The following is a 57,671-nucleotide window of genomic DNA, read 5'->3' as shown; positions in this document are numbered from 1 at the left end:
ATGTTGCCTTTGTGTTGGATTCCAGCGGTAGTATCAGCAACAGCGAGTTCACTACCATGATGAACGCTGTGAAGGCTGCAGGGCAGGCACTGTTCAACGGTACCGATGGCGATGTGAAAATCACCATAGTGGCGTTTTCTTCGGACTCACTGGCATATGCTCCGGTGACATCACTCGCTGCGTTCAATGCTTTAGTAGATGGAATCATCGCCAATAGACCGTTTAACGGCGATACCGACTTTACCGATGCTATCCAGCAAACCATGGTGTCTTATGCCCCAATAGAGGGTTGGAGCAACCAGGTTTTCTTTATCAGTGATGGCAACCCTAATGAGCAAACAGGTACAGGCGGTAACTCGCTGAGCAACGCGACGGCAACGGCTTGGAACACCTTTGTCGATAGTAATGCCATCAACGTCACCGCTATTGGTGTAGGAGATGGTATTAACACCACCCGTTTACAGGATGTCGATGTTGATGGCAGTGGAACCCCGATTCTGGTAACTGACTTTAGTGGCCTGATTAATACATTGCTTGGTCAGATCTCGGGCAACTTTGTCAGCGGTAACGTTCTGCTTGGCAACAACAACGCAGTAGGTGGTGGTGATGATGATTCATACGGAGCTGATGGCCCGGGGCGGATCATGTCCATCAAGATCGATGGCACGACTTATTTCTGGGATGGAGTCTTGGATGGAGATCAGCAGCTAACTAACATTACGACGGCACTGGGTGGCAAGCTGAGTTTTAATTTCGCCACGGGCATCTGGGGTTACACCTCGCCACAAAGCGTTGCTGCGGATACCAGCGAAAGCTTCGAGTATGTGATCGTTGACAAGGATGGAGATCAAGCGAGCGCTACTCTGACGATCAACATCGAAGATGCTGCCCCGGTTATCGGTAAGGTGGACGAGGACGAGCTGACTGGCGGTATCACCGATGGAGATGCCCAGACGACGACCGTATCAGGAAGCTTGGTTGAACTATTGGTTGGTACGAATAGCGGCCTGTTCAGTCTGGATTCCACACCAAATGTCATGCCATCCCTGACCTCGGACGGAGTGACGGTGACTTACGGCTTCTCTGGGAATACCCTGACAGCGATGGCTGGTGCGGCAACAGTCTTCACCTTGGTGGTGCAGAGCAATGGCTCTTACACCTTCACCCTGCTTGGGCCGCTAGATCATCCGAATGCTAATGGTGATGACAACGAGCTTCTGACGCTGAATCTGACTGGGGCCATTCGCGCTTCAGATGGGGTCAACCCGCTGCCGCTGGCTGGTGATCTGCTAATTCAGGTAGAAGATGATGTACCGACTATCCAGGCCAGCACCAACTTGGTGTACTCCAACAGCAGCAACCCGGGCGGTGGCACAGGTGTTTTCGATTACAGCACTGGTGCGGATAGCCGCGGCACAGGGCCGTTCTCGTCATCTGACTCGGATTTCAATACCATCGGCCTGACGGGAACCGTTGGTGGCAGGGCCATCACTTCGCAATTGGTCACCTGGGTGTCGGAGAGCGCTAGTTCGGCCACCTTTGATATTGAGTTCAATTACGCGCCGAATCCGGCCAGTCCAGGAATCACGCAGGAGGCAACCGGTACCCTGACCTTCGACAAGATCAATGGTACTTACACTTTATCGCTGGATGAACCGATCGAAGGCTTCAGTGTTCTCAAAACCAGTGCCTCGTTAAGTATCACGGGCTATGCATCTGGTGGCAGTGTGCCGGATAGCTCGCAGCCGGATGTGTCCGTGGCCAGGCTGGACAATGATTTTTATGTCCAGTTCAGGGGGGCGGCAGAGCCCGGTGGGGGTACGGGAGCCAACAATCTGCAAACCGGTGGTGCTAATACCAATGTATTTGCTAATGGCGAGTTGTTTACTCAGGCATCTTCTTGGGTCAGCGTCTCGAACTCGGCGAACGGTGTGGGCGGCGATACAATTGGTAAGGGTGAGGTGCTGGATTTAACATTCCACACTACCAATCCGACCGGTACAGTCGTTGCCAACCCCGATGGCAGAGCGGAAGGTATATTCCTGAAGTTCGACGGTATCAATAGTGAAGATTTGGTGGTGGTGCTGAAACTGATCGGCACCGGTGGCATAACCACCACACGGGCTCTGGTGATCAGCAACAGTGATATCGCTAAATCAAGCAGTAGTGCAGCAACGTTGGCCGCTCTGTTGGCTTACGGCATTACTCTGGATAACAACGATGGAGCTATTGTTATCGAGCACAATGACTACAACGGAGTAGGTGAGAACTGGCAAATCTACGGTGCGCAGATCCTGACCAGTGTCGAGGGTATTACCACCACCACTGCGCTGAATTTCAATGCGGCCCTCGGTGATTCGGGTGGTTCATATACGACCACAGACTTCAGTAACCAGACCGACAGCGATGTTGTTAAGGTCTCTGATATCGGTTTGATCACTTCGGAAAATACCACACTGGATGCCGAGTTGGACTTCCAGGTCGGGGTTAAGGATGCTGATAACGATGCAACTTCCACCACCAATCTGCATGTAACCATTGAAGCTGGCTCCACCTTAACCGGGTCGGCGTTGGCGGATGTGATTCAGGGTGGTGAAGGGAACGACACGCTCTTTGGTTTGGCTGGTGACGATACGCTGATTGGTGGACTGGGCAATGACATTCTGATCGGTGGTTTGGGTGGCGATACCATGACGGGTGGTGCCGGTAGCGATACCTTCAAGTGGCTTGCTGGCGATGCGGATGGCAGTACCGACAAGATTACCGACTTTACGTTGGGTAATCCGACCAGCGGTGGCGATGTACTGGATCTGTCGGATCTGCTGGTTGGTGTTCCCTCGGCAGCTAACAACAACGATCTGGCGACGGCGCTGGACAACTACTTGAAGTTTGATACTGCAACCAACAAGCTGACCATTGATACAAATGGGCTTACCAGTGGTGGTTCACAACTGACGGTACAGTTCCAGGGCAGCCTGGATCTGGAGCACAACGGTGGGCTGACGACCAACCACGACATCATCAAGCAACTGCTGGATGACGGCAACCTCAAGGTTGATCCGTAACCAGCCAAGGGGGCCGGGTAATACCTGGCCCCTGTTTTTTGACTGAGGGGGCGGCTAAGATAGCGGCAGTACAGGAGAGGGTCACCATGCAGTCATTTAACTGGGTTGATATCGATGGCATTCGCTATAGCTGGGACGGGCAGGGCAGCATTACCTGTACCGGCCAGTTTGGCTATCATGCCACGATGGCGGGTGATCGGATTGATGCGCTGGATCTGGAGAGCGATGATGGCGAGGTTGCTGGTTCACTGAATGTGGACTTTGCGGCGGCCACGATCTCATTCACGCCAGCCGTCGATGCAGCGCCACCCCATATGATGGTGCTGGTCGGTCATGAACAGGGGCAGCAGGAGTATACGTTGCAGAGTTTGAGCGATGTCTGCCTGCAGGATCTGCTCGGCCACTCTGACAACATCGACTGTGCCCCTCTGGTGACCACCACGATGACGGAGCCGGTAGCTCCGCTGGCCGGACATGTTCTGTCGTGGGACTCCTTCCATTTTGATGATGATGTGCTGCTGGGTTCCCGCAGCGCCACGCCACTGGCTGCTGCTCATCAGGGGCTGCCGGGTGGCGAGATCAGCATCAATATCGATATGACCAATCAGGTACTGGATCAGATCCCGCCGTTGCACGATATATGAATCCCATTCGACGACGGGCATAATGACCTCACTCCAATAGATTGAGGTCTTTTTTTATGTGGCGTCCCCTGCTTACCCTGTCAGCCCTGGTTATCAGTGCACCCCTGTTTGCCCTTGAAGTGCCGCAAGCTCCCCATCTGGTGGTGAGCGGTTATGCCGAGCAAAAAGCCGAGCCTGACATGCTGACGCTGAATGTCTCCGTAACGGCGCTGGAAAAACAAGGCATCAAGGCCAAGCAGCAGGTGGATGGCAAGGTTGCCGCCTTCTTTGGCCAGCTGGAAGGGCTGGGCATCAAGCGCAGCGATGTTGAGGCAGGCAATCTGGTGATCTCTCCGGAATACCAGTATCCGCAGAACAAGAAGCCGGAACTGGTGGGCTACCGTGCCCAGCGCCAGCTTGCGGTCAAACTCTATCAACTCGACAAGCTGAGCGAGCTGATGGACACCGCACTCAAGGCCGGGCTGGAATCCGTGTCCCAGATTGAGTACGGGCTCAAAGCGCCGCAAACCATCAAGGAGCAGGCGCGCCTCGGAGCGGTTGAAGATGCCAAAACCAAGGCTGAGTCTCTGGCCAAGGCGTTTGGCATGAAACTCGGCAAGGTTTACAGCGTCGAGTACCGCAACAATAGCCCCATGCCGATCTACAGCCGGGCCCTCAAGGCTGCCGCCATGGCACCTGCCGCCGACATGATGGAAAACAGCTACCAACAGCAGCAGATCACCATCACGGACAACGTGGAAGCCGTCTTCCTGCTGGAATAATCCCGCAGTTTTCTACCTGCCTATCTGCATCAAGCCCGAGCACTCTGTCTCGGGCTTGTTGTTTTTAGACGAGCAGGATGCTTGCTAGTTAAAGAGGGCTGGCGATTGCTGCTGGCTGAGCTCGTGCTCACAGGGTCATGGTGGACTGGAGAAGGGAGGCGGGCGATGCCAGCCTGCAGGGGTCATATCCGGGTAGAAAAAAGCCGGTCAGTGACCGGCTTTTGAGGGGCGATGAGGCTGATGCCATCAGCCCAGGTTGGCCGCGACGCGAGCCTGGCGCTTCTGCTTGAACTGATAGCCGATGGCCAGCACGATGATCCAGACAGGGATGAGCAGTACTGAGATCTGGATGCCCGGGGTCAGGTACATGATGACCAGGATGCCGGCCATGAAGGCGAGGCAGAGATAATTGCCGAACGGGTACCAAAACGCCTTGAACTTGGGAACCACGCCTTCGGCTTGCTTGCTCTTGCGAAACTTCAGGTGCGCGAGGCTTATCATGGCCCAGTTGATGACCAGGGCGGAGACCACCAGCGCCATCAACAGCTCGAACGCCTTGCCCGGCATCAGGTAGTTGATGAGTACGCACAGCAGGGTTGCCGCGGCGGAGACGGAGATGGCCACCACCGGCACACCGCTCTTGTTGGTCTTGAGCAGGCTGCGCGGGCCGTTGCCCTGCTTGGCCAGACCAAACAGCATGCGGCTGTTGCAGTAGACACAGCTGTTGTAAACCGACAGGGCCGCGGTCAGTACCACCATGTTGAGCACGGTGGCCACCAGATTGCTGTCCAGTGCATGGAAGATCATGACGAAGGGACTGCCGCCTTCCACCACCTTGCCCCAGGGGTAGAGGGACATCAGCACGGCCAGGGCGCCGATGTAGAAGATGAGGATCCGGTAGATCACCTGATTGGTGGCCTTGGGGATGCTCTTCTCGGGATTGTCGGCTTCGGCAGCCGTGATGCCGACCAGCTCGAGCCCGCCGAACGAGAACATGATCACCGCCATCGCCATCACCAGACCGCTGATGCCGTTGGTGAAGAAGCCGCCCTGGGCCCACAGGTTGCTGACGCTGGCGTCCGGGCCGCCATTGCCGCTGGCCAGCAGGTAGCCGCCAAAGCCGATCATGCCGATGATGGCCACCACCTTGATGATGGCGAACCAGAACTCCATCTCGCCAAACGCCTTGACGTTGGAGAGGTTGATGGCGTTGATCAGCACGAAGAAGAAGGCCGCCGACATCCAGGTCGGGATCTCGGGCCACCAGTACTGGACATAAATGCCCACTGCGGTCAGCTCGGCCATGCTCACCAGCACGTAGAGCACCCAGTAGTTCCAGCCGGAGGCAAAGCCGGCGAAGTCACCCCAGTATTTGTAGGCGAAGTGGCTGAAGGAGCCGGCTACCGGCTCTTCCACCACCATCTCGCCCAGCTGGCGCATGATCAGGAAGGCGATAAAACCACCGATGGCATAGCCAAGCAGCACGGAGGGGCCCGCCATCTTGATGGTCTGGGCAATGCCGAGAAACAGGCCGGTGCCGATGGCGCCGCCCAGCGCGATGAGCTGGATATGGCGGTTTTTCAAACCGCGTTTCAGCTCCTCGCCGTTTTGTTGAAGATCCATTCTTCCTTCCTTACGTCTTCTGAAGTCATTCGTCTGTCATCTCGTCCGTCGGGTCACTCCATGTGACCGTGCACGGCAAAGCGTGCCTGAAACGTGACGAAATCCGTATTTATTTCGTTACAGTGAGTCGCTTTCTGTTTTTTATGGCGACTACCAACGGAAGCAGAATAGTGATAATCCATCGCGGATGCACCTGTTTTCCTCATCATTCGCTGGTTTTTTCGGCGAAAGGCAGGTTTTTAGGGAGCGGCGAAGCTGGTAGGGAAGTGATTGGTTGCATTGTGAGCAGTTGGGCGCGGTTTGGTTGACTCTGTCGGAAATTCCTGTTTTATGAAGCCTCTTTTGCAGCAAGGATGCACTTCATGCAACGTATTATTGGCAGTTTGCTGGCCGTCGCGCTGTGGCTCACCGTGTGGCTTTCGCCCCTGCTGCTGACCATGGCGGTGGGGGGTCTGCTGGTGTGGGCCGTGCAGGGTGATGACTATCTGGTGATGCACTTGCGGACGGTCTTGTTGATCGCCGGTGCCATCGGCCTGCTGCCGGCCCTCTGGCTGACCGAGCGGGTACGCCGGCGTCACGGTGTGCTCAACTTCTATGCCATGCTGATGAACAACAGAGAGCTGAACCGCCCGGGCTCCCAGCCCCGCTGAGGTCCAGCCGACAAGCGCCGGATACGGTTGTATCCGGCGCTTTTTTATTGGCGTTTGCCGTGTCGTCAGCTTGCCGGCGGGCAGGCTTCTCAATAAAGCTGACGGCGCAGGCCGGTGGCCTCGAGGATCTTGGCGCTGATCTCCTCCACCGAGTGGGAGCTGGTGTCGAGGAAGCGGATCGCCTCCTGGCGAAACAGCCGCTCGACGCAGGCCAGCTCCTGTTCGCACTGCTCCAGCGAGGAGTAGCGGCTGTTGGCGCGGCGCTGGTTGCGGATCTCGTGCAGCCGCTGGGGGGCGATGGTAAGACCGAACAACTTGTGGCGATTGGCCTTGAGGGCGGCCGGCAGATCCAGGACTCCCATGTCCTGCTCGATGAAGGGGTAGTTGGCAGCGCGAATGCCGAACTGCAGCGCCAGATAGAGGCTGGTCGGCGTCTTGCCGCAGCGGGAGACCCCGATCAGGATGATGTCGGCCTCCTCATACTCCTTGGTGGTGATGCCATCGTCGTTGGCCAGCGCGAAGTTGACTGCCTCGATGCGATCGTCATAGAGCTTGCGGTTCTCCATGCCGTGGGTGCGGTGCAGCCTGGGCTCGGCCTTTACCCCAAGCTCGTGTTCCAGCGGGCTGACGAAGGTGTTGAGAAAGTCGTGGCTGCTGGCCTGGGCCTTGAGCACCTCCTCGCGCACCTGATGATCGACGATGGTGTGGAACAAAATAGGGCGGACCCCGGTCTGGCGGAACTGCTCGTCGATGCGCATCCGTACCTGGCGCGCCTTCTCCAGGGTTTCGACAAAGGGGATGGTGATTTGCTCGAAGGCCAGCGGAAACTGGCTCAACACGGCGTGGCCGAACACTTCGGCGGTGATGGCGGTGCCGTCTGAAACATAAAATACGGTGTGCACTGGGGGCTCCTGTGAGGGGGTCGGCGAGCTGGCAAGCAAGAAGTATCTCTCGAAACCATATCGTTTTTGTCAACCGGTCTGCCGTGCCCAAGTTGTGAAGTGGCTTGCAAACCTGAGTCGTTACCTTTTTGTGTTGGCATTGTAGAATGTCTGTGTCATTCGACCATCCCCAAATCTTGCTCGGGGATTTTTTTGACAATAAGTAGAAAACGTTTTCATGGTCGTTGGCAACAGTAGAAACAGACAATAACGCACATAAACTGGCGCACAAGGTGCCATGGCGGCACAGTGCCCACCAACCTGGAGACATGCAAGTGCAACAGTACGTACTCTGGTACGAGCAACTCGGAATGCAGGATGTAGAACGAGTTGGCGGCAAAAATGCATCCCTTGGCGAGATGATCAGCAACCTCTCTGGTGCCGGCGTATCCGTGCCGGGCGGGTTTGCCACCACCGCCTTTGCGTTTAACGAGTTTCTGGAGTCAAGCGGCCTCAACGGCAAGATCCATGATCTGCTCGACAGCCTGGATGTGGACGACATCGCCGCCCTCAACCGGGCCGGCCAGCAGATCCGTGACTGGGTGATCGAAGCCCCGTTCCAGAGCGCACTGGAACAGGCGATCCGGGTTGCCTACGACAAGCTCAGCGGTGGGCTTGACGCGTCCTTTGCGGTGCGCTCCTCCGCCACTGCCGAGGACATGCCGGATGCCTCCTTTGCCGGCCAGCAGGAGACCTTCCTCAACGTGCGTGGCATCGACGCCGTCATGATTGCCGTCAAGCATGTGTTTGCTTCACTGTTCAACGATCGCGCCATCTCCTATCGGGTGCATCAGGGCTATGACCACAAGGGTGTCGCCCTGTCGGCCGGGATCCAGCGCATGGTGCGCTCGGATCTCGCCGCCTCCGGCGTCATGTTCACCCTGGATACCGAGTCGGGTTTCAACGACGTGGTGTTCATCACCGGCGCCCAGGGCCTTGGCGAGATGGTGGTGCAGGGTGCGGTCAACCCCGACGAGTTCTACGTGCACAAGCCGACCCTCAAGACAGGACGCCCGGCGGTGGTGCGCAAGACCCTCGGCTCCAAGCTCATCAAGATGACCTATTCCGGCGATGCCAGCCACGGCCGCCAGGTGCAGATTGTCGACACCCATGAGGCCGAGCGCAGCCGCTTCTGCATCACGGATGCCGAGGTGATGGAGCTGGCCAAGCAGGCCCTCATCATCGAGCAGCACTACGGCCGTCCGATGGACATCGAGTGGGCCAAGGACGGGCAGGATGGCAAGCTCTACATCGTGCAGGCGCGTCCGGAAACCGTGCGCAGCCGCCAGGAGGCCAACACCCTCGAGCGCTTCGCCCTCAAGCAAGCAGGCAAGGTGCTGATCGAGGGGCGCGCCATCGGCCACAAGATCGGGGCGGGCCCGGCGCGGGTAATCTCCTCCATCAGCCAGATGGACGAAGTGCAGCCCGGCGACGTGCTGGTCACCGACATGACCGATCCGGACTGGGAGCCCATCATGAAGCGGGCCTCCGCCATCGTCACCAACCGGGGCGGGCGCACCTGTCACGCCGCCATCATCGCCCGCGAACTGGGCATTCCGGCGGTGGTGGGTTGTGGTGATGCCACCAAGCGCATCGAACCGGGCCAGTTCATCACCGTCTCCTGTGCGGAAGGGGATACCGGCTTCATCTACGACGGCGAGCTCGACTTCGACGTGGCGGTGACCGAGGTGGGCAACATGCCGCGCCTGCCCATCAAGATCATGATGAACGTCGGCAACCCGGACAGGGCCTTCGACTTCGCCCAGCTGCCGAACGCCGGTGTCGGACTGGCCCGCCTCGAGTTCATCATCAACCGGATGATTGGGGTGCACCCCAAGGCGCTGCTGGAGTTCGACAGCCAGAGCCCCGAGCTCAAGGCCACCATCGGCAAGATGATTGCCGGCTACGACAGCCCGCGCGAGTTCTACGTTGCCAAGCTGACCGAGGGCATCGCCACCCTGGCTGCCGCCTTCTGGCCGGAGCGGGTGATCGTGCGGATGTCGGACTTCAAGTCCAACGAGTACGCCAACCTGGTGGGCGGCCGTGGCTACGAGCCTCACGAAGAGAACCCGATGATCGGTTTCCGCGGTGCGTCGCGCTACATCGCCGACAGCTTCCGCCCCTGTTTTGCCCTTGAGTGCGAGGCGATCAAGCGGGTGCGCGATGTGATGGGGCTGACCAACGTCGAGGTGATGATCCCCTTCGTGCGCACCGTAGGCGAGGCGGAGCAGGTGATCGACATCCTGGCAGAGAACGGTCTGCGCCGTGGCGAGCGGGGGCTCAAGGTGATCATGATGTGCGAGATCCCGAGCAACGCCCTCCTGGCAGACAAGTTCCTCGAGCACGTGGACGGCTTCTCCATCGGCTCCAACGACATGACCCAGCTCACGCTTGGACTTGATAGGGACTCGGGGCTTATCGCCCACCTGTTCGACGAGCGCAACGAGGCGGTCAAGGCGCTGCTGGCGATAGCCATTGCCGCCGCCCGCAAGGCGGGCAAGTACGTGGGGATCTGCGGCCAGGGGCCATCCGATCACCCGGACTTCGCCGCCTGGCTGGTCGAGCAGGGCATCGACTCGGTGTCGCTCAACCCGGATACCGTGGTCGACACCTGGCTCTATCTGGCCGAGCAGCACAAGGCGAGCTGACGCCGGTTGCACAGCCCCCATCAAAATGGCGCCCACGGGCGCCATTTTTCATGGCCGAACCTGACGCAACTGGTCCGATATGGCGGCCAGATGTGCCCAAAATGGCGCGCTGGCGCGTGCTTTTACACTCCGTTACATCTGCTCGCTTTGCAACCGCCCCATAATGGTCCCGCCAGCCCGCTGCACGGGGTGGCAGGCCCGCCGTCAGTGGCTGGCCGGGGGATCACGAGCAGTTTCCTGTCAGCACGGAGGCCAGGACGGCAGATGTCACAGAGCGTATCAAATCAGGTGATCAGACGAATGCTGGGAGCCTGCCAGCAGCAGGGGGGCGATCCCGATGCCATTCTGATGGCGGGGGGCCTCACGTCGTTCGACATCGAGCGGGAGCAGGGCCGGCTGCCGGCCCACAGCCACTACCGGATGCTGCAACTGATGCAGCCCTATCTGGCCAGTTTTCACGAAACCATTCTCTCCTACGACATCGGCCAGCTCTACCAGCACTATCCACCCCTCATCAGCCTGTGCCTGAACCAGCCCTCGCCGCGGGCGGCGCTCGAGGTGCTGCTGGCCTATCGCCCCATCATCGGCAGTTGTGACGAGCTGCGGGTGCGACGGGGGGCGCAGGCCAGCCAATACCTGTATGTCAATCAGGGGCCTGCCAGCCTGGGGGCGAGTCAAGCCATCCCCAACTTCATCATGCTCTACCGGATTTTGCGGGTCTATCTGGCGGATCCCCGGGTCTCGGTGGGCTTCACGGGGCGGCCGCCACCGCACCATCAACTGCTGGACCACTTCTTCGCCACCCGTTGCCGCTGGGAGCAGGGGGAAAACACCCTGACCATCGACAACGCCCAACTCGACTGCCCCAGCCACAGCTACAACGAGCCGCTGGGTCATCTGCAACTGGCCCAGCTGGCACAGATCTGTGCCGACATCGCCGAGCGTGCCCCCTTTGCCTATCTGGTGGAGGAGCGGATCCGCCACAAGATCCGGGGAGGGGAGCTGGAGAGCGATGAGAGCCTGCTCAAGGAGGTGTGCGCGGCCATGAATGTCAGCCGCTGGACCCTCAATCGCAAATTGCAGGGAGAGGGGAGCAGCTTCTCCACCCTGCTCAGGGAGGCGAGGGTGAGCGAAGCCTGCCGCTTGCTGGGTGAGGGGGATCAACCGCTGCAGAACATCAGCGATCGGGTCGGTTTCTCGTCCCAGAGTGCCTTCAACCGCTTCTTCAAGGCCAACACCCGCATGACGCCGCTGGCCTATCGCAACGCCCGCCAATAAGAACGGGACCGGCGCAAGGCCGGTCCCGTGGTCGGGTCATTGCTGGGCAAGGCCGGGCTCCCAGCCCGGCCTTGCCTGCCTCTGTTAGCGAGTAACGGTGGTGACGCTGGCGGGATCCACCCCGGCCGGCAGTGCCAGTGCCCCCGGCGTGGTGTTGCTCACCACTATCTCCTTGCTCACCGTGAAGCTGACCGGCGTGCTGGCGGAGACATCCGACGAGGGGCTGATGTAGGCGCTGTAGCGACCCGGCTCCACGATCCACTGGTTGCTGGTCTCATCGAAGCTGGCGAGGATGCTGGCCGGAATGGTGAAACTCAGCTGTTCGCTGGCCCCCGGTGCCAGTTGCGCCGTCTTGGCAAAGGCCTTGAGCTCGATAAGCGGTTTCTTCAGCTTGACCTCGGGGGCGGTCACATAGACCTGGGCCGCCTCCTTGCCTGCCACGGCGCCGGTGTTGGTGATGGTGGCGGTCAGCACCAGGTTGCCGGCACTGCCGCCCTCCAGGGGATTGCTGGTGATGGCGGGGCTGGTGTAGCTGAAGCTGGTGTAGGAGAGGCCGAAGCCGAACGGGTAGGAGACCGCCTGCTCGAAGGTGCTGTAGTAGCGATAGCCCACGTAGATCCCCTCGTTGTAGTAGAGATCGTCCGGTTCGCCGTCCCCGTCGGTGTCCTCACCCGGGAAGGTGCTGGCGGAGGGAACGCTGGCGTAGCTGTGCGGGAAGCTCTGGGCCAGCTTGCCGCTCGGGTTGACCGTGCCGGAGAGCACGTCCGCCACCGCGTGGCCGGTCTCCTGGCCAGCCATGTAGGCCAGCAGGATGCCATCCACCGTGTCGCTCCACTGGGCGGTGTCGATGACGCCGTTGACGTTGAGCACCACCACCACCTTCTTGCCCTTGGCGTGGAAGGCGCTGCTCACCGCATCGATGAGGGCGAGCTCGTCATCACCGAGCAGATAGTCCCCCTTGCCGCTGCTGCGATCCGCCCCTTCCCCGGCCTGGCGGCCGATGCTGATGACGGCGGCTTGCTGGGTGGCGGCCGCATTGGCGATCAGGGCCGCCAGATCGCCGCTGATTGGCGCCTCGGCGCAGGTGTAGTAGCCCTTGGCGCCAAATTGCCCCTCGTGATAGACCTTGTTGTTCTCGTAAAAATCGCGGTAGTAGCTTTGCAACGCCTCGTTGACCGGGAAGCGTGCCGCCAGTCCCTGCGCGATGGTGGTGGTGCTGGCGGCGTTCACATCCCCGCTGCCGGTGCCGCCCTTGTAGGTGTTGATCTGGTTGATGCCAAAACTGGCCAGGGTGCTGCTTGCCGCCAGCGGCAGGGCCGCGGCGTCGTTGCGCAGCAGCACCATGCTCTCGGCTCCGGCCTGACGGGCCAGTTTGGCGTGGGCGGTCAGGTCCGGGCTGTTGCTGATGGCCAGCTGGCTGTAGGAGGGGCTCTTCATCACCTGGGTCAGGATGTGGATGGCAGCCTCGTTCACCTTGGCCTCGTCGAGATCGCCGTGCTCGATGGATTGCTGCAGCTGCTCCTTGACGTTGCCCGGCTCGATCAAATCCTGCCCCGCCAGCACCTGCTTGTAGGCGTTGTTGGCCACGTCGCCAGCAAACCAGTCGGACATCACCAGGCCGTCGAACTTCCACTCGCCACGCAGCAGGTCGGTCACCGCATCCCTGCGTTCGTTGACATAGGTGCCGTTGACCTTGTTGTAGGAGGTCATCACCGCCCAGGGCTGGGCCTCGTCCACCGCTATCTGGAAGCCGCGCAGATAGATCTCGCGGAAGGTTCTCGGTTCGCCGATGTCGTTGATCTGGTTGCGGTTGGTCTCGGAGTTGTTGCCGAAGTAGTGCTTGATGGTGGTGCCTACCCCGTTGCTCTCCACCCCGTTGACCATGGCGGCGCCGATTTTGCCAGTCAGCAGGGGATCTTCCGAGTAGTACTCGAAGTTGCGGCCATTGAGCGGGTTGCGCTGGATGTTCATGCCCGGGGCCAGCAGGATGTCGACCCCGTACTGGCGCACCTCGTCCCCCATGGCTTCGCCGACGGCCTTGACCAGCTTGACGTCCCAGCTGGAGGCGAGCAGCGAGCCGATGGGCCAGGCGGTGGCGTAGTAGCTGGCGCTGTCACCGTCGCGGTTGGCGTTGATCCGCACCCCGGCCGGCCCGTCCGCCAGTTTGAGGGCCGGAATGTCGATGCCGTCCGCGCTGCGCAGCACGCCGTTGATGTAACCCGCCACGCCAGGCACATCCTGCTTGACGTTGATGGCGCCGTTGGCACTGCCGTAACCGGGGCCGGAGAGCAGGTCCAGCTTCTCGCCGAGGGTCAGCTTGGCCACCATGGCCTCGGCCTGGCCGCGGTAATAGGCATCGTCCTTGACCAGGGGATCCGAGTCATTCTGGTTGCAACCGACCAGCAGGCCGGCCAGCGCCAGGCTGACACCCAGTGAAATCGCTTTCAATTTTGTGGTGATAGGCATGAAGACGTCCTCGTAACTGTCTGAATAAAAATAAAAAGGAGATATCGACACCGGGCGCAAGGCATCCGCCCGGGCTGGACCGCTCTGCTGGCGGCTGCCATTGGATATCGCAAGGAAGGCCAAACGGGCCCGTGGGCAGACGTTTGGCTGCAGGCAGGTTAACAAGTCGGGCGAGGGCCGCCTTGCCCCGGGGGAGCGAGAAATGTGCCGGCGGGAGCAAGGGGGCCGAGTTGTGAGCAAGGTCGCATCGAAAGGCGGTGCCAAACCAAGGGCTGAAAGTGACAAGAGGGGAGAAGGGCGGGGGAGATTGGAGAAACGGGTGGCCTGATGGCCAATGAGGATGGCTGCGAGCAACGCGCGAGGGGGCCGGCGGCCCCCTCGAAGATCAGCTGATATGCCCGGGCAATGGCCCGGGACTGCTCACTTGGGCTGTTTGAGGGCCCCGGCGAGTTCAATCTGCACGTTGACACCCTCCTGCTTGAGCGCCGTGGCGACGGCGTTCAGATCGGTGCCCGGCTTGGCTTCCAGCAGGGCGATGCCGCCGCTGCTCTGCTTGAAGCGCAGGCCGTGACGGCTGGCCAGCGCGCTGGCCTGGCTGTCATCGGCTTCCACCAGCAGGGTGCCGCTGGCGGTGAGCTGTGGGCTGGCCACCCCTTGCAGCAACACGTCGCCGCTGCGCAGGGTTTGCCGGGGCGCCTTGCCGTCTGCGCTGCGGGCGACCCGCTGCTTGCTGCCGTTGTCCGGGGTGAGGTAGGTCTGACCGTTCACCTCGATGGTGCGGTACTGCTTGCCGTCGATCACCACCGATTCATCGGCGGCGTGTACGCCGGCCGAAGTCAGGAGGCCGGCCAGGGCCAGGCCGAGTAAGCTGTGTTTCATCTTGTGACTCCTTGTGATCATGAGCGGGCGGCGTCGTGGCCGATCACCCGCAGGGACCAGTTGAGCAGTTGACCCGGCTGGCTGTTGTTGCGCTCGGTCAGGGTGCTGCGGCGGTTGGTGTTGAGGTCAACCAGCGTCAGCTGGCGGCTGCTGTTGGAGACGTCGGTCACCTCCAGTCGCCACTCGCCCTGGGCCGCTTCGCCATAGAACTTGTGGGAGAGCATGCGCATGTCGCGCAGCCCCTTGGTGCGCACGTAACCCAGCTGCTGCCGGTCGAGGGATTGCCCCACCAGGCTGTTGTTGGGGTTGAGCAGCACGCTGCGAGTGCCGGACGGGGAGACCAGCTCGATCAGCAGGTCGGGCAGGCGCTGATGATCCAAGCTCACCGTGACCTGGACCGCTTCCACGGTCAAGGCTTGCGCCACCTGGGTGCTGGAGCGGGTGGCACTGCTGCCCACATCCGCGATGCTCCCTTCACTGCGCGGCACCGTGACCTTCTGAGCCGGCAACTGCACCAGCGGTGGCAGCGGGGTGTGGTTGGCGGCGGCGGTCAGGGCCTTGTTCACGTCGATGAGACCAAAGCCATAGGTGGGGCTGTACCAGAGGCCGGCGGCGTTGCGCTCCCACCCTTCCAGGCCGGTGACCTGGCGGGGTTGACCGTTGGCGGCGGTATAGCTGACCTGGACCGGCTGCTGGCCGGCATCGATGCGGGTGGCGTTGCGGGCCAGCAGATCGCGCAGATCCCGCACCGACAGATCCGGGTAGGCGGACATCAGCAGCGCCATGGCGCCCGAGGTGTTGGGGGTGGCCGACGAGGTGCCGTTCATCACGCCGTTGTAGTCGCAGGTGGCATCCAGCTGCGGGTTGTTGTGCAGCCGGTTGGTGCTGGGATCGTCGGTGCGGTTGTAGCCCATGTCACAGCCGGGCAGATCCGTGGTCACCATGGCCGGCGCATCGGTACCGTACTCCCCGCCGGGGGCGCTCAGGAAGACGTTGCTGCCGACGCTGGAGTAGGAGGAACGTACTCCGTCGGCGTTGATGGCGCTCACCACCAGGTTCCAGAAGTTGCTGTTGGAGGGGTCTATGTTGCTGTTCTCGAACGGCAGCTTGGGCAGGACGCCGGTGCGGCTGAACATGTAGTCACCCGCGGCGATGCGGTTGAAGCCGTTGCCTGCCGCCTTGATGTAGGCCGCGCCCTGCGCCTGCTGGGTCTGCTGCTCGAACAGGCGATCGAGCTGAACCTGATCCAGCCCGCTGGCGCTTTGCGGATCCACCAGGCTCATGCCGTAGCTCTGGTTGAAGACCCGGTTGTCGGCGGTGGCGGTGCTGCCGCCCAGCGCATAGATCCAGTCTTTCTGCAGCTGCTTGCTGCGCTCATCCAGCAGGTTGAACCCCTGCAGCTGGACGCGGGGAGCCACCCCCAGGGTGCCGATGCCATTGTCGACCGCCCCGATCAGGCCGGAGACCGAGGTGCCGTGGGCACTGTCCGGATCGGTCGGGGTGGGGTCGCTGCTGCCGGTGACAACGTTCTTCGAGCCGGGGCGTACATTGTCGGCCAAGTCCGGATGGGCGATGGCCAGGCCGTCATCCACCACGGCCACGTTGATGCCCTGACCCTGCACGCCGGTACGGTGTGCCCACCAGAGGTTGAGGTCGTTGCCTGCCACGCCACCACGGGAGCTGAAGGCATTCTGGCCGCTGTTGAGCAGGTGCCACTGCTGATCCTGCAGCGGGTTGATGCCGGGCAGGCAGCGCGCTGCGCTGCTGCGGCCGGTATCGAGGCCGGCTTCCTTGCCGGTCAATGGGGTGCAACTCTCACTCGCCTGAACTGAAGCGATGGGCAGGGCCGAGAGCAGGGCCGAGATTGCCAACGCTAACGATGTTTTTCTCATTAATAAACTCCATCTTATATCGCACCGTCCTGGGTGCGACTGGCATCTATACACGGGAAAAACAGAGTCAAAAAGCACTCGTTTTGATTCTGAGATAAGGCTCAAAAAAATCCCACAACAAATATTTTACAGACCATGTGGGGGTTCCTGTGAATCCTTTTATGTGGTGTATTGAGAACTTTTCTCAGCTGGCTGGTGTTGATATTTATCTTTGTAGATCAACCTATTAGTAACTGTTCGTTAACGTTTGGTGAGGAGGCCGGTGCGGAAGGGGACGAGCGGAGTGGCGCGAAATGGGAGGATCACCGTGCTGGCGGGCGCCGCCGAGATCGAAAGCAGAGTGAGGGTGAATACAGGCAAGCCACACGGCGCCAATGGCGCCGTGTGGGATGAAGTCGCTGGTCGGCAGGGGGAGGCTATTTGATCAGCGCCAGCAATATGGTGCGAAACGTCGGATGACCGGATGGAGAGGCCATCCGGCAGGAGGGTTATTTGATCAACGCCAGAATGGATCGAAACGCCGGATGGTGGCAATCGCCCAGCAGCTCGTAGAGGCACATCTCCACCGAAGTGAGTTCGGCCCCGTGGGCCGCCAGCTTGTGGATGGCGAGCTCCCGGTTGGTGGCGCTGCGCGACGACACCGCATCCACCACCAGCGATATCTGGCTGCCCGCGTCCAGCAGTCCCTGTACCGTCTGGTAGACGCAAATATGGGCCTCGATGCCGCACACCAGCCAGTGGCTGACGCCCTGGCGGGCGAGGGCGTCGGCCAGCGCCGGTTCCCCCAGGGCGCCGAAGCTGTGCTTGGGCAGCACAAGATCGCCTGCCTGCATCAGCTGCAGCTCGGGCACGGTAGCCCCGAGCTTGTCCGGGTTCTGCTCCAGCCAGACAACCGGCAGGCCCAGCAGTCTGGCCCCCGCCACCAGTCTGGCGGTGTTGGCGATCAGGGCGTCGCTCCCCTCGACCAGACGGGCCAGTTTGCCCTGAATATCGACGACCAGCAGGCCGGTGTTCGTGGTGGTCAGCATGATGGGCTCCTTGCTAGGGAATGAAATGGGTAGCCGATGGTGCTCAGCCGCATTGAGTCCTTATATCAAAGGCCGTGATTTTTTATAAATAAGCTTGCCCGGTTTTGTTGCTTGGCGAAGCGAAACGGCTCTGTTATGGTGTGCTAAATTAGCCGTTTGGATGGCTAGATGGTTGCGGTGGTTCAAGCACGACTCTGCCATCGCGCCAGCCGTTGAGATGTTTACAGGGAGTTTTTATGCAGCGTCGTTCCTTCTTTACCCTTTCCGCCCTGGCCCTGCTGGCCGGTACTCTGCCATTGGCCGCGCTGGCCGCCGATCCGGCCAAACAGGAGATCGTCATCGGCACCACGGTAGGGGATTTTGCCGACATGGTGACCGATTCCATCAAGCCGCAGCTCGAAGCCAAGGGCTATCAGGTCAAACTGGTGGAGTTCACCGACTACGTGACCCCCAATATCGCGCTGGCCGACGGCTCGCTGGATGTGAACTGCTTCCAGCACAAGCCCTACCTGGAGAGCTTTGCCAAGGATCGGGGGCTTTCGCTTGCCCCCATCACCCAGGTACCGACCGGCCCCATGGGCCTCTATGCCGGCAAACTGGGAGAGCTGAAGGCGGTGAAGGAGGGGAGCACGGTGGCCATTCCGAACGACCCCACCAATCAGGCGCGGGCGCTGCTGATGCTGCAGGATCTGGGCTGGCTGACCCTGAAGGAGGGGATCAACCCGCTCAAGGCGAGCGAGTTCGACGTGGTGAAAAACCCGCACAACCTCAAGCTGGTGCTGCTGGAGGCGGCCCAGTTGCCCCGCTCGCGCGAAGACGTGGACTTCTCGGTCATCAATGGCAACTTTGCCGCCTCAAGCGGCATTCCTTTCAGCTCAGGTCTGTTCCTTGAGCGCAGCTACGACTTCATCAACTGGGTGGTGGTAAAAAGTGCCGATGCGGACAAGCCCTTTGCCAAAGATGTGGCTGCGGCTTACAACTCGGCCGCCTTCAAGGCTTATGCCGCCAAGCGCTTCGTCGGTTACAAGTACCCCGAAGGGTGGCAGGGAGCGAGCGCCAGCAACTGAGTGGCCAGCGTCACAGGCTTTGAACAAAAACGGGCACCCGCGGGTGCCCGTTTTTTTGTGTCGTGCAGATGTCAGTAATGGCGCAGCCACCAGCGGGCGGCGAACAACGCGGTGAGGCTGCCGAGCAGGGCGCTCGCCAGCACATCCAGCGGCCAGTGCATGCCGATCAGCATGCGCGACAGGCCGATACCGATGGCCCACAGCGGCAGCAGCCAGGCGCCGGCAGGGGCGCGCGCCAGCCAGATCAGGCCGAAGAACTGGGCCAGGCTCATGGCGGCGATGCTGTGGCCGGAGGGGAAGGCGTAGTTCACCTCCGCCTGCCAGTGGTTGGCGAGCCACTCGGGCAGTGCCAGCAGCTGGCTGGCGGCATGGACCTGCTCGCTGCGCACCTCCACCTTGCCGGCGTAGAACTGCTGGATGGCGGGGATCAGCTGCTGGCTCTCCAGCCAGAGCAGGTAGGGGCGGGGCTCCTCGGTCAGATGCTTGATCAGGCTCTTGATGAGCCAGTCGCCGGCCAGCACGGCAAACAGGGCGCCGCCGAGGGCCAGCAGTGCCGGCAGACTCAGCGTCAGCTTGTGTCGGGTCAGCAGCAGCAGGGTCAGGATGCTGACGCCGATGCCGGGCACATCCACCATGCGGGTGAGGGCGTAGGGCCACCAGAGCCAGTCCGAGTGAAGGGCCTGGCTCATGAACGGTTGCCAGGGCAGGCAGGCCAGCAGGAGCAGCGGCAGGATCAGGGCAGCACTGAAACACAGCACCTGGCGGCGCGGCAGGGAAGAGGCGTGAGTCGGCATAACGGGGCTCGGCAAGGTGCCCACTTATGGGCAGCAAAAAAAGAGGCGCCATTGTGCCAGCCCAGTCCGGTCGGTCAAGTCGTGCCCTGCTCGCTGTAACACGGGGTTACAAATGAGTGTGGTGATGGCCAACCCGCCGCGTGCAATCCAGCTGGTGGTGAGGGGGGGCATCCGAGGTTGCTTGTGCAGGCCGCACTACTCGGTTGAGCAGAGATGAGCCAGCAGCGCGCTGGTTCCCGCCAGAAAGTCGCGGCGGCGGCCGCTCATGGATGAATAAGCATCTGAAACTTCGGTCTGTTTGGGCTAGAATGGCGCGCTTGTGGCCGCTAGCGAAGTGAGAGAGCCCGATGAAGATCGTCGTTGATGAAAATATGCCCCACGCCCGTGAGCTGTTTGCCGAATTTGGCGAGGTCATCCCGCTGCCCGGCAGGCAGATGCAGGCGGCGGATCTGCAAGAGGCCGACGTGCTGCTGGTGCGCTCCGTCACCCGGGTAGACGCCGCGCTGCTGGCCAGCTGCCCTCGGCTGAGCTTCGTCGGCACCGCCACCATCGGTACCGATCACGTGGACAAGGGGCTGCTGGCCGAGCGGGGCATTCCCTTCTTCAGCGCCCCCGGCTGCAACAAATATTCGGTCGGCGACTATGTGCTCTCCGCTCTGCTGGTGCTGGCCGAGCGCCATGAGCTCAACTTGAACGAGATGAGCCTCGCGGTCATCGGTGCCGGCAATACCGGCGAGTGTGTGGCAGGCAAGGCCGAGGCCCTCGGCATGCGGGTACTGCGCTGCGATCCGCCCCGTGCTCGCGCCGCCGAGGCCAACGAGGCTGCGCAGTTTGTCGACTACCGGCAGGCCCTTGAGGCCGACATCGTCAGCTTCCACGTTCCCATCACCCGTCAGGGGCCGGACGCCACCTTCCATCTGCTGGATGCGGCGCAGATTGCCGCCCGCCCGGCCGGGCAGATCCTCATCAACGCTTCCCGTGGCGAGGTATGGGACAACCAGGCCTTGCTGGCGCGCCAGCAGAGCCAGGCGCCGCTGCGGCTGGTGATGGACGTGTGGGAAGGAGAGCCGGAGCCGCTGCAGGCCCTGGTACCCCACACTGAGCTCGCGACCCCGCACATCGCGGGTTACAGCCTGGAAGGCAAGGCCCGCGGCACCTGGATGCTCTATGAGGCACTCTGCCGGCAACTGGGGCGCACGCCGCGCCAGGATCTGCAGAGTTTGTTGCCGACCCCCGAGGTGCGGGAGGTGACACCGGGCCAGCCGGCGGATCAGGCCTTGATCAAGCAGCTGGTCCACCTTATTTATGACGTGCGCCGCGATGACGCCCGTTTTCGCAACCGACTCGGTGTGGCGGGCAGCTTCGATGAGCAGCGCAAACACTATCCTGAGCGGCGCGAGCTCTCTTCCCTGCAACTGAAAGGGCCGTTTGCGGGCGATGCCCTGGCCCGGCTCGGGTTTGTCTGCCAGCCAGACTGAACACTTTACATACTTGAAGGGGCGGGAGCCTTGCCCCGCCCATACCCGGTCTGGCCCGACGCCAGACCCGCTATCAGGCAGGTCCGCCTGCCAGCGGTGATGCCAGCGCGCGTCACCGGCACCATCATAGGAGAGAACAGCAGTGAGTCAGCAATTCAACGTAGCGGTATTGGGCGCCAGCGGCGCCGTGGGCGAGGCGATGATCGAGATCCTGGAAGAGCGTGCCTTCCCGATTGCCACCCTCTATCCGCTGGCCTCCAGCCGCAGCGCTGGCGACACGGTGCGTTTTGCCGGCAAGAATGTCGAAATTCTGGATGTGGAGGAGTTTGACTGGAGCCAGGTGCAGATCGCCCTCTTCTCCGCCGGGGCCGAGGTCTCTGCCAAGTGGGCGCCGATTGCCGCCGAGCACGGCTGCATCGTCATCGACAACACCTCCTGCTTCCGTTACGACGAAGACATTCCGCTGGTCATTCCGGAAGTGAACCCGGATGCGCTGGCCGATTTTCGCAACCGCAACATCATCGCCAACCCCAACTGCTCCACCATCCAGATGCTGGTGGCGCTCAAGCCGTTGCACGATGAAGTAGGTATCGCCCGCATCAACGTGGCGACCTATCAGTCCGTCTCCGGCTCCGGCAAGGAGGGGGTGAGCGAGCTGGCCGGCCAGACCGCCCACCTGCTCAACGGTCGTCCGGTGGAGCCGAGCCTCTACCCGCAGCAGATCGCCTTCAACCTGATCCCGCAGATCGACAGCTTCACCGACAACGGCTACACCCGCGAAGAGATGAAGATGGTGTGGGAGACCCAGAAGATCCTGGGGGATGCCAGCATCGCCGTGAACCCCACCTGCGTGCGGGTGCCGGTGTTCTACGGCCACGCCGAGGCGGTCCACGTCGAGCTGCATCAGCCGCTCGACGCCGAACAGGTGAAGGAGCTGCTGCGCAATGCACCGGGCGTCACCCTGTTTGACGACGAAAACGACTATCCGACCCCGGTGCGCGACGCCACCGGCAAGGACGAGGTGCTGGTGGGCCGGGTTCGCCAGGATATTTCTCACCCCTGCGGTATAAATATGTGGATCGTGGCCGATAACGTTCGTAAGGGCGCGGCGACCAACAGCGTGCAGATTGCCGAACTGCTGGTGCGCGATTACCTCTGATCGGCGAGTCCATTGGCCTGGCGGGGAGGGAAATCCGCCAGGCTGCCAGCCTGTGCACCCATGGGGTGGATGTGACCGGGGGCGCACTCTGCAGCCCCGAGAATTTTTCGCGATATCAACTGATTAAGTTTTTTCCTACACTCAGGGGCAAGTTGGGTGCTAAATGTGTCGGACTGCTGGCTTGCAACCTGAGCCTGATTTATATTGAACCGACTGTTTTGGGGTAACTATCCAGATTTTTCAATGTGATAGGGCCGTCATACGAAGGAACGAATATGGGACATTCCCGCATAACATTGGCAACGCTACTCGCATTGGGTCTGCTGGGCACGGCCCAGGCCGAAGACTCGGCGCGGGAGCCTTTTTTTGTTGAGCTCAAAGGCCCGGACGAGCCGGCTCCGCCCGCCGTCAATTCCCAGCCGCTGGCACAACCCGTCGCCGCTCCCCGCGCCACGTCCCAACCCAGCCGAGCCACGGCCCAGCCGATCGTGCGGCAGGTCGCGAGCAATGCCGGCAGTTATGGCCCCATTCGTCCCACCGACACCCTCTGGAGCCTGGCGAGCAAGTACCGTCCTTCCAGCAGTGTCAGCGTCTACCAGACCATGGTGGCGATCTACGAGAAGAACCCCCGCAGTTTCGCCGACGGCAACATCAACCACATTCTGGTGGGCTCGCGCATCCAGCTGCCCACCACCGCCGAGGCCAGCGTCATCACCGATGCCGAGGCCCGCGCCAAATTCCGCAGTGACAACGCCAGCTGGAAAGGGCTGAGCCCGAAATACCTGGCCAGCAAGCATACCCAGCCGGCCAAGCCGGTGGCTACCAAAGCGGCCCCGACCAAGGCGGCCGAGCCGGCCAAGCCCGAGGTAGCCAAAGCAGCGCCCATTCCTGCCCCGGCACCCAAGGTGGAGACACCCCAGCCGGCCACCGAGGTAAAGGCGGTTGCCAAGGCTCCCGAGCCGGTCGCCAGCCAGGCGGCTGCCACCAGCGCCGCCACGGCCAGCGCACCGGCGCCGTTGCCAGCCGATGTCAATCAACCGGTCGGCAAGCCCTCCACCGAGATGGCGCTGGCGCTGGAAGATGCCAACGCCCAGCTCGGCCAGGTCACCGAGATGAACCACAGGCTCAAGCTGCGGCTGCAATCCCTGACCGAAGAGGTGGAGACCCTCAAGGCCCAGCTGCAGGATCAGACCGCGCTGCAAAAAGAGATTGCCGAGCTCAAGGCCAAACCGGTTCCGCCGGTGGCACCGGCCCCCGAGCCCAAGCAGAACTGGCTGATGGACTTGCTCTCCTCGCCGCTCAACCTGGCCATGATCATCCTGTTGCCGGTGCTGCTGGTGCTGGCGTTGGTGACCCTGTGGCTGCGGGCGCGGGCCCGTCGTGAGCTGGAAGAGCAGGAGAAGAGCCTGTCCGAATCCACCGCCATGGTGATGGATCAGGAGAGCAGCGAATTTGACGAGCTGATGACGGTCGGCATCACCGACGACGAGCCGGTACGACCGCGCCCGGATCTCAACACGCCGGATGGCTACATGGCGGTGGAAGAGCCTGCTGCGCCGGCCGATCTGGTGTTCAGCGACGATGGCGAGATGGACCTGGCCAGCTTCGATGCCGAGCCGGCCCCGCCTGCCAAGGCCGCCATTCGGGATCCGGATCTGGTGCCCGAGCTGGATCTGGCCCATGACGAGTCCATCACCCTCGACTCCGAGCCGGATCTGGATCTTGCCAGCGAATTCAAGCCCAAGGCTGGCAACGAGATCATGAGCGAAGAGGAGCTGCAGGCAGCCCTGTTCGCTGAGTTGGATGCGGATCTGGAAGCTGATCTGGCGCTGGACGGCAGCGATGACGGTCAGCCCGATGCCGACCCCATGGTCAGCGACGAGGATCTCGCCTCCTTCGATTTGAGTGACTTCGAGACCGCCTTTGCCGAGCCGGGCGCCGACAAGGCCGCCAATGCCACGGCCGACGCCAGCGCCGATGAGCTGCTGGCGGAGCTGGGGCTGGAGCCCGAGCCGACCAAGGGGAAACAGGAGGCCGCAGCAGATCTGGAGTGGGATCCCAACGAGCTGGCCCTGGCCGATTTCGAGGATGCCTTCGCCGAGGTGGAGTCCCATCCGGGCGAGGTGAAGCCACGGGAACAGGCTCAGGAGAGCGGCTATGTGGAGATCGACAAACTGCTGGCCGAGGCAGATGCCACCACCACCGAACAGGAACCCTATCAGGGCTTCTCGCTGGACGTGGGGCTGGATGGCTTCCCCGAGGTGCTGCCGGAATCCACCGGGTTTGACGTGGATGCTGACGATGGCGGTGTGGGTGCCAAGCTGGATCTGGCTCGTGCCTACCTCGAGATCGACGACAAGGATAGCGCCCGCGAACTGCTGCAAGAAGCGGCGGAGCAGGGCACCGAGCATCAACGGGCCGAAGCCGAGAAGCTGCTCAAGCGCCTTGGCTAGAGAGCCAGCGCATAGTGGTGAAACAAGGGGCAGCCGATGGGCTGCCCCTTGTTTTTGGTCCCTGTGTTTTGGGCGTCTGGTCCGGCCTGGGCGCGGCTATTTGGGATTTTTGAGGCGAGACGCGTATAATCCGCCCCGTTTCGTTCACCGCCCCTTTTCATCAGAAGACAAGTTTATCCATGCGAATTGCCCTAGGTATTGAATACGACGGCAGCCGGTATTTCGGCTGGCAGCGTCAGCGCGAAGTGATCAGCGTACAGGAGGAGCTGGAAAAGGCCCTCAGCCGGATCGCCAATCACCCCGTCTCCATCCAGTGCGCAGGGCGCACCGATGCCGGTGTCCACGCTACCGGCCAGGTGATCCACTTCGATACCGATGCGAATCGCGCCGAAGGGGCCTGGACCCTGGGTCTCAACTCCAACCTGCCGCCGGACATCGCCGTGCGCTGGGTCAAGCAGGTGGGCGAGGGGTTTCATGCCCGCTTCAGCGCCACAGCCCGTCGCTACCGCTACGTCATCTACAACCACAACTACCGGCCGGCCATCCTCGGCAGTGGCGTCAGTCACTACCACGAAACCATCGATGCCGATCTGATGCACCAGGCGGGCCAGAGCCTGCTCGGGGAGCACGACTTCAGCACCTTCCGGGCCGTCGCCTGCCAGTCCAACACCCCCTGGCGCAATGTGACCCACCTCTGTGTCAGCCGCTCCGGCCCCTACATCGTGCTCGACATCAAGGCCAACGCCTTCCTGCACCACATGGTGCGCAACATCACCGGCTCCCTGCTGCTGGTGGGGCAGGGGCTCCAGCCGGTGGAGTGGATTGCCGAGGTGCTGGCAGCCCGGGATCGCAACCTGGCGGGCCCGACTGCCAAGGCGGGGGGACTCTATCTGGTGGACGTGGATTACCCGGCGGAGCTGGGGTTGCCGCGGATGCCGCTCGGCCCGTTGTGGCTGCCGGACTCGGCACCGGGTACGACCAGTTTTTAGTAACTGGCCCCGAAAATTTGTGGTTTAATGATCCGTCATTTATTGCCATCGAGCTATTAAGTCATTGAACAATCTAGGCTCGATGCGTTTTGTCAGGCACAAAAGCATTAAGGAATTCCATGAGCTGGCTTGAGAAGATCCTTCCCAAGAGCAAGATCACTACACCTCGTCGTCACAACATTCCGGAAGGGGTGTGGACCAAGTGCAGTGCTTGTGAACAGGTGCTCTACCGGGCAGAGTTGGAGCGCAATCTCGAAGTGTGCCCCAAGTGTGATCATCATATGCGCATCAGCGCCCGTGCCCGTCTCGAGAGCTTTCTCGACGAGCAGGGCCGCACCGAGATCGGTGCCGAGCTGGAGCCGCAGGATGTCTTGAAATTCAAGGATTCCAAGCGCTACAAGGATCGTTTGTCTGCCGCCCAGAAAGAGACGGGAGAAAAAGATGCGCTGGTGGTGATGAAAGGGACCCTCAAGGGGGTGCCGGTCGTCGCCTGTTCATTCGAGTTCTCCTTTATCGGTGGCTCCATGTCCTCCGTGGTGGGCGCCCGCTTCGTGCGCGCCGTCGAGGAGAGCATCAAGGAAGGTCGCGGTCTGGTCTGTTTCTCCACCTCGGGTGGTGCCCGCATGCAGGAGGCGCTGTTCTCCCTGATGCAGATGGCCAAGACCAGTGCGGCGCTGGACCGTCTGTCGAAGGCCGGTCTGCCCTATATCTCCGTACTGACCGACCCCACCATGGGTGGCGTCTCCGCCAGTCTGGCCATGCTGGGTGACATCAACGTGGGCGAGCCCAAGGCACTGATCGGCTTTGCCGGTCCGCGCGTCATCGAGCAGACCGTGCGCGAGAAGCTGCCGGAAGGCTTCCAGCGCTCCGAGTTCCTGCTGGAGAAGGGCGCCATCGACCTCATCATCGATCGCCGCGAGATGCGCAATCGTCTGGCCAGCCTGCTCGCCAAAATGCTGAATACTCACGTCATCGAAGAGTGAAGATGAGTTCCAACATGCAACAATCCCAAAGCCGGTCGCTGGTCGACTGGCTTTCTTATTTGGAGCAGATCCACCCGGTCAACATCGACATGGGGCTGGATCGGGTCGGCGCCGTGGCCCGCCGCATGGGTCTTACCCAACTGCCGTTCAAGGTGATCACGGTGGCGGGCACCAACGGCAAGGGCTCCAGCTGTGCCATGGCGGCCAGCATACTGATGGAAACCGGCTACCAGGTCGGCGTCTACTCCTCCCCCCATCTGCTGCGCTTCGCCGAGCGGGTGCGGATCAACGGGGCCGAACTGGCCGACAGCGATCACTGCACCGCCTTTGCCGAGGTGGAAGCGGCCCGCGGCGAGATTGCCCTTACCTTCTTCGAGTTCGCCACCCTGGCGGGCTTGTGGCTGTTCCGGCGCGCCGCGCCCGATGTGCTGCTGCTGGAAGTGGGGCTAGGCGGTCGGCTGGATGCCACCAATGTGGTGGAATCCGATGTCGCCATGATCACCTCCATTGCGCTCGATCACTGCGACTGGCTGGGGGATACCCGCGAGGCGGTGGCGGTGGAGAAGGCGGGGGTGTATCGCGCCGGCAAACCTGCCATCAGCGGTGAGCCCAATCCGCCCGTCACCATCGCCAGCGAGGCTGCCCGCCTCGGCGCCTGCCTGCGTCAGGTCGGCATTGATTTTCGTGGTGATGAGCACGCCAGCGGCTGGGATTATCACGGCCTCCATCAGTGGCGCGACCTGCCCAAACCGGCCCTGCCGCTGATGAACGCGGTCACCGTGCTGGCGGCGCTGGAGTCCCTTGGCCTGCCGCTGCCGGAAGAGGCTATACGACAAGGACTGGCCAATGCCCGGCTGGCCGGGCGGATGCAGCAACTGCAAAGCGCGCCGCTGGTCATCGTCGATGTGGCCCACAACCCCCATTCGGCAGCCTACCTGGCAGCCCAGCTGCGCAAGATGTCCTGCACCGGCGTGCGCCGCGCTGTGGTCGGCATGCTCAAGGACAAGGACATGGCGGGGTCGCTTGCCGAGCTCGATGGTCTCATCGGTGAATGGTATCTAGCCAGCTTGACCGGCCCGCGGGCGGCGAGCGCGGCCCAGCTGGCGGCCGCCCTTGGCAGCGAGCGGGGGCCGGCGACCACCTTTGACAGCGTGGGGCAGGCCTATGCTGCCGCGTTGGCCGCATCGAGTCCTGATGATATGGTCATTGTGTTTGGTTCGTTTTACACTGTTGCCGACATTCTGGCGGGTGTCGCCGTCTAGGCCACACCCCGGCTCCCCGGCCCTCTGGCGGGGAGCCGAATCGCATATTGAGTTACGTAAAGGTAGGATTCAACTTGGCCTCTAAGTTTCAAAACCGTCTGGTGGGCACCGTCATCCTGGTGGCCCTGGTTGTCATTTTTCTGCCGGATTTGATGGACGGCCACAAGCTGGAGCAGAAGGAAGAGGCGTTTGCCAAGATCCCGCTGCGCCCGGAGCTGGAGCCCGCCAAGCCCGCCTTGCAGGTATCGGCCGCCAGCACCTTGCCGGCGGAACACCTGGCCAGCCAGCAGCAGGCCTCTGCCGCCGAGCAGTGGCAGGTGGAAGAGGTATCTGAGCCGGTAACCCTGGGGGCCAAGCAGGGCCAGCCGCCGGTGCAGCAACCGGCCGCCAAGCCGGTGACCCAGCCCGTTACTCCGCCGGTGGTCAAGCCCCAGCCTAAGCCTGAAGTGATCGCCAAGAAGCCGGTGGAGCAGCCCAAGCCCAAGGTGGTGCCGCCCAAGCCGGTCGAGGTGCAAACACCGGTTGAGAACAAGCCGCAGGCGGGCCAGATCAAGTCGATGGACGATCTCATTGCCAGCAAGATGGGACAACCGACCACGACGACAGCCCCGGCGCCAGCGGCTACTGCGCCGGCCCAGGGCAGCTGGATCCTGCAGCTTGGCGCCTTCAAAAACGTCGACAGCGTCAATGCGCTGGTGAGCAAGCTGCGGGCTGCGGGCTACTCGGCTCACACCTCGCCGCGCACTCCGGTCCAGGGTCAACTCAACCGGGTCTTCATCGGGCCGGATGTCTCCAAGGCAAAGCTGCAGGGCATGCAAAGTCGCATCGGCCAGATGACCGGCTTGAGTGGTTCCGTGGTGGCTTACAACCCCTAACAGGGTCGACAAGGTAAAAAAATACCGCGCTGCATCTTGGATGGGCGCGGTATTTTTTTAGATACATTTCACCGGTTTGGGCAGGCCGCCAATCTTGGTGGCCTGCTTGGCGGGGCCTTCCGGGAACAGCTTGTAGAGGTAGCGGCTGTTGCCCTTCTCGGGGCCGTACTGCTTTTCCATCGCCTTGACCAGGGCGCGGATGGCGGGGGAGGTGTTGAACTCCAGATAGAAGGCGCGCACGAAGCGCACCACTTCCCAGTGCGGCTCCTCCAGCACGATACCTTCCTGCTCGGCCAGTACCAGTGCCAGCGCCTCGCTCCAGTCGCTGCTGTTGAGCAGATAACCCTTGGCATCGGTTTCGATGAGTTGGCCGTTGAATTCCAGCTGGTGATGCTCGGACATGGTGGGCTCCTTGTGGCCTGTCAGGATTGGGCGGGCATGGTAGCGCCTTGTTCCCGGGTGAGCAACCGGCTCTCGTTGGCCAGGGTGAGCAACTCATCCGCCAGCTGGCTGATGAGGTTGAGCTGCTGGGTCAGCATCAGCTGCTCCTCGCTGCTGTCGGGGGTGATGACCGGGCACTGCCCCTCGATCTGCTCCGGCATCTCTCCCGCCAGGTGGCCGGCAGCCCGCTCCAGAGTGTGGCTCAGATGACGGCTGATCTCGTCCAGCTCGCCGATGGCCTCCAGCTTGTCGCGATGGGCGCCCAGCGCCGAGATGTAGGAGAGCAGGGCGTGGTTGCGCCAGGTGAGGGTGAAGCAGAGGTCGAGAAAACGACGGCGTTTCTGTGGCTCCACCAGCATGCTCTGCCAGGCCATGGCCAGCTCGCTGTCCGCCAGATGGGCGCTCTTGCGCGCCACCCGGTAGTCGATGGACTCATCACGCTGCTGCTGCAGGCTGGCGAGCACCGCCGAGAGATAGCGGGCGTTGGCCGAGAGCGAATTGGCGATCAGGGTCGGCAGCCGCTTGTACTGCCAGTCCGGCCAAAGCCAGGCCACCAGGGCGTAGGAGAGCAGGCAGCCGAGGAAGGTATCGAGCATGCGTGGCCCCAGGATGGCGAAGCCGATGCCGTCCAGCAGGTTGAACGCCATCAACACGTAGAGGGTGATGAAGCAGACCGCGGCGCTGTAGTTGCTGCGTACCTGGGTGAAGAACAGGAAGGCGGCCAGCCCCATCACCACCAGCTGTACGTGCAATTCTGGGAACAACCAGAGCACCGGGATCCCCACCAGCAGGCCGGCGAAGGTGCCGAGCATGCGCTGCACCAGCCGGCGGCGGGTGGCGCTGTAGCTCGGCTGACAGACGAACAGCACGGTCAGCAGGATCCAGTAGCCCTTGTCCAGGTGGAACGCTTGCAGAATGCCATAGCCCACCACCAGCCCGAGCGACAGGCGCAGGGCATGGCGAAACACCATGGAGTTGGGGGTCAGGTGCTGTTTGAGCTGGGTCAGCAGCGGCAGGCGGGCAGGGCGGGCCAGGGGCGGCAGGCTCTGCGGGGCCTGCTCGGGATTTTGCAGCTCCTCGGCGCTTTGCAGCAGCTGGTTGATGCTGGCCAGATTGCGGCGCAGAAACTTCATCGGCGTCAGCAGGGTTTTCGGGTAGTGCTGCTTGAGGTGGGTGAACTCCAGCTGATCGCCGAGGGCCTCCAGCGTCCAGTGGATGCGCTTGTTGTGGGCATAGGGCTTGTGCACCAGGATGGCGTAGCCGAGCCGCTGGCACGCCTCGGAGAGCTGTAGGAATACCTCCTGAAAGCCGTCAAGCACGATGCCCTGCTTGAGCTCGGCTTCCAGCTTGCTGTAGGGGTAGTGGCTGGAAGTGGCCCGCTCGTGGATCTCCAGCGCCAGCAGGTAGAGGCGCAGCAGGCTGGCCAGCTCGGGGGAGGCCCGGTGACGGGTGCTGAGGCGGGCGTTGAGCGCCGACTTGGTGAGCGTCAGGGCGTTGACCAGGTTGATGTTGAGCTGGGCCAGGTTATGACGAATGGCCTGGGCGCCGTGCTCGTCGGCCGGAAAGAAACGGGATTTCTCCAGCAGATAGCGGGAGAGGGCAAAGTAGCTTTGGGCCAGCTGTTCGTGCAGGGTTTTGTAGGGCAGCAGCCAGAGCCAGACCAGCGATACCAGGCCATACCAGAGTGCCCCGGCGCCGAGGGCCAGCGGTTGATAGAAGAGATCCGGCGCCTTGGCGGCCCCCAGCATGGTGTAGATGGCGATGAGGAGGGAGCCGAAGCTGATGGTGGCGTAGCGCTGACCGAGCGCCCCCACCATCACGAAGATAAAGGTGGAACCCGCCAGCCCCAGGGCGAACAACCAGGGCGTGGGGAAGAGGTACTGCACGCACAGGGAGGCGAACAGGAAGCAGAGCAGGGTCATGGCGAGGTTCTTGACCCGGCCCCACAGACTGTCGTCGGTCTCGGCGATGGCGCCGGCCACTACCCCGAGGGAGAGCAGCACGGTGAGCTGGGTGTCGCCGGTCGCCAGGGTGAAGGCAAGCAGCCCCATGATGGCCAGCAGTACCTTGAGGGCGAAATAGATATGACTGTCAGTCAGCAAACGGCGCAACAGGCCAGAGAAATCCATGGGCATGGGAGAGCGCAACCCTTGAGCGAAACGAAAACCAGAGCATAACCGGTCAACAACGAAACGGCCCTGATTTGGATCAGGGCCACTTCGCTTCATATCCTTGATTTACAACTTATCCTGACAGAAACAGGTGCCAATAAAAACCCCGCCGAAGCGGGGTGTTTGATTAGTTGCGGTTGCCGCCGAGCAGACTCAGCAGGCTCAGGAAGATGTTGTAGATGGAGACATACAGGGTGACGGTAGCGGAGATGTAGTTGGTCTCGCCGCCGCGCACGATCTGCTGGGTGGTCAGCAGGATGGCGCCGGAGGAAAACAGCATGAACATGGCGGACAGGGCCAGGCTCAGGGCGCTCATCTGCAGGAAGATGTTGGCGATCATGGCCACCAACAGTACCCAGAAACCGACGAACAGCATGCCGCCGATGAAAGAGAGATCACGCTTGGTGGTCAGGGCATAGGCCGACAGACCGAAGAAGGTGAGCGCGGTGCCGCCGAGCGCGGTCATCACGATCTCGCCGCCGCCATTGTTCATGTACATGTTGATGATGGGGCCGAGGCTATAGCCCAGCAGACCGGTCAGGGCGAAGGTAAACACCAGCCCCATGCCGTTTTCGCGATTCTTCTCGGTCAGGAACATCAGACCGTAGACGCCGATGAGGAAGATGGCCCAGTGCAGGGGCGGCATGTTCATCACGGTGGCTACCCCGGCCACCACGGCAGAGAAGCCAAGAGTGAGGGAGAGCAGCATATAGGTGTTGCGCAGTACCTTGTTGGTATCGCGCGCGGCACTCTGGGTGCCGGTATAGATAGAACGGGTATCCATCTTGGGTGTCCTCTTGATTTCCGGGGTGAGGCGGCAATCCGCCTCGTTAACGCATTGTATGCACTGAATGTCGGGATGACGAGCGCTGATTTCAAGCCCCACCCCAGCCTGTTGCCCCCTACTATCCCAAATCAAATATGTATTGCATATGAACAAGGGGCTGACGTAGTATGCACGCCGTTCGGAGGGGTGGCAGAGCGGCTGAATGCACCGGTCTTGAAAACCGGCGATGGGCGACCATCCGTGGGTTCAAATCCCACCTCCTCCGCCATCTTTAGAAAAGCCCCCGGCAACCAACTTGGTTGCCGGGGGGGTTTTGCTATCCGGCCGCCGGTGTTTTCGGGTCATGGTGCCGTGGTGGATGGCGGCTGGTATTTGCTGAGTATCAGCAGGGTGAGCAGGCAGCAGGCGGCGCCGGCGTAGAAGGTGAAGGCGGGGCCCAGATGGTCCCACAGCAGGCCGGCCAGCAGGCTGGCCAGCAACATGGCGAGGCCGCATACGAGGTTGAAGAAGCCAAACGCGCTACCGCGCAGATCCGCCGGGGCCGTGGCGGCTACCATGGCGGCCAGCAGCCCCTGGGTCATTCCCATGTGAATACCCCACAGCATCACCCCTGCCAGCAGCACGCCCCAGTGGGTGCTGGTCGCCAGCACCAGATCGGCGGCAATCAGTACCAGCAATCCCCAGATCAGCAGGGTGCGGTGACTCATGCGATCCGAAAGGCGGCCGAACGGGTAGGCGCTGAGGGCATAGATCAGATTCATCGCCACCATGACCAGCGGCACCAGCGCCAGCGCCATGCCGCTTTGCTGGGCACGCAGCACCAGAAAGGCTTCGCTGAAGCGGGCCAGGGTGAACAGGGCGCCGATCAGCAGCACCCAGCGATAGGGTTTACCCAGCCGGCGCAGGCTGTCGCGTCGCAGGGGGTTGCGGCGCTCGCGCCGGTCGCTCTCTTTGGGTTCACGCAGGCCGATGGCGAGCAGGGTGACCGAGGCCAGCCCAGGAATGACCGCCAGCCAGAAGATGGCGCGAAAATCATCGTGCCAGAGCAGCATCAATCCGACGGCCAGCAGTGGCCCCAGCAGGGCGCCGACCGTGTCGAGGGACTGGCGCAGGCCAAAGGCGGCGCCGCGCAGCTCAAGGGGGGTGAGGTCGGCCACCAGCGCATCGCGGGGGGCGCCCCGAATGCCTTTGCCAATTCTGTCCAGCAGGCGGGCGGTCAGTATCAACCCGCTGCCAGTGGCGATGGCGAACAGCGGCTTGGTCAGGGCTCCCAGCCCGTAACCGAGCAAAGCCAACCCCTTTCGTCTCCCTAGATAGTCGCTCAAGGTGCCGGAGAAGACCTTGACCATCAGTGCCGTGGCCTCCGCCATCCCTTCGATGAGTCCGATGGTGAAGGCGCTGCTGCCGAGCACGGTCACCATGAACAGGGGCAGCAGGCTGTGGATCATCTCGGACGAGATGTCCATCAGCAGGCTGACGAAGCCCAGCACCCAGACCCCGCGCGGGATCTGGCGGGAGGGTGGGGCCGGGTCTTGTCTGTTGCCTGTCGTCATCGGGGGGAGCCTTGCCTCGCATCAATTCCCACAGAGCATAGTCAGCCCGGCGACCCAGAGGCGGCCGGGCTGGCTTGCTGCATGATTACTGTTCAATATCGAGCTCAGTCCGAACCGGTTGCCGGTTGCGCAGGGTCGAGATCAGCACCAGCGCGGCGATGGCGGCCAGCAGGGTTAAGGAGGCGGAGTAACGACTCAGCTCCAGCCCGCCCTTGCTGAGCGGCTTGTCCAGAAAATCCCCCACCACGGCTCCCAGCGGTCTGGTCAGAATGAAGGCGGCCCAGAACAGCAGGGTCCGCGACACCCGGGTCAGGTAGTAGGTTGCCACGATGGCGGCCAGCATGCCGCCGAACAGCACGGCACTGCCTGCATAACCAAAGCCGGCCTCGTCTGCAGTCCAGTCACCCAGTGCGGTACCCAGCGTCTGGGAGAACATGATGGTGACCCAGTAGAACAGCTCGGTGCGCGGCGTGGTAATGCTGCCGGTGGAGATGCTGCCCTGCAGCCGATACCAGAGCAGGAAGGAGCCCATCAGCAAAGCCAGCAGCAGGGTGGAACCACCGGCATAGCCCAGCCCGAGCGAGCGATCGGCAAAGTCTGCCAGGGTGGTGCCGACCGTGGTGGTGGCGATGATGGTGGTCCAGTAAAGGAGGGGGTTATAGGAGGTTGCCGCGATCTGCGCGCTGACCGACACGAAAAAGATCACGGCAAAGATGGCCGTGCTCACCAGATAACCGAGTTCCATCGACATGGAGACGGCGTCACCCCCCGTCTCCCCCAGGGTGGTCGCCAGAATCTTGATGACCCAGAACGCCAGGGTGATCTCTGGCACCTTGCTGATTGCTGCGCTGTTGCTGTTGTGCATGTTAACCCTCTCTCGCATCTGTCGTGTGACGAGGACTCGTCAGGGAACAGCCTCGCCGAGCAGTCTTAAGCAAAACTTAAGGACGAGCTGCCGTCTTGAAAAAGAGTGGTGCGAGCGCCAGGCGGGGAGGTGAGTCGTATATTAATGGCTGTTTTTTGAGCGGCTGCATAACACGGGCATCTTAATTTTTCCTTAAGTATCGTCGGCTAGGCTGTCAGTTTGCTGATGATTGTTGATATACATCACATTATTGATGATATTTGAAAATAGTATATTTGGTGTTTTCTGCAGGCTGTTACTATCCGGCGCCAAATATCGGCGTGTCGACTCCGGTTCGGCTATTTCGACGTGTAATAAAGAAGCGTAACAGGGAGATATGCATGCCTTCTTTTCTCAGAATAAGAATTGTTCCATTTATTTTGTTGTTGGCATTTATCTTTGCCTTCTTGCTCAACTGGCCAGTCCTGCTGCATTTTTATGAGATATTGACGCAGCTTGAGCATTTTAAAATCGGGTTTGCCATCTCCATTCCTATCGTATTGGTCGCGGCATTGAACTTTGTATTCATGCCATTCTCTGTGCGTTATTTCATCAAGCCTTTCTTTGCCTTTCTGTTTATCACCGGTGCCATTGCCAGCTACACCATGATGAAATACAAGGTGCTGTTTGATGGCGACATGATCCAGAACATCTTTGAGACCAACCAGAGCGAGGCTTACTCCTACCTGAGCGTGCCCATCGTGGTCTGGGTATTGCTGGCCGGAGTGCTGCCGGCGGTACTGCTGTTTTTCGTCAAGATAGAGTATCCGGCCAAATGGTATCAGGGCCTGTTGCAGCGCGGGCTTTCCATGCTGGCCTCGCTGGCGGTATTGGGGCTCATCGCCGCAGTCTACTATCAGGACTATGCCTCGGTCGGGCGCAACAACCAGACCCTGAACCGGGAGATCACGCCAGCCAATTACATGTACAGCACCACCAAATATCTCTACAAACGCTATCTGGCGGAGCCGGTACCGTTTCAGCGCATGGGAGACGACGCCAAGCGGGTGGCCGGCAAGGAGAAGCCGACCATGATGTTCCTGGTGGTGGGGGAGACGGCGCGCGGCAAGAACTTCTCCATGAACGGCTATCACAAGGAGACCAACCCCTTCACCAGCCAGCAGGCGGGGATCATCTCCTTCAACGACGTGCGCTCCTGCGGCACGGCGACGGCGGTCTCGGTGCCCTGCATGTTCTCCAACATGGGGCGCAACCAGTTCGACGGCAACCAGGCCCGCAACAGCGAAGGGCTGCTGGATGTGCTGCAAAAGAGCGGTATCTCCATCTTCTGGAAGGAGAATGACGGCGGCTGCAAGGGCGTGTGCGATAGGGTGCCGAACATGGTGGTCAAGCCCAAGGATCACCCCAAGTTCTGCGACAAGAACACCTGCTATGACGAGGTGGTGCTGGAGGGGCTGGACGACGAGCTGGCCGGCATGAAGGGGGACAAGCTGGTGGGCTTCCACCTCATCGGCAGCCATGGCCCGACCTATTACAAGCGTTATCCGGGGTCGCATCGCCATTTCCTGCCGGATTGTCAGCGCAGCGATATCGAGAACTGCACCGATCAGGAGCTGGAGAATACCTACGACAACACCATTCGCTACACCGATTTTGTGATTGCCAGCATGATCGAACGGCTGAAGAAATATGAAGACAAATACAACACGGCGCTGATCTATATTTCCGACCATGGCGAGTCACTGGGGGCATTGGGGCTCTATCTGCACGGTACCCCTTACAAGTTTGCGCCGGATGATCAGACCCGGGTGCCCATGCAGGTGTGGATGTCGCCCGGTTTCTCCAAAGAGAAGGGAATGAATCTCGATTGTCTGCAGCAGAAGGCAGCCAATACCCGTTATTCCCACGACAACCTGTTCTCGTCCATGCTGGGGATCTGGGATGTGAATACGGCGGTATATGACCAGCAGCTGGATATCTTCAGCCAGTGTCGCAGCGTGCAGTAACGCCATATTGAGATAAAGGGGAGCCTGGCTCCCCTTTTTATTTGGGCACAGCCTGATGATGGCCCGTGAGCGGCTTGCCAGCCTGACCAGATGGGTCGGGTAAACCCCGTTATCTGGTGTATGATGTCACTGCTCATTTATTGTGCTGTGCGCCAGCGGGATGTGGCGGGGCTGACCGCTAGGGTAAGCGGCGAATTAATCTGCCGGCAGCTGAGTAATTTTATTTCGGGGGTAAGGCTCGTCTTTTTCAAAAAAGTCGATATAAAGTGGGATGCCATGCTGGGCGGGGGCATTTTCCGGGCAGCCAGGGCCAAATTGGCCATGTCATCAGTGCCGACCGTTCGCCGCCCACGGCCCATAAAACATCTATTTGAAGGCCAAGGCGCGAAGGAGTGCAGTCTGCGTTTCTCGCTGCGGGTGGCCATGTTCAGCAACGTGACGCGCATGGCCATGGCCTCGCGTCGGTAGGGATCGGCAATGCGGCGTCATCTGTTTATCTGGTTAGGCCCGTTATGTAGCTTGTTGTTGTTGGGGGCGGCGCTGGCCGTGCTCTATCGTCTGACTCACCTCTGGCACTGGCACGACATTCGGCTGGCCATCTGGTCTTTGCCGCTGCCGCTGCTGGGTGGGGCCCTGTTGCTGACCCTGCTCAGCTATGCCTGCCTCTGCTGCTACGACATGCTGGCGGTGCACGCCCTCGGCAAGCGGCTGCCCTGGCAGCAGGTGGGGGTCACCTCGTTCATCGCCTACACCTTCTCCAACACCCTGGGTTTCGCCCTGCTGACCGGCTCGTCGGTGCGCTATCGCATCTACTCGTCGCTGGGGCTCGGCACCGGGGAGGTGGCTAGGATCATCGTCTTCTGCTCGGTGACCTTCTTCCTCGGCCTGCTGGCCTGGGGGGGCACGGCCCTGCTGGTGGGACAGGCTACCACCTTGCTGCCGGACTGGCCGCTGTGGGCCGATCAGCTGCTCAACGTGGCGGGTGGGCTGGCGCTCTTGGCGGTGCTTGGCTACCTGTTCTGGCCAAAGCCCGCACTGGTCTGGCGTGGCCACGAGCTGGTGTTGCCGGTATTCAGAACCCGGCTGCTGCAACTGCTGGTGGCGCTGCTGGACTGGATGGCCGCCGCCGCCGTGCTCTATGTGTTGCTGCCGGCGGACAGCGTCTCCTATCCGGTGCTGCTCAGTGCCTTCGTGCTGGCCAGCTTCCTCGGGGTGCTGGCCCATGTGCCCGGCGGGATCGGGGTGTTCGAGGCGAGCATGAGCCTGCTGCTGGCCAAATACCTGCCGGTGGACAAGCTCTTGGCCTCCCTGCTGCTCTATCGCTGCATCTACTATGTGCTGCCTTTCCTGTGCGCCCTGCTGCTGTTCACCAGCCAGGAGCTGTTGCAGCAGAAGGCGCGCTGGAGCCGGTTGCAGGGCATCATGACCGCGGTGCGCGAGTTCCTGCCGGCGCTGATCAGCCTGGGGGCGTTCGCGGCGGGCAGCCTGCTGCTCTGCTCGGGGATGATCCCCACCATGCGCGGGCGCATCGAGATGTTCCTGCAGGTATTGCCGCTGCACCTGCTGGAGCTCTCCCATGTGCTCGGCAGCGTCAGCGGCGTGCTGCTGATCCTGCTGGCTCGCAGCCTCTACCGGCGCCACGATGCGGCGTTTCGCATCACCCAGCTGCTGCTGGGGCTGGGGATGATCTTCTCCCTGCTCAAGGGGTTCGACTGGGAGTCGGCCCTGCTGCTCGGGCTGTTCCTGCTCATCATCACTCCCTGCCGCTCACTGTTCTATCGCAAGGGGTCCCTGCTGCACGCCCAGTTCACCCCGGGCTGGCTCATCTCGGTGGGGGCCGTGCTGCTGGGGGCGCTCTGGCTGCTGCTCTTCTCCTACCGTCAGGTGGAGTATGACCACGCTCTCTGGTTCCACTTCTCGCCCCATGGCGCCGCCTCCCGTGGGCTGCGGGCCATGGGCAGCGTGGTGGCCGTGCTGGCCGTGGTCGGGGTGGCCCAGCTGCTGGCACCGCTGCGGGTCTCCGGGCGCAAGCCGGAGCCGGACGAGCTGGCCCGCGCCCATGCCCTGGTGCTGCGCGAGGGGGGCGGTCATGGCTACCTGGCCCAGCTTGGCGACAAGTCGCTGCTGTTTCATCCCGGCGGCGAGGCATTTTTGATGTACGGCGTCGAGGGCAATGGCTGGATCGTGATGGGGGATCCCATCGGTCAGCCTGAACTGATCGAGGAGCTGCTCTGGCAGTTCCGCGAGCTGTGCGATCAGCACGATGCCAGCCCGGTGTTTTACCAGGTGTCGGCCCGCTACCTGCCGCTCTACCTGGAGCAGGGCCTGATCCCGTTCAAGCTGGGGGAGGAGGCCATCGTCGATCTGGCGGCCTTCGAGCTGGCCGGCAGCCGGCTGCGCAACCTGCGCCAGAGCCATGCCAAGGGCAAGCGGGAGGGGTTGTCGTTCGAAGTGGTGGCGCCTGAATGCGTACCTGCACTGTTGCCGCGCCTCAAGGAGGTTTCGGACACCTGGCTGCAGAGCAAGCAGGGCAAGGAGAAGGGCTTCTCGGTGGGCAGTTTCGAGCCCGCCTACCTCAGCCTGAGCCCGGCCGCGCTGGTGCGTCACGAGGGGCAGATCGTCGGTTTTGCCAACCTCTGGGTCAGCGACAACAAGGAGAGCCTCTCCATCGATCTGATGCGCTACAGCCTGGACACGGGCACGGCGCCCATCATGGACTTCCTGTTCGTCGAGCTGCTGCTGTGGGGCAAGGCCGAGGGCTACGCCAGTTTCAACCTCGGCATGGCGCCCATGTCCGGTTTCAACGATCACCCCCTGAGCGGCTACTGGACCCGGCTTGGCAACACCATCTTCACCCGGGGCAGCCGTTTCTACAATTTCCAGGGGCTCAGACGCTACAAGGAGAAGTTCTCGCCGGACTGGGAGCCGCGCTACCTGCTCTGTACCAGCAAGCTGGTGCTGCCGAGGGTGCTGACCAACCTGATATCCCTGATCAGCCGAGGCCCGTTCGGGCTCATCAAAAAATAGGAGTCGGCCATGAAAATCCTGTTATTGCTGCTGGCGTGCTGCGCCTTTTCGCTCTCTGCCGCGCCGGTGAAAGAGGAGTTGGGGCTGGTGGAGCTGCCGGTGGCGCAAGCCTCGAGCGCCCCCATGGTGGTGTTCATGAGCGGTGACGGCGGCTGGGCTGCGCTGGACAAGGGGCTCAGCGCCCAGCTGCAGCAGCACGGCATGCCGGTGGTGGGCTGGAGCTCGCTCACCTACTACTGGAAGAAGAAGGATCCACAGCAGGTCACCGCCGATCTGGTGCGGATCCTGGATGATTACCAGTCCCGCTGGGGGCGCCAGCGCTGGCTGCTGGTGGGCTTCTCCTTCGGTGCCGAGATAGTGCCCTTCGTCATCAACCGGTTGCCCGAACCTTATCGCAAGAGCCTGGTCGGGGCCGTGATGCTCTCCCCTTCGACCGCCTCCGACTTCGAGATCCACGTCAGCGACATGGTGACCCACGACAAGGCGGGCAGCTATCCCACCCAGCCCGAGGTGAACGCCATCCACACCCTGCCGATGCTCTGCGTGCAGGGGGCGGATGACGACTCGCCGGTACGGCTCTGTCCCCGTCTGCAGCAGCCCAACGTGACCACGGTGACCCTGCCCGGTTCGCACCATTTCGAGGATGACTATCCGGTGCTGTTCAAGACCATTGCCAGCCATCTTTCACTGCAATAAATATCGCACGCCGGCAGGAAATATTGATTTAAATCAATGATTATTTCCTGCTGGCCCGATCCGTTCTCGCCTCGTCAGAATCTTTTTGCATTGACCTTTACAGGTGCTGATTGCTTCCCAACACTCTACTGAGCAACAACGTAAGAGTGGGGGCTACATGCGCGAACAAAAAGGCCATCTTGTTGATCAAGAAGTGGATTTCGCAGCTGATGAACAGCTGGTGTCCACCACGGATCTGCGGGGCGTGATCACCTACGCCAATGACAACTTCTGCCGGGTCGCCGGTTACAGCCGGGCCGAGCTGGTGGGGCAGCACCACAACATGGTGCGCCATCCCGACATGCCCAAGGCGGCATTTGCCGACTTGTGGGGCAAACTCAAGCAGGGCCAGCCATGGCGCGGCATGGTGAAGAACCGCTGCCAAGATGGTCGTTATTACTGGGTGGATGCCTACGTCACCCCCATCTTCGAGCAAGGCAAGATCAGCGGCTATCAGTCGGTGCGCTGCCGTGCCGATCCGCAGATGAAGCAGATCGCAGCCCGTACCTATGCCCGGCTGCGGGCGGCGGAGCAGGGCGGCGGCAAGCCCAGGATTTCGCTGGCGCGGCTGCGCCACGGGGTAGCGGTGGCCGGGTTGCTGGCGCTGGGCTGGCTCGGCACCGTGCAACTGGGCGGCTGGGCCGCGCTTTACATGGCGCTGCCGCTGATCTTGCTGGGGTTGCTCTATCGCCACGAGCTCATCACCACCCCCCGTTATCTGCAGCAACTGGCCGGCGAGTACGACAGCCTGACCCGGCTCATCTACTCGGGCCAGGAGCCAAGCGCCATCGCCGACTTCCACATCAAGCTGCTGCAGGCCCGTATTCGCACCGTGCTCGGCCGGGTGGATGATGCCACCCACGCCCTGCAGGATCTGGCGGTGCACCTGAAGAGCGCCTCCAGCGAGGCCAGCTCGGACATCGCCGAGCAGGATGCCCAGACCCAGCAGATGGCGGCCGCCATCACCGAGATGGCGAGCACGGCCCAGGAGATCGCCCGCAACATCCAGGACACCAACAGCCAGATTGCCGAGGCCAAGGCTCACTGCCAGCACACGGATCAGCAGTTGATCGAGACCGAGCACAAGATCACCGATCTGGCGAAGGAGGCGGAGCACGCCTTTGCCTCGGCGGTGGCGCTGGCCAGCGAGTCGGATCGCATCGGGGTGCTGATGGGGGAAATTCAGGGCATCGCCGATCAGACCAACCTGCTGGCGCTCAACGCCGCCATCGAGGCGGCCCGGGCCGGCGAACAGGGGCGCGGTTTTGCGGTGGTGGCGGACGAGGTGCGTACCCTGTCTACCCGCACCCACAAGGCGACCGAACAGATCCAGAGTAGCATCGGCCAGATCCAGCGCACCCTGAACGGCTGGAAGGGGATGATGCAGAACAACCTGCAACAGACTCAGGCCTGCGTAGAGATGACCCGGATGGGGTCGGACAGTTTGCACCAGGTACTGACGGAGATCGAGCTGGTGATGGACTTCTCGGCCCAGATCTCGGCGGCGGCGGAGGAGCAGCAGGCGGTGGTGGAAAACATCAGCCAGAACGTCAACCTCATCTCTCAGCACTCCCATGCCAACAGCAGCAAGATGCACGACGTCGACGAGTCGAGCGAGATCCTGCTGACCAAGGCCAGACAGCTCAAGTCCCTAGGGCAGACCTTCGGCTAGTCGCCGCTGCCATCCATACAACAACAAGGCCACCTGCGGGTGGCCTTGTGCTGTCGGGGACTTGGGGTCAGCCTGGGGGCTCAGCCAGCGGGGCCCCCTTGTCGTGGTACATGGCGCGGTCGGCCTGGATCAGCCACTGCTCGGCGCGCCAGCCCGGCTGGTACTGGCTGATGCCGACGCTGATGCCGACCGCCAGCGGAACTCCTTCCACCTCGAACGGCGACTGCATGGTGGCCCTGATCTGCTCGGCGATGACGTCGGCTTGCGCCTGATCATGGCCCGGCAACAGCAGCACGAACTCGTCGCCGGCCAGTCTGGCGAAGAAGTGCTGTGGCCCGAGGCTGCGGCTGATCCGCTCCGCCAGCTGGCAGAGGAGGGCATCGCCGTGGCTGTGGCCGAAGTTGTCGTTGACCTGCTTGAAGTCGTCGAGATCGCAAAACAGCAGGCAGCCGGGAGCCGGGCCCTTGACCTGGGCATCGAGCCGCTCCATCAGGCTCAGCCGGTTGGGCAGGCCGGTGAGCGGGTCGCGGCGGGCGAGCTGCCAGATCTCCTCCTCCCGCTGGCGGCGCAGGGCGATCTCGCGATTGAGCCGCTGGTTGCACAGCAGCAGATAGAGGGCCAGCAGCAGGATCAGCACGCTGGCCGCCAGGCTCAGCAGGAACCAGGGACGCCAGAAGATCCACTGCTCGGAAGGGGCCTGATAGAGAAATTCGTGCAAGGAGACCGGCTTGGACACCAGCCCGATCTCGACCAGCTGTTGCATGATGTGGGTCATGCGATCGGGATTCATATACCCGATCTCCACATAGAGCGGCTGGATCATCTCCTTGCTCACCTGCAGCTCGTACTCCATGTGGGCCTGACTGCGGTTGACGCCATACTCCTTGCGCAGCAGGGCGATGGCCTCCTGCGGGTGGGCGAGGGCGTAGCGCCAGCCCGCCAGGCTCGCGGCCCGAAACCGGGCCACCCGATCCGGATGGGCGCGCTCCTGCGCCTGGGTGGTGAACAGGATGTCGCTGTAGAAATCGATGCCGTAGTTGCGCGGATTGATGACGGAGACGGGAATGCCGCGCTCCTCCAGATAGAAGGGCTCGTTGCTGAGGTAGGCGTTGAAGATATCGACCCGGCCCTCGATGAGATCCTCGATGTTGACCGAGGTGGGCAGCGGGATGAGCTGGTGCTCATTGATCCCCTGATAGAAGAGAGTGGCCAGCAGTTCGGCGTCCTGATGGGCCGAAAACATCATGATCCGTTTGCCACGCATGTCGTCAACGGTGAGAATGCCGCTGTCACGGCGAGCCAGAAAGATGGACGGGGAGTGCTGATAGACGCTGGCAAGCGCCAACAGCGGCTGGCCGCTGGCGTAGCTGGTCAGCACCTCGGTGTTGCCGACCCCGAAGTCGGCCCGCCCGCTCAGCACCTCTTCTACCGGGCTGATGTCCTTGCCGCCGGGCCGTATCTCGACGTCCAGCCCGGCACTGGCATAAAAGCCCTTGGCCTTGGCCATGTGATAGCCAACGAACTGGGGCTGATGCAGCCAGCGCAGCTGGAGTACGACCCGCTCCGGCGCTTCAAGGGTGGATTCGCTGGCCCGCAAGGGAACAGCGTGACTGATGCCAATCAGCAGCAGCCAAAGCAGGTATCTCTTCATCCGTGCGAGTCTTGTTCTGAGTGTTCATGGGGTGCGACCCCGCAGGGTCATGTTCTTGTAATTAAAAACATTCTAAAGGGTTATTGATGTACCGGATACTAGCGCAGCACAAAGATTTCATGGTTATCAACAAGGGGCCCGGGCTCGGCATGCATGACGAGACCGACGAGGCCGGCCTGCTCCATCCAGGCCTGGTCAGTCGGGTCAAGGCCGACACCGGTCTGCTGCTCTATCCGGTGCATCGGCTCGACAAGATGACCTCCGGGCTGGTGCTCTTGGCGCGCACCACCGAGGCCAACCGGGCCCTCAGCATGGCCTTTGCCGCGCGGGAAGTGAGCAAGCAGTATCTGGCCCTCTCCGATCGCAAGCCCAAGAAGAAGCAGGGCTGGGTGAAGGGGGACATGCAGAAGGGGCGGGGCGGCAGCTGGATGCTGGCGCGCAGCCAAGACAACCCGGCCATCAGCTGGTTCGACTCCGTTTCGGTGCGCGAGGGCCTGCGGCTCTACCGGATCAAGCCCAGAACCGGCAAGACCCACCAGATCCGGGTCGCCCTCAAAAGCGTGGGGGCGCCGATCTTGGGGGATGAGCGCTACGGCGGCACGGCGGCCGATCGCGGCTATCTGCACGCCTGGCGCCTGGCGTTCACCCTGGCGGGGGAGGCGTTCGACTTCGTCTGTTCGCCCGATGAAGGCACGCTGTTTGTGCTGCCCGAGTTGCACGCCGCCATCGCGGGGCTGGCCGAATGAAGGGGGCAGCCATGCAAGGGGCGACGGATCTACCCGCCAGCGGCTGGATCCTGGCGGATTTTGACGACACCCTGGCGCCGGATGACAGCCATGCTGGGCTGCTGCGCTTCATCCTGAGCCGCCGCATCTGGCCGCTGCTGCTGTGGCCGGTGATGGCGCTGGGCGGGCTGGTCTATCTGCTGCCAAGCCAGCGTCGGCGCGGTATTTCACTGATCTGGTGGGCCATCACCCTCGGGCTGTCGCCGCTGGGGTGGCGCCGCCTGGTGCGAGCCTACTGCCTCACCCGGCCTGGGCTGTTTCGTGAGGCGCGCGCCCTGCTGCTGGCCGAAGGGCAGCGCTGCTGGGTGCTCTCCGCCAGTCCCCGCGCTCTGGTGCGGGGCCAGCTGCATCAGCAATTGCCCGGCCATCTGCCCCATTGCATTCTGGGGTCGCGGATGCACTATCGCCTCGGCGGCCTGATGCCGCGTTTTTACTGTCACGGCCGCCACAAGATCCTGCCCGGGATCCACACCCTCGGCGCCACCCTGGCCCTGAGCGACAGCCTGCACGACTTGCCGCTGCTGGCAGAGGGGCAGGCGGCCTGGCTCATCAATCCCACCCCGGCGCGGTTGCAACAGGCGCGGCAGGCATTGCCCCGTATCGAGCCCAGATACTGGTCCCTGTAAGGCAAAGCTGACAGCCTTGCGGAGCGCCACCGAGCGCGCCACAAGGCTGCGGCCTTAATGTCACAATCTATTTACATCTTTTGGCCATCCCCCCCGGCAAACTATCTGAACGCCGCCTCTTCTCTTCCGCCGCGCCGCCACCTCTAATGAAACAAGTTGTTAACAATGCCGGTGGCGGCTGCCCGCAGCGCCCCGGTGTGACCCTCTTCGTTATCAGTCAATCGCAAGGAGCGCATCATGACGACCACTTCTTCTGCCCGTACTCACACCATCAATCCGCTTGGCACCGATGGTTTCGAATTCGTCGAGTACACGGCGCCGGATGCCAAAGGGATTGCCGCCCTCAAGGCGCTGTTCGTCTCGCTGGGCTTTGCCGAGGTGGCGCAGCACAAACACAAGCAGTGCTGGCTCTACCGCCAGGGGGACATCAACTTCGTGGTCAATGCCGAGCCCCACTCCCAGGCCGAGCAGTTTGCCAGCCTGCACGGGCCGAGCGTCTGCGGCATGGCGTTTCGGGTGAGCGATGCAGGCAAGGCCCAGCAGTACGCCATCGGCAAGGGTGCCAAGCCGTTCGTCGGCAAGATTGGCCCCATGGAGCTCAACATCCCCGCCATCTACGGCATCGGCGAGAGCACCCTCTCTTTCGTCGACCGCTACGGCGACAAGGGCTCCATCTATGACGTGGACTTCGTCTTCTATCCCGACTGGCAGGCGCGCATGGCCGAGGTGGATGCCGGGCTGTACGAGATTGACCACCTGACCCACAACGTGCAGCGCGGCAACATGGATGTCTGGTCCAATTTCTACGAGCGGATCGGCAACTTCCGGGAGATCCGCTACTTCGACATCGAGGGCAAGCTGACCGGGCTCCATTCCCGCGCCATGACAGCCCCCTGCGGCAAAATTCGCATCCCCATCAACGAATCTTCCGACGACAAGTCCCAGATCGAGGAGTACCTGCGTCAGTACAAGGGGGAGGGGATCCAGCACATCGCCATGGCGTCGAGCGATATCTACCACACCATCCGTACCCTGCGTGGCCGTGGTACCGGCTTTATGCCGACCCCGGACACCTACTACGAGAAGGTGGACAGCCGGGTCGAGGGGCACCAGGAGGATCTGGCGGCGCTCAAAGAGCTGCGCATCCTGATCGACGGATCCCCCACCAAGGACGGCATCCTGCTGCAGATCTTCACCGACACCGTGATCGGCCCGGTGTTCTTCGAGATCATCCAGCGCAAGGGCAACGAAGGCTTTGGCGAGGGCAACTTCCAGGCACTCTTCGAATCCATCGAGCTGGATCAGATCCGCCGCGGGGTGCTCAATGATGCGTAACGGGAACCGCCACGGGCGGGTTGGTTGTCAAGCAAGGGAGGTTGGCGATGCGCAACTGGATTAACTTTCCCCACCGGGAGGGGATACACTCCCGTCAGGCTCATGCCGACCTGCCCGAGCAGGCCATCTATGAGCGTGAACTGGGCCGCTCCGGCTTTTTCGGGCCGGCCACCCACATGCACCACAAGCATGCCCCCACCGACTGGGTCAACTGGGAGGGGCCGCTGCGCCCGCGCCTGTTCGATCTGAATGCCCTCGGCGAGGAGGTGAGCTCCCTCTCCCCCTGGGTGATGCCGGATATTCTCAGCAACCCCCATTGCCGCTACCGCATCTGGCGCCTGCATGAGCCCATGCCGTTTCTGGTGCGCAATGCCGATGGCGACGAGCTCCTGTTCATCCACGAGGGGAGCGGCGAGTTCTATTGCGACTACGGTCACCTGACCCTGCGCGATGGCGACTACCTGGTGATCCCCCGCGGCACCATGTGGCGCATCGAGCCGACGGCCCCCCTGTTCATCCTGATGATCGAGGCGACCAACGACAGCTACCAGCTGCCGGACAAGGGGCTGGTGGGCAATCACGCCATCTTCGACCCGGCGGCGCTGGACGTGCCGGCCATCAACGAGCGCTTCCTGGCCCAGCAGGATGAGAATCCCTGGTCGCTGCAGGTCAAGCGTCACAACCAGGTCTCGGTCATCACCTGGCCGTTCAATCCGCTGGATGCACAAGGGTGGCACGGGGATCTCTGCGTGGTGCGCCTCAACTGGCGGGACATCCGCCCGCTGATGAGCCACCGCTACCACCTGCCGCCTTCGGCGCACTCCACCTTCGTGGCGAGCCGGTTTGTGGTCTGCACCTTCGTGCCGCGCCCCATCGAGAGCGATCCCGGTGCCCTCAAGGTGCCCTTCTATCACAGCAACGACGATTACGACGAGGTGCTCTTCTACCACGCCGGGGATTTCTTCAGCCGGGACAACATCGAGCGGGGCATGGTCACCTTCCATCCCGCCGGGTTCACCCACGGTCCCCATCCCAAGGCGTTTGCGGCGGGTCAGGCCTATGCCAAGAAGTTCACCGACGAGGTGGCGGTGATGCTCGATACCCGCGATGCGCTCAACGTCGGCAGCCTGTGTGACGGGGTGGAAAACCCGCGTTACGTCACCAGCTGGTTGCGCCCGGAACTCACGCCAGCCACGAACGGCAAATAAAAGGAATCCCTATGAAACTGGCAACCCTGAACAATGGCAAACGGGACGGCGCCCTGGTAGTGGTGAGTCGCGATCTGAACCGCGCGGTGCGCGTGCCGCAGCTGGCCGCCACCTTGCAGGCGGCCCTCGACGAGTGGGCCGAGCTTGCGCCCAAACTGACCGCCGTCTATCAGCAGCTCAACGATGGCGCCTGCGCCGACGCCTTCCCGTTCGACGAGACGGCCTGTCTCTCCCCGCTGCCGCGCGCCTACCAGTGGGCTGACGGCAGCGCCTATGTCAACCACGTGGAGCTGGTGCGCAAGGCCCGCGGCGCCGAGATGCCAGAAAGCTTCTGGCATGATCCCCTGATGTATCAGGGGGGCTCGGACAGCTTCCTGTCGCCGCGGGGTTCCATCCCGATGGGGTCGGAGGAGTGGGGCATCGATTTCGAGTCGGAGATCGCCGTCATCACCGACGACGTGCCGATGGGCACCAGCCCGCAGGCGGCCGCCGGCCACATCAAGCTGCTGATGCTGGTCAACGACGTCAGCCTGCGCAACCTCATCCCGGGGGAGCTGGCCAAGGGCTTTGGCTTCTTCCAGTCCAAGCCCTCCAGCAGCTTCTCGCCGCTGGCCATCACCCCGGACGAGCTGGGGGATGACTGGCGCGACGGCAAGGTGCACCTGCCCCTCGAGACCCACCTCAACGGCGCCCTGTTCGGGGCCCCCGACGCCGGGGTGGACATGACCTTCAACTTTTATGAGCTGATCGCCCACGCCGCCAAGACCCGGCCACTCGGGGCGGGCTGCATCATCGGCTCGGGCACCGTCTCCAACTACGACCGAAGCCGCGGCTCATCCTGCCTCGCCGAGCTGCGAATGCTGGAAATTATCGAGTCAGGTCAAGCCACTACACCCTTTCTGCGCTTTGGTGATACAGTGTCCATCGCGATGCAGGATCGCAACGGGATGAGTCTGTTTGGCACTATTTTGCAGCGGGTCACGCCGGCGGGGGCCAGTCAGACGAAGTGAGGGGCCAGCATGGATACGAGGCCGGCTGGTGAGCGGCAGGTGCCCTTGCACCTGCCAACACAGGGACAGATTATGTTGCAGTTGTTTGGATATTGGCGTTCATCGGCAAGTTATCGGGTACGGATCGTGATGCAGCTCAAGGGGCTCGATTATGAGCAGCATCCGGTCAATCTGCGGCAGGGCGAGCAGCGCGAGAAGGCCTACCGTCGGCTCAACCCTCAGGGGCTGGTGCCGTTTCTGGTGGATGGCGAGGTGCAGGTAGGTCAGTCGGTGGCCATCATGGAGTACCTCGACGAAACCTACCCCGCCCACCCGCTGATGCCTTCGGCCCCGCAGGAGCGCGCCCGGGTACGCCAGATCGTCAACATGGTTGCCTGCGACATCCACCCCCTCAACAACCTGCGGGTGCTCAACTATCTGGAGCAGTCGCTGGGGCAGGGCAAGGCACACCGCGACGAATGGTATCGCCACTGGATTGACGAGACCTTCGCCGCGCTGGAGCAGCTGCTGATGACCACCGCCGGCATCTATTGCGTCGGCAACGAGGTGACCCTGGCGGACTGCATGCTGGTGCCCCAGGTCTACAACGCCCGCCGCTACGACATGTCGCTGGAAGACTACCCCACCATCAACCGCATCGTCGCCAACTGCGAGCAGTTGCAGGCGTTTATCAAGGCCGCGCCAGAGCAGCAGCCGGATGCCCAGCCCTGACATACGGCAGGCCGGGTCCGGTCATCCCGGCCCGGCCTACCGTGTTCACTCTGCCAACACCCTCCCTTCCCGTTCGCCTCAGGGCGTTCCGTTGCAGCCATAGCGCCGAAAGCCGGGCCGCTCGCCTAGGCGCTGGTAGTAGTCGTTCACGGCCGGCAGCAGCGGACGATCATAGGGCGTCTCCAGCCAGCGGTTGACCGACAGCCCGATGGGAATGTCCGCCAGCGAGAAGTGGGGGCCGGCCACATATCCCCCGGTTGCTTGAAGCTGTCTCTCCAGGATCTCCATATAGTGAGACCACTGCAGGCACGCTGCGTGAAGGGTCTGATGGTCTTGATGCTGGGGGGATCGCCGCACCAGCGACAGGAAGGCGTAGCGCCAGGCGCTGTTCAAGTCCGATGCCTGCCAGTCAATCCATTGATCGACCCGGGCCCTTGCTCTCGCCTCGACGGGATAGAGCGCGTTGTTGCCGTAGCGCGCCGCCAGATAGCGGATGATGGTGTTCGATTCCCACAGGGTGAAGTCGTCATCCTGAATGACCGGCACCATGGCATTGGGGTTGAGTGCCAGGAACGCCGGGGTATCCGTCGGCTTGAAGCCGGACCCCCACTCCTCCAGCTCGAACGGGAGATCCAGCTCTGTGCAGGCCCACAGCACCTTGCGCACATTGATGGAGGAGGCCTTGCCCAGTATCCGTAACATCTTTTCGTCCTTGTCGGGGGGATGGCCGGCTTGCCGCAGGCCTACAACCTCCCTGCTTGCACGGCCATCGGGGCCCAGCACCGTCACCGACCGTGCAGGGCCCTGATTGCATCGATTGGCGAGTCAGCCGTGGGTGGTCTTGGGCTGGAAGAAGGCGATGAACTTGCCGAATTTCTCCCCGTCGTAGCTGTCACCCTTCTCCAGCAGCCCGGTGTTGAAGGATTCCAGCAGCTTGCCCTTGGCATCCAGCACGTAGAAGTGGGGGACCCCCAGATACTCGGGATACCCTTTGAGGAAGGATTCGTTCTTGTTCTGTTTGCTGACGTTCACCTTGACCACCACGAAGGTGCGGTTGAGCTGGCTGGCAAGATCGGGTTGTTGGTCCAGAAAGTGGTTCATCTCCTGGCACCAGCTGCACCACTCGCCGCCCACCAGTAGCAGGACTTTCTTGCCCTCGGCACTGGCCTTGGCGGTGGCGGCGGCGAGATCGCGGGCCGGGTCCCGCTGCTCGTCATAGCCCTGGCTGTAATCGGGCAGGGTCTGGCTCCAGAGGTGGCCGGCGCTGTACGCCTCGCCATGAAACAGGGCGGTGCCAAGCACCAGCGGCAATAGCAGTCGGTTCATCACGTGCTCCTTGTGTTGTTGTGGTTGCTTCCAAGCCGCAACAATGTGACACGAGCGAGCCCGGCCGCCAAGGGCGAGATGGGCGCTTGTTATGCAAAAAGCGGGAATGGGTCGGCGGGAAAAAACCAAGCCCCTCGCAGGAGGGGCTTGGTATTCAGGCAAGGAAGGTCGCCGGCAGATCAGTAACCCTGCTGGTGGACGTCCATCACGGCGCGACCGGACGGGTCGGCCATCTCCTTGAACTTGGCATCCCACTCCAGTGCGGTCGGGGTGGAGCAGGCGACCGACTTGCCGTAGGGCACGGTGCGGGCGGCGGACTCCAGCGGGAAGTGCTCGTCGAAGATGGCGCGGTAGAAGTAGGCCTCCTTGGTGAGCGGGGTGTTGACGGGGAAGCGGAAGGCCGCCGCCTCGAACATCTGATCCGTCACCTCTTCCTCGACCATGGCTTTAAGGCTGTCGATCCACGAATAGCCCACGCCGTCGGAGAACTGCTCCTTCTGGCGCCACGCCACTTCGTGGGGCAGCAGCTCCTCGAACGCTTCGCGCAGGATGTGTTTCTCGATCTTGCCATTGCCGCACATCTTGTCGGCAGGCTGCAGGCGCATCGCCACGTCCATGAACTCCTTGTCGAGGAAGGGCACGCGACCCTCCACCCCCCAGGCGGCCATCGACTTGTTGGCGCGCAGGCAGTCATAGAGGTGCAAAGAGGCGAGCTTGCGCACGTTCTCCTCGTGGAACTCTTTGGCGTTCGGCGCCTTGTGGAAGTAGAGGTAGCCACCGAACAACTCGTCGGAGCCTTCACCGGAGAGCACCATCTTGATCCCCATCGCCTTGATGTAGCGGGCCATCAGGTACATCGGCGTGGAGGCGCGGATGGTGGTGACGTCATAGGTCTCGAGGTGATAGATGACGTCCCGCAGGGCATCCAGTCCTTCCTGCACGGTGAAGTGGATCTGGTGGTGGATGGTGCCTAGGTGATCAGCCACCTTGCGGGCGGCGGCGAGATCCGGCGACCCTTCCAGGCCGACGGCGAAGGAGTGCAGCTGAGGCCACCAGGCTTCGCTCTTGCCATCGTCTTCAACCCGACGGGCGGCATAGAGCTTGGTGATGGCGGAGATGACGGACGAATCCAGACCACCGGAGAGCAGCACGCCATAGGGCACGTCGCACATCAGCTGGCGCTTGACCGCTGCTTCCAGCGCCGCTTTGAGCTCGGCCTTGTCGCTGACGTTGTGCTCGACCGCGCCGTACTCCATCCAGTCACGTTTGTACCAAGTTTTAAGCTCGCCATCCTTGCTCCACAGGTAGTGTCCCGGCGGGAAGGTTTCGACGCTCTTGCAGACCGGTACCAGCGCCTTCATCTCGGAGGCGACGTAGAAGTTGCCGTGCTCGTCGCGGCCGGTGTAGAGGGGGATGATCCCCATGTGGTCGCGACCAATCAGGTAGGCATCCTGCTCCGCGTCATAGAGGATGAAGGCGAAGATGCCGTTGAGATCGTCCAAAAAGGCCGGGCCCTTCTCCTTGTAGAGGGCCAGCAGCACCTCACAGTCGGAGTGGGTCTGGAACTGGAAGTCGACCTTGAGGTTCTTCTCCAGCTCCTTGTGGTTGTAGATCTCGCCGTTGACGGCCAGCACGTGGGTGCGCTCGGGGTTGTAGAGCGGCTGGGCGCCGTTGCCCGGATCGACGATGGCCAGGCGCTCGTGCACCAGAATGGCTTTGTCGGAGCTGTAGACGCCGGACCAGTCAGGACCGCGGTGGCGCAATCGCTTGGACATCTCCAGCGCCGATTTGCGCAGCGCGGCCGCATCGGATTTGATGTCCAGAATGCCGAAAATAGAACACATTGGCGGTAATCCTCTTGATTTTTATATGAGCCCCCCACGTTCGGGCTCGAAATTCCATTTACATTCCTCGCCAATCACAATGCCTAGTGCAAAAACCTTTTGCAAGCGGGAAAACCGCAGAAAATCATGCCGCTCACGTCAACCCGGTCGGCCTGAAAAAGGGCGGCTACGGCGGCCCGGGTTGACGCAGACGTCAAGTCGCGGCGGGCTCGAAGATCACGTAGAGCTTGCGGCAGGGGGTGAGGGTCTCCCACTCCCCGACAAAGCCGGCCGGGATGACGAACTGATCGCCGGGCTTGAGGGGCAATTTGCCGCCCTGGCGGTCGTGGATCACTGCCTCGCCTTCCAGCAGCTGGCAATACTCGTGCTCGGTGTAGTGGATGGCCCAGCGGCCGGGCTCGCAAGCCCAGAAGCCGACGTGAAACTGCTGGCTCGGGTCTGAGTAGTGGTTCCATATCGTCTGGCGCGGATTGCCGGCGCGCAGGCGCTCGGGGGCGGGCATCAGCGGGGTGGGGGCCGCCTCGTGGCGGTCGAGCAGGATCCAGTCGTTGAGGGTCTTCATGCAGCCTCCTTGGCAAGGGATAAAAAACGGGGCCATCCAGGCCCCGTGGTTGTTCGTTTTATTAAACGAGGTTGCGCATAACGTAAACGATAGCGCCTCCCTTGCCAAGGGGGCCGCAGTCCCCCGTCAGCGTGGCTGCAGCCGTTTGATGACGTGACGGGCAAAGCCGCTGCCCGCTTCGTCGTAGACGTTGAACACCGCATCCACCCCTTGCTCTTTCAGGGAGGCGATGTCGTCCTCGAAGCGGACGATGGCGGCAATCTTGCCGGCAAAGCCGTGGCTGCGCAGTTTCTCGATGGCGTAGAGGTTGCCCGAGTGGTGAGGCATGGCCAGCAGTACCAGGTTGACCTGGTTGGAGAGCAGCACCTTGTCCCAGAAGTCGGTATCGGTGGCATCCCCCTCGATGACGTTCATGCCCTGGGCGCGCAGGGTGGGCAGCTTCTCGCTGTCGTTCTCCACCCCGAGGATCACGGTGCCGTACTTGTTCTCCAGCTCGAAGTAGGCGCCCTGACCGATCCGCCCCATGCCGAGGATGATCACCTCGGCATCGCCGAGCTCGATGGGCCTGTCCTCCGGGTGCAGGGTGGTGGCCTGCATGCCGCGCAGCCAGTTGCCGAGTCGATGGTAAATGCGCTCGCTCTGGCCGTTGAGGGGGGCCGAGATCATGAAGCTGGCTGCCAGCGCCAGAGAGAGCGCGACCAGCCACTCGTGGGAGATCCAGCCCGCCTTGGCGGCGATGGCCGCGACGATGAGACCGAACTCCGAGAAGTTGGTGAGCGCCAGGGTGGAGAGCAGGGCGGTACGCACCCGCAGGTGGGCGCCGCTATAGACCAGGTAGTAGAGCGCGCTTTTGAGCGGCAGGGCCAGCACCAGCGCCAGTGCCAGCAGCATGGTGTCGTGGGTCGGCAGGCCGTTGAGGCCGATGGTGAGAAAGAAGCAGATGAGAAACAGATCTTTGAGGTTAAAGAGTGACTTGGCCAGCCCCGCGGAGGCGGGGTGGGAGGCGATCAGCATGCCGATCACCAGCGCCCCCAGATCCGGTTTGAGCCCCACCACCTCGAAGCCGGCGGCCCCCACCACCAGCGCCAGGAAGATCCCGAACAGCACCTGCAACTCGCCGTGACCGGCCCGCTCCAGCAATTTCAGCAGCAAGGGGCGCAGCAGTGGCAGCCCCAGGATCCAGAGCGCCCAGATGCTGGGCCACTGACCGCTGGAGACCGCCAGGAAGGCCACCGCGAACAGGTCCTGCATCACCAGCACGCCGACGGCGAGACGGGCATAGAGGGCGTTCATGTCGCTGCGCTCCTCCAGCACCTTGACCGCAAACACGGTACTGGAAAAGGAGAGGGCAAAGCCCAGCAGCAGCGCCAGCCGCCAGTCAAGCGACAAGGCCAGCGCCAGCCCGAGCCCCTTGCACACCAGCAGCACCACGGTAAAGAGCAGGGTGGAGAGCAGCAGGTGCAAACTGGTGGTGCCCCAGACGTCGCGCCGCATCAGGATCTTGACGTTGAGCTTGAGGCCGATGGTGAACAGCAGCAGGGTGACGCCGAGATCGGCAATTTCGTTCAGGGCCGGGGTGTTCTGATAGCCCATGCCGTTGAGCAGAAAACCGGCCGCCAGAAAGCCCAGCAGGGGCGGCAGGCCGATGAGGTTGACCAGCATGCCGCAGCCAAAGGCCACGGCGATCATGACAGGTTCCATTGCGCGTCCTTCAGGGGTAACGAGGCCGGCCTGGGCCTTGCGCCAGGCCAGCCCGTCAGCCGGTAGGGATCAGACGATGTCGATATCCACCACTGAGTCGAAGATGTGGTTCGGCCTAAACGGCATGCGGTCGATGTCGGCCACCTTGCTCACCCCGGAGAGCACCAGCACCGTCTCGAGGCCGGCCTGGAAGCCCGCCAGAATGTCGGTGCGCAGGTTGTCGCCGATGATGATGGTGTCGTCGGAGTGTGCCTCCATCCGGTTGAGCGCCGCGCGGATGATCCAGGCGCTGGGCTTGCCGACGTAGAACGGCTTCTTGCCGGTCATCCGCTCGATGGGAGCGCACAGGGCGCCGCAGGCCGGGTGCATCATGGGGCCGTGGGTATCGGGGTTGGTGGCGATGAAACGGGCCCCCTGATCGACGAACTTGGCCCCCAGCTGCATCATGGTCCAGTTGTAGTTGCGGGTCTCGCCCACCACCACGAAGTCGGGGTCGATGTCGGTGATGGTGAAGCCGGCCTTGTAGAGCTCGTGGGTCAGTGCCCCTTCACCGATCACATAGGCCTTCTTGCCATCCTGGCGCTTGAGAAAGTCGGCGGTGCCCATGGCGGAGGTATAGAAGCACTCCTCTGGCACCTCGATCCCGGCGGAGCGGAAGCGGTTTTGCAGATCTTTCTGGGTCTGGGCCGGGTAGTTGGTCAGAAACAGCAGCTTGCTGCCCTGCTCCAGCAGGCGGTGGACGAAGCGGTCGGCACCGGGCACCAGATCGTTGTTGTGCAGGATGACGCCGTCGATGTCGCAGATGACGTTTTTCTTCATGGGGACTCCTTGTGTAGGCGCAAGAGGCGGCGGAAAGTTGCGCCAACTCTCAAGATCTTCAAATAGTTATGTTGTTTTTGTGACGCCATTATAAGTCTGTTTGATGACAAGTCTCCCCCATAAACAGAGATAGGTGCACAATGAACGACAGAGGGGAGGGATCCGCTCTGCCACTGGCTGGTCCCGCTGTCTGTGAACCGATGGAGCCGTCATCATGGATAACTTTATTGCCGGTCTGCCCAAGCTGGAGCTGCACCTCCATATCGAAGGCTCGCTCGAGCCGGAACTGATGTTTGCCCTGGGCCAGCGCAACGGCGTGGCCCTGCCCTGGCCCGACGTGGCCAGCGTGCGCGCCGCCTACGAGTTCGACTGTCTGCAATCCTTCCTCGATCTCTACTACCTGGGGGCCAGCGTGCTCATCACCGAGCAGGATTTCTTCGACCTCACCTGGGCCTATCTGGAACGCTGCGCCGCCGACAAGGTGGTGCACGTGGAGATCTTCTTCGACCCCCAGACCCACACCGCCCGCGGCGTGCCCTTCGCCACCGTGCTGGGCGGCATCGAGCGGGCGTTGCAGACCGGAGAGCGGGAGTTTGGCATCAGCTGGCGGCTTATCATGAGCTTCTTGCGCCACCTGAGCGAGGAGGATGCCTTTGCCACGTTGGCGCAGGCTACTCCCTTCCTGTCGCGCATTCACGGCATCGGGCTCGACTCGGGGGAGCGGGGCAACCCGCCCAGCAAGTTTGCCAGGGTCTTTGCCCGCTGCCGCGAGCTGGGGTTGCCGGTGGTGGCCCACGCCGGCGAAGAGGGGCCGGCGGACTACATCTGGCAGGCCATCCGGGGGCTTGAGGTGCGGCGCATCGATCACGGGGTACGCTGCGTCGACGATCCCGATCTGCTGCGCTATCTGGCCGATACCCGGCTGCCACTCACCGTCTGCCCCCTCTCCAACACCCGCCTCAAGGTGTTTGACAAGATGGCCCACCACAACGTGCTGGCGCTGCTGGAGCAGGGGCTGTGCGTCACCATCAACTCCGACGATCCCGCCTATTTTGGCGGCTACATGAATGCCAACTTCCACGCCCTGGCCCATGAGCTGGGGGCCAGCATGAACCAGCTCTGCCGCTTGTCACTGAACGCGGTAGAGGCGAGCTGGCTGAGCCTGGCCGACAAGGCGCGGCTGACTCGGGAGATCAGAAGCTACGCCGCCTGCTACGGGGTCAGCCTCCATTAGCCTGCGGCGCCGGCAAGCATGACAGGCATAACGAGACGCGCCCACCAGTGATGGTGGGCGCGTCTCGTTATGCCGGGGCGGGTGTGACTCAGACCGTGTGGGGCTGAGGGGCCGCCTGATAGGCCGGGTAGTCAATCAAGCCCTTTTCGCCGCCGCCGAACAGGGTGGCCGGATCGTGAGGGGCCAGCGGATAACCGTGGCGCAGCCGCTCGGGCAGGTCGGGGTTGGCCACGAAGGGGCGACCGAAGCCTATCATGTCGGCCCAGCCCGCCTCGAGCGCCGCCCGGGCACGCTCGCCATCATATTTGCCGGCATAGATGAGGGTGTTGGGGAAGGCGTCGCGCAGCCCCTGCTTGAAGCCTTCCGCCATCAGCGGGGCATCGTCCCAGTCCGCCTCGGCGATGTGCAGGTAGACCACGTCGAGCCGGCCCAGCAGGCGGGCGGCGGCCAGGTAGGTCTCTTGCGGGTTGGCATCCACGGTGCCGTTGAGGGTGGTGAGTGGCGCAAGGCGCACCCCGACCCGGTCGGCCCCGATCTCGCTGCAGACTGCCTCGGTCACCTCTTTGAGGAAACGCAGCCGGTTCTCCAGCGAACCGCCGTAGCCGTCGGTGCGGGTATTGGACTCGGAGTCGAGGAACTGGTTGATGAGGTAGCCGTTGGCGGCGTG

Annotated in this window: 46 protein-coding genes and 1 tRNA gene (2 of these 47 running past the window's edge); 27 read left to right on the top strand and 20 right to left on the bottom strand. The window is 62.2% G+C overall.

All coding sequences use genetic code 11. The annotated features are described in order from the left end of the window. The 3 genes from OKB87_RS03340 to OKB87_RS03330 form a co-directional block, all read left to right on the top strand. Nucleotides 1-3,065 carry the 3' portion of a T1SS-143 repeat domain-containing protein gene (locus OKB87_RS03340; protein WP_442866073.1) on the top strand. Its footprint begins 445 nt before the window's first position, so 3,065 of the gene's 3,510 nt are visible here — the last part of the coding sequence; its start codon lies off the left edge, out of view; the stop codon is at nt 3,063-3,065. A gap of 86 nt (nt 3,066-3,151) precedes the next feature. Continuing rightward, on the top strand, nt 3,152-3,709 hold the full coding sequence (locus tag OKB87_RS03335; protein WP_039213295.1) for a hypothetical protein: 558 nt from the start codon (nt 3,152-3,154) through the stop codon (nt 3,707-3,709). Nucleotides 3,710-3,765: 56 nt separating this feature from the next. Further along, complete coding sequence (locus OKB87_RS03330; protein ID WP_029300114.1) at nt 3,766-4,470, top strand: SIMPL domain-containing protein; 705 nt, start codon at nt 3,766-3,768, stop codon at nt 4,468-4,470. A gap of 246 nt (nt 4,471-4,716) precedes the next feature. On the opposite strand, the gene OKB87_RS03325 is transcribed toward OKB87_RS03330, so the two are convergent. Beyond that, nucleotides 4,717-6,093, bottom strand: coding sequence for an amino acid permease (locus OKB87_RS03325; protein WP_270826458.1), 1,377 nt, complete (start codon nt 6,091-6,093; stop codon nt 4,717-4,719). A gap of 362 nt (nt 6,094-6,455) precedes the next feature. Between OKB87_RS03325 and OKB87_RS03320 the strand changes: the two genes are divergently transcribed. Then, nucleotides 6,456-6,743: a hypothetical protein gene (locus OKB87_RS03320; protein WP_270826456.1), complete on the top strand. Its 288-nt coding sequence runs from the start codon at nt 6,456-6,458 to the stop codon at nt 6,741-6,743. 89 nt (nt 6,744-6,832) lie between these two features. Here OKB87_RS03320 and ppsR read toward each other — a convergent pair whose 3' ends face one another. Beyond that, on the bottom strand, nt 6,833-7,645 hold the full coding sequence (ppsR, locus tag OKB87_RS03315; protein WP_005302533.1) for a posphoenolpyruvate synthetase regulatory kinase/phosphorylase PpsR: 813 nt from the start codon (nt 7,643-7,645) through the stop codon (nt 6,833-6,835). Between the two features lie 308 nt (nt 7,646-7,953). On the opposite strand from ppsR, the gene ppsA reads away from it, so the two are divergent. Further along, nucleotides 7,954-10,332 (top strand): phosphoenolpyruvate synthase, encoded by a 2,379-nt coding sequence (gene ppsA, locus OKB87_RS03310; RefSeq protein ID WP_270826455.1) that lies wholly within the window; start codon nt 7,954-7,956, stop codon nt 10,330-10,332. 300 nt (nt 10,333-10,632) lie between these two features. Further along, on the top strand, nt 10,633-11,610 hold the full coding sequence (locus OKB87_RS03305; RefSeq protein ID WP_270826622.1) for an AraC family transcriptional regulator: 978 nt from the start codon (nt 10,633-10,635) through the stop codon (nt 11,608-11,610). A gap of 84 nt (nt 11,611-11,694) precedes the next feature. On the opposite strand, the gene OKB87_RS03300 is transcribed toward OKB87_RS03305, so the two are convergent. The 4 genes from OKB87_RS03300 to OKB87_RS03285 all read right to left on the bottom strand — a co-directional run bounded on the left by OKB87_RS03300 (nt 11,695) and on the right by OKB87_RS03285 (nt 17,875). Further along, a complete protein-coding gene (locus OKB87_RS03300; protein ID WP_270826454.1) occupies nt 11,695-14,076 on the bottom strand; it encodes a beta-glucosidase in 2,382 nt (793 codons plus the stop codon). 420 nt (nt 14,077-14,496) lie between these two features. Further along, nucleotides 14,497-14,955, bottom strand: a complete 459-nt coding sequence (locus tag OKB87_RS03295) for a serine protease chaperone (RefSeq protein WP_270826452.1) — start codon at nt 14,953-14,955, stop codon at nt 14,497-14,499. 17 nt (nt 14,956-14,972) lie between these two features. Continuing rightward, nucleotides 14,973-16,847, bottom strand: a complete 1,875-nt coding sequence (asp, locus tag OKB87_RS03290) for a serine protease Asp (protein ID WP_270826450.1) — start codon at nt 16,845-16,847, stop codon at nt 14,973-14,975. A 488-nt stretch (nt 16,848-17,335) separates the two neighbouring features. Beyond that, on the bottom strand, nt 17,336-17,875 hold the full coding sequence (locus tag OKB87_RS03285) for an isochorismatase family protein (protein WP_270826449.1): 540 nt from the start codon (nt 17,873-17,875) through the stop codon (nt 17,336-17,338). 236 nt (nt 17,876-18,111) lie between these two features. On the opposite strand from OKB87_RS03285, the gene OKB87_RS03280 reads away from it, so the two are divergent. Beyond that, on the top strand, nt 18,112-18,942 hold the full coding sequence (locus OKB87_RS03280; protein ID WP_270826448.1) for a MetQ/NlpA family ABC transporter substrate-binding protein: 831 nt from the start codon (nt 18,112-18,114) through the stop codon (nt 18,940-18,942). Between the two features lie 71 nt (nt 18,943-19,013). Here the strand turns inward: OKB87_RS03280 and OKB87_RS03275 are convergent, their stop codons facing one another. Then, nucleotides 19,014-19,736, bottom strand: coding sequence for a phosphatase PAP2 family protein (locus OKB87_RS03275; RefSeq protein ID WP_270826447.1), 723 nt, complete (start codon nt 19,734-19,736; stop codon nt 19,014-19,016). Between the two features lie 347 nt (nt 19,737-20,083). Here OKB87_RS03275 and OKB87_RS03270 point away from each other — a divergent pair, with 347 nt between their 5' ends. From OKB87_RS03270 to dedD, 7 genes are all read left to right on the top strand, one after another. After that, the gene (locus OKB87_RS03270) at nt 20,084-21,214 is read left to right on the top strand and encodes a 4-phosphoerythronate dehydrogenase (protein WP_270826446.1); all 1,131 of its coding nucleotides are present in this window, start codon (nt 20,084-20,086) and stop codon (nt 21,212-21,214) included. 142 nt (nt 21,215-21,356) lie between these two features. Continuing rightward, nucleotides 21,357-22,373: an aspartate-semialdehyde dehydrogenase gene (locus tag OKB87_RS03265; RefSeq protein ID WP_016351142.1), complete on the top strand. Its 1,017-nt coding sequence runs from the start codon at nt 21,357-21,359 to the stop codon at nt 22,371-22,373. A 275-nt stretch (nt 22,374-22,648) separates the two neighbouring features. Further along, complete coding sequence (locus OKB87_RS03260; protein WP_270826445.1) at nt 22,649-24,826, top strand: FimV/HubP family polar landmark protein; 2,178 nt, start codon at nt 22,649-22,651, stop codon at nt 24,824-24,826. Nucleotides 24,827-25,005: 179 nt separating this feature from the next. Continuing rightward, the gene (gene truA / locus OKB87_RS03255; RefSeq protein ID WP_270826444.1) at nt 25,006-25,815 is read left to right on the top strand and encodes a tRNA pseudouridine(38-40) synthase TruA; all 810 of its coding nucleotides are present in this window, start codon (nt 25,006-25,008) and stop codon (nt 25,813-25,815) included. Nucleotides 25,816-25,934: 119 nt separating this feature from the next. After that, entirely contained in the window at nt 25,935-26,798 is an 864-nt protein-coding gene (gene accD, locus OKB87_RS03250; RefSeq protein ID WP_011706493.1) for an acetyl-CoA carboxylase, carboxyltransferase subunit beta, read from the top strand. A gap of 2 nt (nt 26,799-26,800) precedes the next feature. Beyond that, nucleotides 26,801-28,060 (top strand): bifunctional tetrahydrofolate synthase/dihydrofolate synthase, encoded by a 1,260-nt coding sequence (gene folC / locus OKB87_RS03245; RefSeq protein ID WP_270826443.1) that lies wholly within the window; start codon nt 26,801-26,803, stop codon nt 28,058-28,060. Nucleotides 28,061-28,134: 74 nt separating this feature from the next. Beyond that, on the top strand, nt 28,135-28,935 hold the full coding sequence (gene dedD / locus OKB87_RS03240) for a cell division protein DedD (protein ID WP_206818035.1): 801 nt from the start codon (nt 28,135-28,137) through the stop codon (nt 28,933-28,935). Nucleotides 28,936-28,992: 57 nt separating this feature from the next. Here dedD and OKB87_RS03235 read toward each other — a convergent pair whose 3' ends face one another. The 3 genes from OKB87_RS03235 to OKB87_RS03225 all read right to left on the bottom strand — a co-directional run bounded on the left by OKB87_RS03235 (nt 28,993) and on the right by OKB87_RS03225 (nt 32,331). Further along, complete coding sequence (locus tag OKB87_RS03235) at nt 28,993-29,337, bottom strand: TusE/DsrC/DsvC family sulfur relay protein (RefSeq protein ID WP_041216564.1); 345 nt, start codon at nt 29,335-29,337, stop codon at nt 28,993-28,995. A 20-nt stretch (nt 29,338-29,357) separates the two neighbouring features. Further along, nucleotides 29,358-31,511: a YccS family putative transporter gene (gene yccS, locus OKB87_RS03230; RefSeq protein WP_270826442.1), complete on the bottom strand. Its 2,154-nt coding sequence runs from the start codon at nt 31,509-31,511 to the stop codon at nt 29,358-29,360. Nucleotides 31,512-31,674: 163 nt separating this feature from the next. Beyond that, complete coding sequence (locus OKB87_RS03225) at nt 31,675-32,331, bottom strand: Bax inhibitor-1/YccA family protein (RefSeq protein ID WP_016351136.1); 657 nt, start codon at nt 32,329-32,331, stop codon at nt 31,675-31,677. Between the two features lie 183 nt (nt 32,332-32,514). On the opposite strand from OKB87_RS03225, the gene OKB87_RS03220 reads away from it, so the two are divergent. Further along, nucleotides 32,515-32,602: transfer RNA gene (locus OKB87_RS03220), tRNA-Ser, on the top strand. 73 nt (nt 32,603-32,675) lie between these two features. Here the strand turns inward: OKB87_RS03220 and OKB87_RS03215 are convergent. Together OKB87_RS03215 and OKB87_RS03210 are read right to left on the bottom strand one after the other, a co-directional pair. Beyond that, nucleotides 32,676-33,887, bottom strand: a complete 1,212-nt coding sequence (locus OKB87_RS03215) for an MFS transporter (protein WP_270826441.1) — start codon at nt 33,885-33,887, stop codon at nt 32,676-32,678. 85 nt (nt 33,888-33,972) lie between these two features. Then, entirely contained in the window at nt 33,973-34,752 is a 780-nt protein-coding gene (locus OKB87_RS03210; RefSeq protein ID WP_270826440.1) for a COG4705 family protein, read from the bottom strand. 380 nt (nt 34,753-35,132) lie between these two features. On the opposite strand from OKB87_RS03210, the gene OKB87_RS03205 reads away from it, so the two are divergent. The 5 genes from OKB87_RS03205 (at nt 35,133) to OKB87_RS03185 (ending at nt 42,192) form a co-directional block, all read left to right on the top strand. Further along, a complete protein-coding gene (locus OKB87_RS03205; RefSeq protein ID WP_024944509.1) occupies nt 35,133-36,758 on the top strand; it encodes an MCR-3-related phosphoethanolamine--lipid A transferase in 1,626 nt (541 codons plus the stop codon). A gap of 123 nt (nt 36,759-36,881) precedes the next feature. After that, nucleotides 36,882-37,226, top strand: coding sequence for a hypothetical protein (locus OKB87_RS03200; RefSeq protein WP_270826439.1), 345 nt, complete (start codon nt 36,882-36,884; stop codon nt 37,224-37,226). Nucleotides 37,227-37,235: 9 nt separating this feature from the next. Next, complete coding sequence (mprF, locus tag OKB87_RS03195) at nt 37,236-39,785, top strand: bifunctional lysylphosphatidylglycerol flippase/synthetase MprF (protein ID WP_270826438.1); 2,550 nt, start codon at nt 37,236-37,238, stop codon at nt 39,783-39,785. A gap of 9 nt (nt 39,786-39,794) precedes the next feature. After that, nucleotides 39,795-40,481 carry an AcvB/VirJ family lysyl-phosphatidylglycerol hydrolase gene (locus OKB87_RS03190; protein ID WP_017408048.1) on the top strand — a complete coding sequence of 229 codons (687 nt, stop codon included), beginning with the start codon at nt 39,795-39,797 and terminating at the stop codon, nt 40,479-40,481. Nucleotides 40,482-40,638: 157 nt separating this feature from the next. After that, on the top strand, nt 40,639-42,192 hold the full coding sequence (locus OKB87_RS03185; RefSeq protein WP_017408049.1) for a methyl-accepting chemotaxis protein: 1,554 nt from the start codon (nt 40,639-40,641) through the stop codon (nt 42,190-42,192). Nucleotides 42,193-42,259: 67 nt separating this feature from the next. On the opposite strand, the gene OKB87_RS03180 is transcribed toward OKB87_RS03185, so the two are convergent. Continuing rightward, nucleotides 42,260-43,843 (bottom strand): GGDEF domain-containing protein, encoded by a 1,584-nt coding sequence (locus OKB87_RS03180; RefSeq protein ID WP_270826436.1) that lies wholly within the window; start codon nt 43,841-43,843, stop codon nt 42,260-42,262. Between the two features lie 86 nt (nt 43,844-43,929). Between OKB87_RS03180 and OKB87_RS03175 the strand changes: the two genes are divergently transcribed. The 6 genes from OKB87_RS03175 (at nt 43,930) to maiA (ending at nt 49,518) form a co-directional block, all read left to right on the top strand. Continuing rightward, nucleotides 43,930-44,589, top strand: coding sequence for a TIGR01621 family pseudouridine synthase (locus OKB87_RS03175; RefSeq protein WP_270826434.1), 660 nt, complete (start codon nt 43,930-43,932; stop codon nt 44,587-44,589). An 11-nt stretch (nt 44,590-44,600) separates the two neighbouring features. Beyond that, nucleotides 44,601-45,254: an HAD family hydrolase gene (locus tag OKB87_RS03170; protein WP_429076146.1), complete on the top strand. Its 654-nt coding sequence runs from the start codon at nt 44,601-44,603 to the stop codon at nt 45,252-45,254. A gap of 237 nt (nt 45,255-45,491) precedes the next feature. Beyond that, on the top strand, nt 45,492-46,589 hold the full coding sequence (gene hppD / locus OKB87_RS03165) for a 4-hydroxyphenylpyruvate dioxygenase (protein WP_017408053.1): 1,098 nt from the start codon (nt 45,492-45,494) through the stop codon (nt 46,587-46,589). A 47-nt stretch (nt 46,590-46,636) separates the two neighbouring features. Next, nucleotides 46,637-47,797 (top strand): homogentisate 1,2-dioxygenase, encoded by a 1,161-nt coding sequence (locus tag OKB87_RS03160; RefSeq protein WP_270826431.1) that lies wholly within the window; start codon nt 46,637-46,639, stop codon nt 47,795-47,797. Between the two features lie 11 nt (nt 47,798-47,808). After that, nucleotides 47,809-48,807 (top strand): fumarylacetoacetate hydrolase family protein, encoded by a 999-nt coding sequence (locus OKB87_RS03155; RefSeq protein WP_270826429.1) that lies wholly within the window; start codon nt 47,809-47,811, stop codon nt 48,805-48,807. Nucleotides 48,808-48,879: 72 nt separating this feature from the next. Beyond that, the gene (maiA, locus tag OKB87_RS03150; protein WP_185423341.1) at nt 48,880-49,518 is read left to right on the top strand and encodes a maleylacetoacetate isomerase; all 639 of its coding nucleotides are present in this window, start codon (nt 48,880-48,882) and stop codon (nt 49,516-49,518) included. A gap of 78 nt (nt 49,519-49,596) precedes the next feature. Here maiA and OKB87_RS03145 read toward each other — a convergent pair whose 3' ends face one another. The 6 genes from OKB87_RS03145 to OKB87_RS03120 all read right to left on the bottom strand — a co-directional run bounded on the left by OKB87_RS03145 (nt 49,597) and on the right by OKB87_RS03120 (nt 55,770). After that, complete coding sequence (locus tag OKB87_RS03145) at nt 49,597-50,220, bottom strand: glutathione S-transferase family protein (RefSeq protein WP_270826427.1); 624 nt, start codon at nt 50,218-50,220, stop codon at nt 49,597-49,599. A 123-nt stretch (nt 50,221-50,343) separates the two neighbouring features. Next, the gene (locus OKB87_RS03140; protein ID WP_024944498.1) at nt 50,344-50,844 is read right to left on the bottom strand and encodes a thioredoxin family protein; all 501 of its coding nucleotides are present in this window, start codon (nt 50,842-50,844) and stop codon (nt 50,344-50,346) included. Nucleotides 50,845-51,023: 179 nt separating this feature from the next. Continuing rightward, entirely contained in the window at nt 51,024-52,688 is a 1,665-nt protein-coding gene (gene asnB / locus OKB87_RS03135; RefSeq protein WP_270826426.1) for an asparagine synthase B, read from the bottom strand. A 193-nt stretch (nt 52,689-52,881) separates the two neighbouring features. After that, complete coding sequence (locus OKB87_RS03130) at nt 52,882-53,250, bottom strand: cupin domain-containing protein (RefSeq protein WP_270826425.1); 369 nt, start codon at nt 53,248-53,250, stop codon at nt 52,882-52,884. A gap of 126 nt (nt 53,251-53,376) precedes the next feature. Then, on the bottom strand, nt 53,377-54,951 hold the full coding sequence (locus tag OKB87_RS03125) for a cation:proton antiporter family protein (protein ID WP_270826424.1): 1,575 nt from the start codon (nt 54,949-54,951) through the stop codon (nt 53,377-53,379). 69 nt (nt 54,952-55,020) lie between these two features. Next, nucleotides 55,021-55,770, bottom strand: coding sequence for an HAD-IIA family hydrolase (locus OKB87_RS03120; protein WP_011706469.1), 750 nt, complete (start codon nt 55,768-55,770; stop codon nt 55,021-55,023). Between the two features lie 214 nt (nt 55,771-55,984). Here OKB87_RS03120 and OKB87_RS03115 point away from each other — a divergent pair, with 214 nt between their 5' ends. After that, on the top strand, nt 55,985-57,004 hold the full coding sequence (locus OKB87_RS03115; RefSeq protein ID WP_270826423.1) for an adenosine deaminase: 1,020 nt from the start codon (nt 55,985-55,987) through the stop codon (nt 57,002-57,004). 88 nt (nt 57,005-57,092) lie between these two features. Here the strand turns inward: OKB87_RS03115 and OKB87_RS03110 are convergent, their stop codons facing one another. Continuing rightward, on the bottom strand, nt 57,093-57,671 hold the 3' portion of the coding sequence (locus OKB87_RS03110; protein WP_270826422.1) for an alkene reductase. The gene runs 543 nt beyond the window's last position; the window shows 579 of its 1,122 coding nt (coding positions 544-1,122); its start codon lies off the right edge, out of view; its stop codon occupies nt 57,093-57,095.

This window comes from Aeromonas sp. Y318-1 (genome assembly GCF_027706125.1).
In the GTDB taxonomy this organism is placed as follows: domain Bacteria; phylum Pseudomonadota; class Gammaproteobacteria; order Enterobacterales; family Aeromonadaceae; genus Aeromonas; species Aeromonas hydrophila.
The sequence above is the reverse complement of the archived record's forward strand: the minus strand, read 5'-3'. Positions and strand labels throughout refer to the sequence as shown.

Coding starts and splice junctions, on each gene's coding strand:
- OKB87_RS03335 (WP_039213295.1), top strand. CDS start 3,152: ATGCAGTCATTTAACTGGGTTGATATCGATGGCATTCGCTATAGCTGG.
- OKB87_RS03330 (WP_029300114.1), top strand. CDS start 3,766: ATGTGGCGTCCCCTGCTTACCCTGTCAGCCCTGGTTATCAGTGCACCC.
- OKB87_RS03325 (WP_270826458.1), bottom strand. CDS start 6,093: ATGGATCTTCAACAAAACGGCGAGGAGCTGAAACGCGGTTTGAAAAAC.
- OKB87_RS03320 (WP_270826456.1), top strand. CDS start 6,456: ATGCAACGTATTATTGGCAGTTTGCTGGCCGTCGCGCTGTGGCTCACC.
- ppsA (WP_270826455.1), top strand. CDS start 7,954: ATGCAAGTGCAACAGTACGTACTCTGGTACGAGCAACTCGGAATGCAG.
- OKB87_RS03305 (WP_270826622.1), top strand. CDS start 10,633: ATGCTGGGAGCCTGCCAGCAGCAGGGGGGCGATCCCGATGCCATTCTG.
- OKB87_RS03300 (WP_270826454.1), bottom strand. CDS start 14,076: ATGCCTATCACCACAAAATTGAAAGCGATTTCACTGGGTGTCAGCCTG.
- OKB87_RS03295 (WP_270826452.1), bottom strand. CDS start 14,955: ATGAAACACAGCTTACTCGGCCTGGCCCTGGCCGGCCTCCTGACTTCG.
- asp (WP_270826450.1), bottom strand. CDS start 16,847: ATGAGAAAAACATCGTTAGCGTTGGCAATCTCGGCCCTGCTCTCGGCC.
- OKB87_RS03285 (WP_270826449.1), bottom strand. CDS start 17,875: ATGCTGACCACCACGAACACCGGCCTGCTGGTCGTCGATATTCAGGGC.
- OKB87_RS03280 (WP_270826448.1), top strand. CDS start 18,112: ATGCAGCGTCGTTCCTTCTTTACCCTTTCCGCCCTGGCCCTGCTGGCC.
- OKB87_RS03275 (WP_270826447.1), bottom strand. CDS start 19,736: ATGCCGACTCACGCCTCTTCCCTGCCGCGCCGCCAGGTGCTGTGTTTC.
- OKB87_RS03270 (WP_270826446.1), top strand. CDS start 20,084: ATGAAGATCGTCGTTGATGAAAATATGCCCCACGCCCGTGAGCTGTTT.
- OKB87_RS03260 (WP_270826445.1), top strand. CDS start 22,649: ATGGGACATTCCCGCATAACATTGGCAACGCTACTCGCATTGGGTCTG.
- truA (WP_270826444.1), top strand. CDS start 25,006: ATGCGAATTGCCCTAGGTATTGAATACGACGGCAGCCGGTATTTCGGC.
- accD (WP_011706493.1), top strand. CDS start 25,935: ATGAGCTGGCTTGAGAAGATCCTTCCCAAGAGCAAGATCACTACACCT.
- folC (WP_270826443.1), top strand. CDS start 26,801: ATGAGTTCCAACATGCAACAATCCCAAAGCCGGTCGCTGGTCGACTGG.
- OKB87_RS03235 (WP_041216564.1), bottom strand. CDS start 29,337: ATGTCCGAGCATCACCAGCTGGAATTCAACGGCCAACTCATCGAAACC.
- yccS (WP_270826442.1), bottom strand. CDS start 31,511: ATGCCCATGGATTTCTCTGGCCTGTTGCGCCGTTTGCTGACTGACAGT.
- OKB87_RS03225 (WP_016351136.1), bottom strand. CDS start 32,331: ATGGATACCCGTTCTATCTATACCGGCACCCAGAGTGCCGCGCGCGAT.
- OKB87_RS03215 (WP_270826441.1), bottom strand. CDS start 33,887: ATGACGACAGGCAACAGACAAGACCCGGCCCCACCCTCCCGCCAGATC.
- OKB87_RS03210 (WP_270826440.1), bottom strand. CDS start 34,752: ATGCACAACAGCAACAGCGCAGCAATCAGCAAGGTGCCAGAGATCACC.
- OKB87_RS03205 (WP_024944509.1), top strand. CDS start 35,133: ATGCCTTCTTTTCTCAGAATAAGAATTGTTCCATTTATTTTGTTGTTG.
- OKB87_RS03200 (WP_270826439.1), top strand. CDS start 36,882: ATGTCACTGCTCATTTATTGTGCTGTGCGCCAGCGGGATGTGGCGGGG.
- mprF (WP_270826438.1), top strand. CDS start 37,236: ATGCGGCGTCATCTGTTTATCTGGTTAGGCCCGTTATGTAGCTTGTTG.
- OKB87_RS03190 (WP_017408048.1), top strand. CDS start 39,795: ATGAAAATCCTGTTATTGCTGCTGGCGTGCTGCGCCTTTTCGCTCTCT.
- OKB87_RS03185 (WP_017408049.1), top strand. CDS start 40,639: ATGCGCGAACAAAAAGGCCATCTTGTTGATCAAGAAGTGGATTTCGCA.
- OKB87_RS03180 (WP_270826436.1), bottom strand. CDS start 43,843: ATGAAGAGATACCTGCTTTGGCTGCTGCTGATTGGCATCAGTCACGCT.
- OKB87_RS03175 (WP_270826434.1), top strand. CDS start 43,930: ATGTACCGGATACTAGCGCAGCACAAAGATTTCATGGTTATCAACAAG.
- OKB87_RS03170 (WP_429076146.1), top strand. CDS start 44,601: ATGCAAGGGGCGACGGATCTACCCGCCAGCGGCTGGATCCTGGCGGAT.
- hppD (WP_017408053.1), top strand. CDS start 45,492: ATGACGACCACTTCTTCTGCCCGTACTCACACCATCAATCCGCTTGGC.
- OKB87_RS03160 (WP_270826431.1), top strand. CDS start 46,637: ATGCGCAACTGGATTAACTTTCCCCACCGGGAGGGGATACACTCCCGT.
- OKB87_RS03155 (WP_270826429.1), top strand. CDS start 47,809: ATGAAACTGGCAACCCTGAACAATGGCAAACGGGACGGCGCCCTGGTA.
- maiA (WP_185423341.1), top strand. CDS start 48,880: ATGTTGCAGTTGTTTGGATATTGGCGTTCATCGGCAAGTTATCGGGTA.
- OKB87_RS03145 (WP_270826427.1), bottom strand. CDS start 50,220: ATGTTACGGATACTGGGCAAGGCCTCCTCCATCAATGTGCGCAAGGTG.
- OKB87_RS03140 (WP_024944498.1), bottom strand. CDS start 50,844: ATGAACCGACTGCTATTGCCGCTGGTGCTTGGCACCGCCCTGTTTCAT.
- asnB (WP_270826426.1), bottom strand. CDS start 52,688: ATGTGTTCTATTTTCGGCATTCTGGACATCAAATCCGATGCGGCCGCG.
- OKB87_RS03130 (WP_270826425.1), bottom strand. CDS start 53,250: ATGAAGACCCTCAACGACTGGATCCTGCTCGACCGCCACGAGGCGGCC.
- OKB87_RS03125 (WP_270826424.1), bottom strand. CDS start 54,951: ATGGAACCTGTCATGATCGCCGTGGCCTTTGGCTGCGGCATGCTGGTC.
- OKB87_RS03120 (WP_011706469.1), bottom strand. CDS start 55,770: ATGAAGAAAAACGTCATCTGCGACATCGACGGCGTCATCCTGCACAAC.
- OKB87_RS03115 (WP_270826423.1), top strand. CDS start 55,985: ATGGATAACTTTATTGCCGGTCTGCCCAAGCTGGAGCTGCACCTCCAT.